Origin of the sequence: Blautia aquisgranensis, from assembly GCF_040096615.1 — a bacterium.
GTDB lineage: Bacteria > Bacillota > Clostridia > Lachnospirales > Lachnospiraceae > Blautia_A > Blautia_A aquisgranensis.
Genome location: NZ_JBBMEJ010000020.1, coordinates 1 through 52,734, shown reverse-complemented (window position 1 = coordinate 52,734; position 52,734 = coordinate 1). Strand labels below are relative to the sequence as shown.

The 52,734-nt window shown below is 45.6% G+C and carries 43 protein-coding genes; 29 read left to right on the top strand and 14 right to left on the bottom strand.

Annotation, left to right across the window (positions count from 1 at the left end; genetic code table 11):
- Window positions 1–355: 355 nt before the first annotated feature.
- The 3 genes from pflB (at window position 356) to WMO28_RS14230 (ending at window position 5,673) form a co-directional block, all read left to right on the top strand.
- Window positions 356–2,617: a formate C-acetyltransferase gene (gene pflB / locus WMO28_RS14240; protein WP_243278921.1), complete on the top strand. Its 2,262-nt coding sequence runs from the start codon at window positions 356–358 to the stop codon at window positions 2,615–2,617.
- Window positions 2,618–2,626: 9 nt separating this feature from the next.
- Window positions 2,627–3,376, top strand: a complete 750-nt coding sequence (gene pflA / locus WMO28_RS14235; RefSeq protein WP_178644745.1) for a pyruvate formate-lyase-activating protein — start codon at window positions 2,627–2,629, stop codon at window positions 3,374–3,376.
- A 200-nt stretch (window positions 3,377–3,576) separates the two neighbouring features.
- Window positions 3,577–5,673: a diguanylate cyclase gene (locus WMO28_RS14230; protein WP_349057420.1), complete on the top strand. Its 2,097-nt coding sequence runs from the start codon at window positions 3,577–3,579 to the stop codon at window positions 5,671–5,673.
- A gap of 43 nt (window positions 5,674–5,716) precedes the next feature.
- Here WMO28_RS14230 and WMO28_RS14225 read toward each other — a convergent pair whose 3' ends face one another.
- The gene (locus tag WMO28_RS14225; RefSeq protein WP_178644749.1) at window positions 5,717–6,457 is read right to left on the bottom strand and encodes a lysophospholipid acyltransferase family protein; all 741 of its coding nucleotides are present in this window, start codon (window positions 6,455–6,457) and stop codon (window positions 5,717–5,719) included.
- A 129-nt stretch (window positions 6,458–6,586) separates the two neighbouring features.
- Here WMO28_RS14225 and WMO28_RS14220 point away from each other — a divergent pair, with 129 nt between their 5' ends.
- The 9 genes from WMO28_RS14220 (at window position 6,587) to WMO28_RS14180 (ending at window position 15,239) form a co-directional block, all read left to right on the top strand.
- The gene (locus WMO28_RS14220; RefSeq protein ID WP_178644751.1) at window positions 6,587–7,030 is read left to right on the top strand and encodes a protease complex subunit PrcB family protein; all 444 of its coding nucleotides are present in this window, start codon (window positions 6,587–6,589) and stop codon (window positions 7,028–7,030) included.
- A gap of 2 nt (window positions 7,031–7,032) precedes the next feature.
- Window positions 7,033–8,601, top strand: coding sequence for an SPOCS domain-containing protein (locus WMO28_RS14215; protein ID WP_178644753.1), 1,569 nt, complete (start codon window positions 7,033–7,035; stop codon window positions 8,599–8,601).
- A gap of 112 nt (window positions 8,602–8,713) precedes the next feature.
- Window positions 8,714–9,595 carry a 4-(cytidine 5'-diphospho)-2-C-methyl-D-erythritol kinase gene (ispE, locus tag WMO28_RS14210; protein ID WP_178644755.1) on the top strand — a complete coding sequence of 294 codons (882 nt, stop codon included), beginning with the start codon at window positions 8,714–8,716 and terminating at the stop codon, window positions 9,593–9,595.
- Window positions 9,585–10,286, top strand: a complete 702-nt coding sequence (locus tag WMO28_RS14205) for an FCD domain-containing protein (protein ID WP_178644757.1) — start codon at window positions 9,585–9,587, stop codon at window positions 10,284–10,286. Before ispE ends, WMO28_RS14205 begins: the two co-directional genes overlap by 11 nt.
- Window positions 10,287–10,393: 107 nt before the next feature.
- Window positions 10,394–11,899, top strand: coding sequence for a spore germination protein (locus WMO28_RS14200; RefSeq protein ID WP_178644759.1), 1,506 nt, complete (start codon window positions 10,394–10,396; stop codon window positions 11,897–11,899).
- Window positions 11,896–13,584 carry a GerAB/ArcD/ProY family transporter gene (locus WMO28_RS14195; protein WP_349057419.1) on the top strand — a complete coding sequence of 563 codons (1,689 nt, stop codon included), beginning with the start codon at window positions 11,896–11,898 and terminating at the stop codon, window positions 13,582–13,584. Before WMO28_RS14200 ends, WMO28_RS14195 begins: the two co-directional genes overlap by 4 nt.
- 65 nt (window positions 13,585–13,649) lie before the next feature.
- Entirely contained in the window at window positions 13,650–13,904 is a 255-nt protein-coding gene (locus WMO28_RS14190; protein WP_349057418.1) for a hypothetical protein, read from the top strand.
- Window positions 13,905–13,960: 56 nt separating this feature from the next.
- Window positions 13,961–14,782 (top strand): glutamate racemase, encoded by an 822-nt coding sequence (murI, locus tag WMO28_RS14185; RefSeq protein ID WP_178643216.1) that lies wholly within the window; start codon window positions 13,961–13,963, stop codon window positions 14,780–14,782.
- Between the two features lie 10 nt (window positions 14,783–14,792).
- A complete protein-coding gene (locus tag WMO28_RS14180) occupies window positions 14,793–15,239 on the top strand; it encodes a DUF1934 family protein (RefSeq protein ID WP_178643218.1) in 447 nt (148 codons plus the stop codon).
- Window positions 15,240–15,342: 103 nt separating this feature from the next.
- Here the strand turns inward: WMO28_RS14180 and WMO28_RS14175 are convergent, their stop codons facing one another.
- Window positions 15,343–15,783: a hypothetical protein gene (locus WMO28_RS14175; protein WP_173737674.1), complete on the bottom strand. Its 441-nt coding sequence runs from the start codon at window positions 15,781–15,783 to the stop codon at window positions 15,343–15,345.
- 245 nt (window positions 15,784–16,028) lie between these two features.
- Between WMO28_RS14175 and WMO28_RS14170 the strand changes: the two genes are divergently transcribed.
- The 6 genes from WMO28_RS14170 to WMO28_RS14145 all read left to right on the top strand — a co-directional run bounded on the left by WMO28_RS14170 (window position 16,029) and on the right by WMO28_RS14145 (window position 27,088).
- On the top strand, window positions 16,029–17,510 hold the full coding sequence (locus WMO28_RS14170) for a polysaccharide deacetylase family protein (RefSeq protein WP_349057414.1): 1,482 nt from the start codon (window positions 16,029–16,031) through the stop codon (window positions 17,508–17,510).
- 57 nt (window positions 17,511–17,567) lie between these two features.
- Complete coding sequence (locus tag WMO28_RS14165) at window positions 17,568–19,082, top strand: polysaccharide deacetylase family protein (protein ID WP_349057413.1); 1,515 nt, start codon at window positions 17,568–17,570, stop codon at window positions 19,080–19,082.
- A gap of 96 nt (window positions 19,083–19,178) precedes the next feature.
- A complete protein-coding gene (tig, locus tag WMO28_RS14160; protein ID WP_349057411.1) occupies window positions 19,179–20,537 on the top strand; it encodes a trigger factor in 1,359 nt (452 codons plus the stop codon).
- Between the two features lie 206 nt (window positions 20,538–20,743).
- Window positions 20,744–22,144 (top strand): polysaccharide deacetylase family protein, encoded by a 1,401-nt coding sequence (locus WMO28_RS14155; protein ID WP_349057409.1) that lies wholly within the window; start codon window positions 20,744–20,746, stop codon window positions 22,142–22,144.
- Between the two features lie 222 nt (window positions 22,145–22,366).
- Window positions 22,367–24,253 (top strand): 1,4-alpha-glucan branching protein GlgB, encoded by a 1,887-nt coding sequence (glgB, locus tag WMO28_RS14150; RefSeq protein ID WP_349057407.1) that lies wholly within the window; start codon window positions 22,367–22,369, stop codon window positions 24,251–24,253.
- Between the two features lie 234 nt (window positions 24,254–24,487).
- Window positions 24,488–27,088, top strand: a complete 2,601-nt coding sequence (locus tag WMO28_RS14145) for a cation-translocating P-type ATPase (protein ID WP_349057405.1) — start codon at window positions 24,488–24,490, stop codon at window positions 27,086–27,088.
- 72 nt (window positions 27,089–27,160) lie between these two features.
- Here the strand turns inward: WMO28_RS14145 and WMO28_RS14140 are convergent, their stop codons facing one another.
- Complete coding sequence (locus tag WMO28_RS14140; RefSeq protein WP_349057404.1) at window positions 27,161–28,819, bottom strand: CapA family protein; 1,659 nt, start codon at window positions 28,817–28,819, stop codon at window positions 27,161–27,163.
- 153 nt (window positions 28,820–28,972) lie between these two features.
- On the opposite strand from WMO28_RS14140, the gene WMO28_RS14135 reads away from it, so the two are divergent.
- On the top strand, window positions 28,973–29,392 hold the full coding sequence (locus WMO28_RS14135; protein ID WP_349057402.1) for an acyl-CoA thioesterase: 420 nt from the start codon (window positions 28,973–28,975) through the stop codon (window positions 29,390–29,392).
- Window positions 29,392–29,670, top strand: a complete 279-nt coding sequence (locus tag WMO28_RS14130) for a hypothetical protein (protein ID WP_178643231.1) — start codon at window positions 29,392–29,394, stop codon at window positions 29,668–29,670. Before WMO28_RS14135 ends, WMO28_RS14130 begins: the two co-directional genes overlap by 1 nt.
- Before the next feature lie 25 nt (window positions 29,671–29,695).
- Here WMO28_RS14130 and WMO28_RS14125 read toward each other — a convergent pair whose 3' ends face one another.
- The gene (locus tag WMO28_RS14125) at window positions 29,696–31,462 is read right to left on the bottom strand and encodes a DUF885 domain-containing protein (RefSeq protein WP_349057399.1); all 1,767 of its coding nucleotides are present in this window, start codon (window positions 31,460–31,462) and stop codon (window positions 29,696–29,698) included.
- A 103-nt stretch (window positions 31,463–31,565) separates the two neighbouring features.
- Here WMO28_RS14125 and trxB point away from each other — a divergent pair, with 103 nt between their 5' ends.
- From trxB to WMO28_RS14080, 9 genes are all read left to right on the top strand, one after another.
- Window positions 31,566–32,504 carry a thioredoxin-disulfide reductase gene (trxB, locus tag WMO28_RS14120; RefSeq protein WP_178643232.1) on the top strand — a complete coding sequence of 313 codons (939 nt, stop codon included), beginning with the start codon at window positions 31,566–31,568 and terminating at the stop codon, window positions 32,502–32,504.
- A complete protein-coding gene (locus WMO28_RS14115) occupies window positions 32,491–33,528 on the top strand; it encodes a LacI family DNA-binding transcriptional regulator (protein WP_349057397.1) in 1,038 nt (345 codons plus the stop codon). Before trxB ends, WMO28_RS14115 begins: the two co-directional genes overlap by 14 nt.
- Before the next feature lie 305 nt (window positions 33,529–33,833).
- The gene (locus tag WMO28_RS14110; RefSeq protein WP_349057394.1) at window positions 33,834–34,835 is read left to right on the top strand and encodes a PTS sugar transporter subunit IIAB; all 1,002 of its coding nucleotides are present in this window, start codon (window positions 33,834–33,836) and stop codon (window positions 34,833–34,835) included.
- A 70-nt stretch (window positions 34,836–34,905) separates the two neighbouring features.
- A complete protein-coding gene (locus tag WMO28_RS14105) occupies window positions 34,906–35,721 on the top strand; it encodes a PTS mannose/fructose/sorbose/N-acetylgalactosamine transporter subunit IIC (RefSeq protein ID WP_173737684.1) in 816 nt (271 codons plus the stop codon).
- Window positions 35,718–36,548 carry a PTS system mannose/fructose/sorbose family transporter subunit IID gene (locus WMO28_RS14100; protein WP_349057392.1) on the top strand — a complete coding sequence of 277 codons (831 nt, stop codon included), beginning with the start codon at window positions 35,718–35,720 and terminating at the stop codon, window positions 36,546–36,548. The genes WMO28_RS14105 and WMO28_RS14100 overlap by 4 nt, the downstream gene beginning before the upstream one ends.
- A 108-nt stretch (window positions 36,549–36,656) precedes the next feature.
- Window positions 36,657–38,336, top strand: coding sequence for a glycoside hydrolase family 13 protein (locus tag WMO28_RS14095; RefSeq protein ID WP_349057390.1), 1,680 nt, complete (start codon window positions 36,657–36,659; stop codon window positions 38,334–38,336).
- A gap of 160 nt (window positions 38,337–38,496) precedes the next feature.
- Entirely contained in the window at window positions 38,497–39,339 is an 843-nt protein-coding gene (locus WMO28_RS14090; RefSeq protein WP_173755613.1) for a Cof-type HAD-IIB family hydrolase, read from the top strand.
- Window positions 39,340–39,516: 177 nt separating this feature from the next.
- Window positions 39,517–40,374 (top strand): YitT family protein, encoded by an 858-nt coding sequence (locus WMO28_RS14085; RefSeq protein ID WP_349057388.1) that lies wholly within the window; start codon window positions 39,517–39,519, stop codon window positions 40,372–40,374.
- A 362-nt stretch (window positions 40,375–40,736) separates the two neighbouring features.
- Window positions 40,737–41,444 carry a C40 family peptidase gene (locus WMO28_RS14080; RefSeq protein ID WP_349057386.1) on the top strand — a complete coding sequence of 236 codons (708 nt, stop codon included), beginning with the start codon at window positions 40,737–40,739 and terminating at the stop codon, window positions 41,442–41,444.
- Window positions 41,445–41,704: 260 nt separating this feature from the next.
- On the opposite strand, the gene WMO28_RS14075 is transcribed toward WMO28_RS14080, so the two are convergent.
- The 10 genes from WMO28_RS14075 to WMO28_RS14030 all read right to left on the bottom strand — a co-directional run bounded on the left by WMO28_RS14075 (window position 41,705) and on the right by WMO28_RS14030 (window position 52,336).
- The gene (locus tag WMO28_RS14075) at window positions 41,705–43,036 is read right to left on the bottom strand and encodes an MATE family efflux transporter (protein ID WP_349057385.1); all 1,332 of its coding nucleotides are present in this window, start codon (window positions 43,034–43,036) and stop codon (window positions 41,705–41,707) included.
- A gap of 781 nt (window positions 43,037–43,817) precedes the next feature.
- The gene (locus WMO28_RS14070) at window positions 43,818–44,441 is read right to left on the bottom strand and encodes a V-type ATP synthase subunit D (protein WP_178643692.1); all 624 of its coding nucleotides are present in this window, start codon (window positions 44,439–44,441) and stop codon (window positions 43,818–43,820) included.
- 12 nt (window positions 44,442–44,453) lie between these two features.
- Window positions 44,454–45,836, bottom strand: coding sequence for a V-type ATP synthase subunit B (locus WMO28_RS14065; RefSeq protein ID WP_178643694.1), 1,383 nt, complete (start codon window positions 45,834–45,836; stop codon window positions 44,454–44,456).
- 15 nt (window positions 45,837–45,851) lie between these two features.
- A complete protein-coding gene (locus WMO28_RS14060) occupies window positions 45,852–47,621 on the bottom strand; it encodes a V-type ATP synthase subunit A (RefSeq protein ID WP_226842969.1) in 1,770 nt (589 codons plus the stop codon).
- Window positions 47,614–48,201, bottom strand: a complete 588-nt coding sequence (locus tag WMO28_RS14055; protein WP_349057383.1) for a V-type ATP synthase subunit E — start codon at window positions 48,199–48,201, stop codon at window positions 47,614–47,616. The genes WMO28_RS14060 and WMO28_RS14055 overlap by 8 nt, the downstream gene beginning before the upstream one ends.
- A gap of 12 nt (window positions 48,202–48,213) precedes the next feature.
- A complete protein-coding gene (locus WMO28_RS14050; protein WP_119239433.1) occupies window positions 48,214–48,522 on the bottom strand; it encodes a V-type ATP synthase subunit F in 309 nt (102 codons plus the stop codon).
- A gap of 1 nt (window position 48,523) precedes the next feature.
- Complete coding sequence (locus tag WMO28_RS14045) at window positions 48,524–48,955, bottom strand: ATP synthase subunit C (protein ID WP_015525392.1); 432 nt, start codon at window positions 48,953–48,955, stop codon at window positions 48,524–48,526.
- Between the two features lie 38 nt (window positions 48,956–48,993).
- Window positions 48,994–50,934 carry a V-type ATP synthase subunit I gene (locus WMO28_RS14040; protein ID WP_349057382.1) on the bottom strand — a complete coding sequence of 647 codons (1,941 nt, stop codon included), beginning with the start codon at window positions 50,932–50,934 and terminating at the stop codon, window positions 48,994–48,996.
- 18 nt (window positions 50,935–50,952) lie between these two features.
- On the bottom strand, window positions 50,953–51,996 hold the full coding sequence (locus tag WMO28_RS14035; RefSeq protein ID WP_226842967.1) for a V0D/AC39 family V-type ATPase subunit: 1,044 nt from the start codon (window positions 51,994–51,996) through the stop codon (window positions 50,953–50,955).
- Between the two features lie 19 nt (window positions 51,997–52,015).
- The gene (locus WMO28_RS14030; RefSeq protein ID WP_119239435.1) at window positions 52,016–52,336 is read right to left on the bottom strand and encodes a hypothetical protein; all 321 of its coding nucleotides are present in this window, start codon (window positions 52,334–52,336) and stop codon (window positions 52,016–52,018) included.
- Window positions 52,337–52,734 lie beyond the last annotated feature (398 nt).

Below are 52,734 nucleotides of genomic sequence, written 5' to 3'. Positions count from 1 at the left end.
AGCGGGCGTCGCAACGCCGAGCGCCTTTCCCCCTCGCAAACCTGCCCACGCCCAAGTGTCCCCCCTGAAAGGAAAAGAGCCTCACTGCCCAAGTGTCCCCCTGAAAGGAAAACGCCCTCCGCGCAGGAGCGTCCGTCAGACGCCCGACATTGTACAATATCTGGTACAATTTTCTCATTAATTTTATCAATAGTACATTCCCTTGTATATTATAAAGAACATACATCCAATCTGTTGACTTTGAAATCTGAATCTGTTATCTTATGGTCGTCATGAGAAATGTTATATATTACTAACTGCGCGGGCAGTGAACGAATAATCATTAAGACAGAACAGAGAAAGGATGTGTAACAAATTGGCAAAAGTTAATTTCGAGCAGTGGAACGGATTCAAAGGCGATCGTTGGAAAGAGAAGATCGACGTTCGTAACTTCATCAGCATGAACTATACACCATATGATGGAGATGCTTCCTTCCTGGAAGAGCCAACAGAGGCAACAGACAAACTCTGGGGCAAGCTTCAGGAACTTCAGAAAGAGGAGCGTGCAAAAGGCGGCGTTCTTGATATGGAGACAGAGGTAGTTACAGGTATCACAGCATATGGTCCTGGATACATCGATGAGGAACTGAAAGACCTGGAGCAGGTTGTAGGTCTTCAGACAGACAAACCTCTGAAACGTGCTTTCATGCCATACGGCGGAATTAAAATGGCAGAGCAGGCATGTGAGACTTACGGATACCATGTAAGCGACAAAATCAAAGATGTTTTCAACAACTATGAGTTCAAAACACACAACCAGGGCGTATTCGATATCTACACACCAGAGATGAAGAGAGCACGTCACAACAAGATCCTTACAGGACTTCCGGATACTTACGGACGTGGACGTATCGTAGGTGACTACAGACGAGTAGCTCTTTACGGAATTGATCATCTGATCGCAGGTAAAGAGAAAGACTTCGCAGCATGCGACCGTCAGGGTATGAGACGTTATGACTTCCAGCTTCGTGAGGAGATCGCAGATCAGATCCGCGCTCTGAAGAAGATGAAAGAAATGGCTCAGATCTATGGCTTTGATATTTCCCAGCCGGCTAAGAATGCAAAGGAAGCATTCCAGTGGCTGTACTTCGGATATCTTGCAGCAATCAAGACTCAGAACGGAGCTGCAATGAGTGTTGGACGTATCTCCACATTCCTTGATATCTATATTGAGAGAGATCTTGAGAACGGAACTCTTACAGAGAAAGAGGCACAGGAGCTTGTTGACCATATCGTAATGAAATTCCGTATGGTTAAATTCGCTCGTATCCCGTCTTACAACCAGCTCTTCTCCGGTGACCCGGTATGGGCAACTCTGGAAGTAGCAGGTATGGGACAGGACGGACGTTCCATGGTAACAAAGAACGACTATCGTTTCCTTCATACACTTGAGGATATGGGACCGGCTCCGGAGCCGAACCTTACAGTTCTCTACTCCTCAAGACTGCCTGAGAACTTCAAGAAATATGCAGCAGACATCTCTGTTACAACAAGTTCCATCCAGTATGAGAACGATGATGTTATGCGTCCGGTATGGGGCGATGACTACAGCATCTGCTGCTGTGTATCTGCTACAGAGACCGGTAAAGAGATGCAGTTCTTCGGTGCTCGTGCTAACCTTGCAAAATGCCTTCTTTACGCGATCAACGGTGGTGTTGATGAGAAGACAAAACAGCAGGTAGGACCGCAGTACCAGCCGATCACTTCCGAGTACCTTGACTATGATGAGGTAATCGCAAAATATGATCAGATGATGGACTGGCTTGCACATCTGTATGTTGGAACACTGAATATGATCCACTACATGCATGATAAATACTACTATGAGGCAGCTGAGATGGCACTTATCGATACAAAGGTTGACCGTTCCTTTGCAACAGGTATCGCCGGATTCTCACACGTAGTAGATTCCCTTTCCGCTATCAAATATGCAAAAGTAAAAGCGATCCGTGACGAGGACGGAATCACAACAGACTTCCAGGTTGAGGGTGACTTCCCACGTTATGGTAACGATGATGACAGAGCAGACGAGATCGCAACAACTCTGCTTTCCACATTCCTTGAGAAGCTGAAACACATCCATACCTATCGTGATTCCAAGCCAACCACATCCATCCTTACCATCACATCCAATGTTGTTTATGGTAAAGCTACAGGATCTCTTCCGGACGGAAGAAAAGCCGGCGAGCCTCTGGCACCGGGAGCAAACCCGTCTTATGGTGCAGAGCAGAACGGACTTCTTGCTTCCCTGAACTCTGTTGCAAAGCTTGATTATGAGGATGCACTTGACGGAATCTCCAATACTCAGACAATCAACCCGGATGCACTTGGCCATTCCGAGGAAGAGCGTACAGAGAACCTTGTAAACGTACTTGACGGATACTTTGACCGTGGTGCACATCACCTCAACGTAAACGTATTTGGTAAAGAGAAACTGATCGATGCTATGGAGCATCCGGAAAAAGAGGAGTATGCAAACTTTACAATCCGTGTTTCCGGATACGCTGTTAAGTTCATCGACCTTACAAGAGAGCAGCAGCTTGACGTTATCGCAAGAACCTGCCACGAGAGGATGTAATAAAAAAATATGGACGACCAGAAAAAAATCACTGGCTACGTCCACTCACTGGAGAGCTTCGGCTCTGTTGACGGACCAGGAGTCCGGTATGTGATCTTTTTGAGCGGCTGTGCCATGCGCTGTCAGTTCTGCCACAATCCGGACACCTGGAAAATGAAAACAGGAACGGAGTATACAGCAGATGAGCTGCTTGAAAAAGCATGTCGATACCGCTCTTACTGGGGAAGTAAGGGCGGTATTACTGTGAGTGGAGGCGAGCCACTGTTACAGATTGATTTCCTGCTTGAGCTTTTTAAGAAGGCGAAAAAGCTGGGAATCCACACAACTCTTGATACCAGCGGCAATCCTTACACAGAAGAGGGAGAGTGGTATGATAAATGGGAAGAGCTGATGAAATATACAGATCTTGTCATGCTGGATATCAAGCATATTGATGAGGAACAGCATAAGATCCTTACAGGACAATCCAACAAGAACATTCTGGCAATGGCGCAGAAGCTTTCTGATATGGGTGTAGCTATGTGGATTCGTCATGTGCTGGTTCCTGAGCGTAATGACAGGGACGATTATCTTCACCGTCTGGCTGATTTTATCGGCACATTGAAGACCGTGGAGAGAGTGGAAGTTCTTCCGTATCATACACTGGGAATCTTCAAATGGGAAAACCTTCATATAGACTATCCGCTGAAGGGGATCAACCCGCCAACAAAAGAGCGGATCGAAAATGCGGAGAAAATCCTGGGTGCAGGTACCCACTGATCATAGAAAATATTCGGGCGGATATTTATGAGCCGCAGAAACCTATCAGATTTTGATAAAACCATATTTCATGTCGTAAAATGGACATGAGATATGGTTTTTTTATATTTCTTACTATACTTTGAAAAAAAATAATGATATCATAGATGTGTTGAAAAACATGATGGAATACTATGTGTAAACAAGGCAAAGGAAGAATAATGGGGATAAAAGAAACAATGACAATGCAGGAAGCATTGGCAATGAAGCAGCATCTGGAGCAGGTTTTTTCTATTGTGCGCCTTTTGGACAGAGAAACACTGGAAACAGGCCGGGGTGTGGAAGAACCATGTCAGTGTTATTCGAAATGGGGTAAAACTAATCAATGCTACAATTGCATTTCCAGGAAGGCATTTGAGCAGAAATGTCAGAAAACAAAAATAGAGATCGTAGATTCAAAAGTTTATCAGGTTATTGCCAGATACCTGGAGATCGATGAAGAACCATATGTTATGGAAATGATCAACAGCCTGGAAAACGATGATATCATTGATGCTGAGGATAAGGAGAATCTTCTGGCTGAACTCAGCGGATATGCAGATGCACTGTACAAAGATGTTCTGACAGGAGTTTTTAACAGAAGATACTATGAGGAAAAGGTGAAAAATCTGGAGAGTTCTGCCGGAGTAGCCATGGTGGATCTGGATGATTTTAAACTTTATAATGATACATATGGTCATGATGCAGGAGATAAAGCACTGAAAACAGTAGTAGATGTCATTCGCCGCCATGTTCGTAAGAATGATAAGGTTATCCGTTTTGGCGGAGATGAGTTCCTGCTTCTGATCCCGGATATTAATATCGATAATTTCACCAAGAAACTGAGAGAGATTCAGGAGGAAGTTCATGCAGCCAGAGTTCCAGGGTATTCCCAGCTGAAACTTTCCGTAAGTATTGGTGGCGTGCTGTCATTCAATGAGAAACTTGGAGAAGCGGTTTTAAAAGCGGATAAATTTATGTATCAGGCCAAGACACGTAAGAATATGGTAGTTATCAGTGATAATGAGATTAAGGGAGGAGGGAATTCTGAGGAATTCCTTATGCGGGATAAGACCAGACTGACCATTCTTATTGTAGATGATTCTGAAATGAACCGCTGTATCCTTTCGGAGATGCTTGGCGAAGATTATGATATTCTGGAAGCTACCAATGGAGAAGAAGCGATCAGTCTTCTGAGACAGTACGAGACGGAAATTTCCCTTGTGCTTCTTGATCTTGTCATGCCTGTAATGGACGGATTCGGTGTGCTGAGTTATATGAATGAGCGTAACTGGATCGAAGATATCCCGGTAATTATGATCTCAGGAGAGGATTCCGTATCCTATGTGAGGCGTGCGTTTGACCTGGGAGTTGCAGACTATATCAAGAAACCGTTTGATGCACAGATCGTATACAGACGTGTATACAATACCATCACACTTTACGCGAAACAGCGAAGACTTCTTCTTCTTGTAGCAGATCAGATTTACGAGAAAGAGAAGAACAACCGAATGATGATCAGTATTTTAAGCCAGATTGTAGAGTTCCGTAATGGAGAGAGCGGCGCGCATGTACTGCATATTAACATTATTACAGAACTGATTCTTGAGAGACTGATCCAGAAGACGGATAAATATGATCTTTCCGGAGCTGTGCGCGGGATGATCGTTACAGCATCTGCACTTCACGATATTGGAAAGATCGGTATTGATGACAAGATCCTCAATAAACCCGGAAGACTGACAAATGAAGAATTCGAGGTCATCAAGACCCATAGCGTCATTGGAGCCTCCATGCTTGAGAGTCTGGAATATTATAAAGATGAGCCACTGGTACGGATTGCCCATGATATCTGCAGATGGCATCATGAGCGTTATGATGGAAAAGGTTATCCAGACGGCCTGAAAGGTGAGGAGATCCCGATTTCCGCACAGGTAGTTGCCCTGGCTGACGTATATGATGCACTGATCAGCGATCGTGTATACAAAAAAGCCTATACCCATGAGAAAGCTGTTGAGATGATTTTGAACGGAGAATGTGGTACTTTTAATCCGCTGCTTCTGGAGTGCCTGACAGACATCCAGAACCGCCTGAAAGAAGAGATGGTCAAGATGGCAGAGGAATGTACGGAAACCTCAGATAATGGAACTGCCTCTGCAGAATTTGAAGGTTACGAAAAAACAAAAGAGCAGCTTTTCAAATCCATGTCCGAAGACATCAAAAAAGAATACATAAATAGTGTCCCGTCAATTGGGGGGGGGAAAACAGACGTTTCCTAAACGATAAATAAAAAATACCATAAAAAGCAAAGAACTGGTGTGATCACACCAGTTCTTTATTTTTTATAAGCATTTCTTTGATGATGTTCTGTGTGTAGGCTCCCAGGTGACGTTGTGTATCCCGGTCAAGTTCAGACGGAATGATCGGTTTACCGTATTCAATGACAACATGTGTAGGAGTCATTTTTGGAAAATTGGCTTCCCATATATTGGCGGAGTTACTGATCGCAATAGGAATAATCGGGCTCTTGGCCTTGGTTGCGATCTTGAAGCTTCCGTCATGGAAAGGAAGCATCTCGGTCTCATCAGCATTTTGATTTCGGGTGCCCTCAGGGAAGATACAGACGGAAATGCCGGATTTTACATAATCTGCAGCCTGGAGAATGGTTTTCAGACCCTGTCGGGTATCCTCTCTGTCAAGGAAAAGGCAGTAGAGATTACGCATCCAGTTGGAGAGAAGCGGGTAACGTTCCATTTCTTTTTTTGCTACATAGCCGGTACGTCTCGGGCAGCGGCTGTAAGTAAGCAGAATATCAAAATAGCTTCTGTGATTACCGACATAGAGAACAGCCTGATCCTTTGGGACATTCTCTTCACCGATGACAGTGACCTTGGCACCTGTAAGCCACAGGATGAATTTGAAGATGGCCTGTACCATACGTAAGGAACTGATATCTTTCGCCATAGGGGCGAATTTTCCGATGACCCATTCAATGAGAAGAACCGGAATCGTCAGCACCAGATAGAGGATCACTGCGATACAGACAAGTATAAATCGAATCATATCTTTTGTCCTTTCTGTTATAAATAATCCATAGAATCATTATACGAAGATTTTGAGATAGTTGCAATAAATCTTTACCGGATCACATAGAATAAATATTGAGTAATAAAGAAAAACAGAGAGCATATCATGAAAAGAGCAGTTTTTCTGCTGGCAGCTTTTTTACTGGCAACTGTGCTTTCGGGGTGTCGTTTTGTGCGGATCGAGGAAGAGGAACGAAAGCCTGTTTCCTATACTGTGGTGGAACGACAGGATATTCCGACGCAGCTGGATGAGATTATGAATGAAAAGAAGGAAAAAGAATTTCAGCTAAGTTATGAAACGGGAGATGCCCTGTATCTGGTAAAAGGCTACGGACGACAGATGAGCGGGGGATACAGTATTCAGGTGGAAGAACTGGGAGCCTCTTCGAACGGGCTTTTTTTTGTCACAAGACTGATCGGTCCGGAGAATCTTGATGAGGCTGGCATTCCGTCATATCCGTGTATTGTGATAAAAACAGAGATTCAGAACAAACCGGTAACATTCCGTGAGGGAAAGAAGGCAGATCATAAGGCTGGGAAAGGGGAATAGAAGTGGAATTAAAAAAAGAAAGCATACAGGTACAGAAGGAAAAAAGCAGGGCGAAAAGTCAGATCACATTTGATGAAGATTTCAATGTACCAGACGCGAAACCGGATGTAGGAAGGCTGATCCAGCATAAGGGACGTATTATTATGGATGATGTCCGGCTGGCCGATGAAAAAGGAATTCTGAAAGGAAATCTGGAGGTTGATATACTCTATGTGGGGGAAGAAAGTGGAATTGTAAGCAGTATGACAGCGAAAATTCCATTTGAGGAGACTTTAAATCTGAAAGATATTGTCAATGGTGACAAAATGTGCTTAAAGTGGGAAATTGAGGATCTTACGATCCGTCTGATCCATTCCAGAAAGCTGAATATCAAAGCACTGGTAACTTTTTTTGCAACGGTAGATGAGATCTGCCAGATAAAAATTCCGGTGGATCTGAATGAGTCCGATATATCGGTCAGAAAAAAGAAAGTCCGCTTTATGGGACTTAGCGTACATAAAAAAGATACTTTGCGTATCAAGGATGAATATACCATTGCTTCCAATCGACCGGATATTTCCGGACTTATCTGGTACACCATGGATATACGGGGGCTGGATCTGAAACCGGAGGAAAATACGGTAAAGGCCAGAGGAGAACTTTCGGTTTTTGTGCTGTATGAAGCCGAAGATACGGAAGCGCCGGTACAATGGCTGGAGTATGCGCTGCCTTTTTCCGGAGAAGTGGAATGTGAGGGCTGTGCAGAAGAGCTGATTCCTGATATTGAGGTTTCGGTGATGCATCAGAGTCTTGAGGTGAAGCCAGATGCAGATGGCGAGCAGAGGATTTTTGTATCAGATGTGGTTCTGGAGCTGGATATGAAGTTTTTCCAGGAGGAAGAAAAGGATCTGGTGACGGATGTCTATACTCCTGTCCGCGAGTGCATCCCGGAAGGCCGGACAGAAGTGCTGGAAAGGCTTCTTGTGAGAAATTTTTCCAGGTGCAGGCTCAGTGATCGGATCCAGGTAAAAGAGACTCAGGGGAAAATCCTTCAGCTCTGTCACAGCCAGGGAAAAGTGAAACTGGATAAGACCAGGATCGTGGAAAACGGGGTGGAGGCGCAGGGAGTGGTCATGCTGAAGATCTTATACATCATCGGAAATGACAGCATGCCCTTTTATTCCATGGAAGCGATGCTGCCGTTTATCTATGTGGTGGAAGCCAGAGGAATCCGGGAGGACAGCACATACAGTCTGAAAGCAGAGCTGGAGCAGCTTTCCGCAGCTATGGCAGACGGAAATGAGATTGAGATCCGGGCATCGGTAGGACTGAAGCTTCTGTCTGTCACCCGGGAGGAGATTTTTGTCATAGATAAGGTGGAAGAAAAACCTCTCGATATGAAAAAGCTTCAGGCTATGCCGGGAATCCTGGTCTATATGGTAAAACCCGGCGATGAGCTATGGGATATCGCAAGAAAGTATCATACATCAATAGAAGAACTTCGTGTGCTCAACGGATTGAAGGAAACACAGGAGCCGGAACCGGGAACGCCGATCCTTGTAGTGAAAAAAGTAGAAGGCCAGATTAAATGATAAAAAACAGCAGAAACTGAAAAGGATGGAATATTTTGCTGTTGAAAAGAATGTTAAAATCATATAAAATATGCGTATAAATACTGTATACAAAGTACAAATGGAGGAGCTTATGCGGTTAAAGGCAATGGCAAAGATCAATCTCGGGCTTGATGTTCTGAGAAAGAGAGAGGATGGATATCATGAGGTTCGTATGATCATGCAGACGATCCGTATGTATGACATCCTGGATATCAGAAAGACGAAAAAGCCGGGGATCGTACTGACAACGAATCTTCCGTTTATTCCCACAGACAGAAGAAATCTTGTATATAAAGCAGCAGAGATGCTGATGGATGAGTTCGGAGTTGAAGAGGGACTTTCTATCAAGCTTCGTAAATTTATTCCGGTGGCAGCCGGCATGGCAGGAGGAAGCTCTGACGCGGCAGCGGCTTTTGTGGGAGTGAACCGGCTGTTTCACCTGGGGCTTACCGAGGAGCAGCTGATGGAGCGAGCCGTGAAAGTGGGAGCAGATGTTCCGTACTGCATCATGCGTGGAACGGCTCTTGCAGAAGGAATCGGTGAGAAGCTTACACGGCTTCCGAAGGTTCCGAAATGTTATGTTCTTGTGGGAAAACCGGGAATCAATGTTTCCACAAAAACAGCTTATGAGAATCTGAATCTTGCAGGGATCGAGAGACATCCGGATATTGACGGAATGATCGGAGATATTAAGAATGGCGATCTTTATGCAATGGCATCAAAGATGGAGAATGTTTTTGAACCGGGGATCGTAGGGCAGTATCCGGTGATCGGACAGATCCGTGATCTGATGGAAGAAAAAGGAGCGCTTCGTGCGGTGATGAGCGGAAGTGGCCCGACTGTGTTTGGAATTTTTGACGACAGGGATAAGATGGCAGCTGCGGCAAGAAGCCTTCGTAAGAGTGGACTTGCAAAAACCGTATTTGCCACGGATATTTACAACAGAGATGGAGGAGTTACCGATGACAAGTGATTTTTCTGTGGATATGAATGAATATCTGCCGCTTCGGGACGTTGTTTTTAACACGCTGCGACAGGCAATCCTGAAGGGCGAGCTCAAGCCGGGAGAAAGACTTCTTGAGATCGCGCTTGCGGAGCGTCTTGGAGTGAGCAGAACTCCGGTGCGTGAGGCTATGCGTAAGCTGGAACAGGAAGGTCTTGTAGTGATGATCCCGCGCAGAGGTGCTCAGGTGGCAAGCATCACGGAGAAGGATCTGAATGATGTTCTGGAGGTGCGTATCGCTCTTGAGAACAAGGCAATAGAGAAGGCCTGCAAGCTGATCACGGAGGAAGAGCTTGGAAGACTCTGGATAGCAGCCAGGGAATTTGAAAAAACAAAGGCAGAGGGAAATCTGGTGCGTCTTGCAGAGGCAGATGTTGCATTCCATGAGATTATTTACCAGGCATCCGATAACAAACGTCTGAATCAGGTACTGAATAATTTAAGAGAGCAGATGTATCGCTACCGTGTGGAATATCTGAAGGAGGAGCAGACCAGAAATCTTCTTGTCAATGAGCATGAAGAACTTGTAAAGGCTATCCGCGACGGAGATGTGGAGAAAGCACAGGCGATTTCCTTTAATCATCTGGAGAATCAGCGAAAAGCGATCATTCGTACAATCCGTGCAGAGAATGCGGACAAAGAATCCGAAAAAAAAGAATAAGAACCCGATATATGGGGATATTAAGAGAGATGTCAGTGCGGCACCTCTCTTTTTTTCTGCAAAAAATGCCACAGCTGACAATACTGTGAAAAAAGGAAGGTGAGCCTGTGGAAGAACAGAAGGTTTCGGCGTTGCTCCGTGAAAATGAAGCCTGTATCCGGAAACGATGTGAAAACTGTGATGATATCCTGATCCGTCCCATGCGTCTTGGGGAAGGGCATAAGGTAAACTGTCTGATGGTCTATATTGAGGTTGCAGTTTCCAATATGATGCTGGATGATTCCGCAATTGGAAAGATGGTCAATCATTTCTGGGAGATACCGGCAGAAAAGATTCAGGAATTCATAAAAAGAAACAGTCTTGGCATTGCAGATGTGGAAGAACTTACTACAATGGAAGAGGTATTTTCGGCAGTGCTCGCCGGAAATGCAGTTTTCTTTATGGATGGCTATGACCGGGCGATGAAAATCTCCAGCAAGGGATATCCCGGACTGGATGTATCCCAGACAGAGACTGAAAAAGTCCTCAGAGGATCCAAAGAGGGATTTTGCGACAGCGTAAAAACCAATGCAGCGCTTGTGCGAAAACGGTTACGGGATACCAGACTGAAAGTGGAGCAACAGAACATAGGCGTGCGTTCTCACACAGTTGTCCAGCTTCTGTATGTGGAGGATCTTGTACATGAGGAGCTTCTGGAATCTATAAAGGAACGGCTGGAGACCTTTACGGTGGACGGGATCCTGGACAGCGGAATGCTGGAGCAGCTTACGGAGGAAGCATGGTATTCACCTTTTCCTCAGTTTCAGACAACGGAACGGCCGGACCGCGCGACCCAGGAACTTCTGAATGGAAAAGCGGTGCTTTTGTGTGATAACTCACCGGTGGCGCTGATTCTGCCAGGGGCTTTTAACAGCTTTATGGAAAGCAGCGAGGACTGGTACAACCGTTTTGAGATGGTTTCGTTTCTGCGGGTGCTGCGGTATCTGGCCCTGGCTGTGGCAACTCTTCTGCCGGGACTTTACCTGGCGGTGATCCGGTTTCATACCCAGGTGCTTCCTGCCAATCTGATCCTTTCTTTTGCACAGGCAAGGGAAGGTGTGCCTTTTTCCAGTGTAGTGGAGCTGGTGTTTCTGGAACTGTCCTTTGAGCTGATCCGGGAGGCTGGAGTGCGGATTCCGGGAGCCCTCGGAAATGCCATTGGTATTGTAGGCGGACTGATCATCGGACAGGCTGCGGTGGAAGCGAATCTGGTAAGCCCGGTGGTGGTCATTATCGTGGCACTGACTGCGCTTGGCTCGCTGGCGATTCCCAATGAAGAGTTTGCTTCTGCATTTCGGATGCTGAAATATGTGTTTCTGTTTCTTGGAGGATATCTGGGGATTTTTGGAATCGTTCTTGGATTGTATCTTACGGTAGCACACCTGGCAGGACTTTTAAGTTTTGGTGTTCCATATCTGGTACCCTTCGTGGAAAAAAACGGGGAGGCAGAGACTGGCGGAAGGATTATCAGGTTTCCTTTCCGGAAGCGGAAATTCCGTCCGCTTTACGCATGCAGTGATCAGAAAAGAAGACTTCGGACAAAGCCCTGGGAGCAGAAAGGAAAAGATTTATGAGATTTGCGGAAAACAACAGGATCTCGCACAGGCAGCTTTTCAGGCAGATCATACTGGTTTTTCCTGCACCGTTTCTTCTGTGCCTGTTCAAAAATGGTGCCATGCTTGGAAAAAGCTCTGTGGCCGGAACGGTGACAGCTGCCATAATATTACTGTTTTATGTGATCTGGCTTATAAGGCTTGAACCTGCATATGGCGAGCTTGAAAAAAATACCGGAAAAATTACTGTACGATTTATTGGACTGTTTTTTCTGGCTTATGTGATCCTCAGTGTGGCCTTTCTTGCAAAGCTTCTGGGGGAGGTTGTGCCGTCAACACTGATCACGGGAATTCCGGGAAAATGGCTTTCGTTTCTGGCTGTGGCGGCATGCAGCCTGGGTACCCACCGGGGGATGCAGAGAAGAGGAAGGATCGCCGAGGTGTCAGGAGGGATTTTTCTTGGAGGGCTTCTTGTGCTGATGATTCTCCTGGCCGGGCAGGGAAAGGGAGAATATTTTCTGGAAGTGTGGAACGGGGAAACAGGATTTTTTTCCGGGCGAGGATGGATACAGAGCACATGGGGACTCTTGTGTGCTTTTTCCGGTGTGGGACTTTTGCCATTTGCGCTGGAGAAAGTGGAAAAGCCTGGAAGCGCCAGGAAGCCATTGATACTTGCGTTTCTTACGGTATGTGGGATAGTACTTGGAATGCAGCTGCTTCTTCCCGCAGTATTTGGCAGGGAACGTCTTTTAACAGAAAAATACCCGGTTCTGCCGCTTCTTGACGGAGCAGACCTTCCGGGAAATGTACTGGCAAGATTTGATGTGATCTGGATGGGATTTCTGGTATTCGGACTGCTTTTTTCCATAGGAAGTCTTTTTCATTATGGAAATCAGATTGCACAAAAGACCAGGCTTGGAACGGGAAGATACTGGATTCCCGCGGCCGGATGGCTGCTTTCTCTGTATGCGTGGAATGGTTATGGAATTGAGGCGTATTATGGCAGTTATCTGGGATATATTTTTGTGCCGGGGCTTCTTGTGATACAGCTTTTTCTTGGCATGAAGAATCACAGCCACCGAAAGAAAAAAGCAGCAGTTGCGGCAGTGTTGTTTCTGGCGGTAAGTCTGATGGGAACAGGATGTGCTGCCGTGGAACCGGAAAAACGGATCTATCCGCTGGCTTTAGGAGCAGGTGCAGTGGAGAACGGTTTTGTGCTTAAATATGCAATGCCGGACATGAACGTAACCACAGGGCAGGAAAAGCCGGATGAGGATCCGGTTTCTGTGCTGACACTTGCAGGAACGGATTTTGATGCGATCGAAAAGCTCTATAACCGTTCTCAGGAAAAATATCCGGATATGGGTCATCTCCAGGTTGTGATCCTGGATGAAAGTATGCTGGCAGAGAATAACAGAGAAGCGTTTATCCGTTATCTGAAACAGGAAGAGCATGTGGGCGAGGATGTGTATGTATTCCGGACTTCCATGCTTTCTGATGTGTTTCGCTGGAAAGGAGCGCAGGAGAGCTCTGTGGGAGAATATCTGCAGGGAATCCAGGAAAACAGAACCTCCGGGCAGCAGAAGAAAGGCGTCACGCTCCGGGAGGTATATCATCAGTTTTATAAGGACGGAACACTTCCCTGGCTTCCGTCTGTGTGGATAGATGGGGAGCTTCTGGAGGTAGATTACGGAAACCGTGAATAAAGAGAAGAAATCCTGACCATAATGGAGATATATCACAGAAAAAACGGAAACAGGAGGTATATCCGGTGAAAAAGATCAGGGGAAAAGGTGAAGGAGCTATATTATGGAAAGGATTTCAGGTACTGTTACTGGTGATAGTTCTGGCAGTCGGTTGTATGGGGCATATGGCGGGTGGAGACATGAAAAGTGCAGCCCGGCCGCAGATGTACGCATGGTGGGGAACACTCTACCCGGAATTTTGTTTTGAAAAAGGAGAGGATGCGGGCGAAAGTAAGACTGTTAAGCTCTCCTTCTGGCTTGCGAAAGCACTGGATTGGTGATACAATATTCTAACGAATCTGTAGAATTCGATTAAGTATTTCGGGAGATCAGATAAATGAATATAGACAGAAATGCACCGGTTGGTGTGTTTGATTCCGGTATTGGAGGGCTGACAGTAGCCCGGGAGATCATGAGGAATCTTCCCTCGGAAAAAATTGTATATTTTGGAGATACGGCGAGAGTTCCCTACGGAAGCAAGTCCAGGGAGACGGTCATCCGCTATTCCCGCCAGATCATTCATTTCCTGCAGGAGCAGAAAGTCAAGGCCATTGTAGTGGCCTGCAATACTGCGAGTGCTTTTGCACTGGATGCAGTAAGGGATGAGCTGGATATTCCGATTATCGGAGTGATTGAAGCCGGGGCAAAAATTGCTGCTCAGGAGACAAAGAACAAGAGAGTTGGTATTATTGGTACGGTAGGTACAGTGGGAAGTGGGATTCATGAATCTTATCTTAAGGAGCTGGATCCGGAGATCACAGTGATCGGCAAGGCGTGTCCGCTGTTTGTTCCGCTGGTTGAAGAGGGATGGATTCATGATCCGGTCACGGAGGAGGTAGCCAGAAGATATCTGAAAGAGTTGCAGGATCAGGAGGTTGATACGCTGATTCTTGGCTGTACGCATTATCCTCTTTTACGGTCTACCATCCGTGAGATCATGGGAGAAGGCGTACGCCTGGTGAATCCGGCGTATGAGACGGCGCTGGAGCTCCGCAGACTTCTGGCAGATATGGATCTTGCCAGTGATGAGACGGTGGAGGAGGAATTCCCATATCGCTTCTATGTAAGTGACCTTGCCGAGAAATTTAAGGATTTTGCCAATTCGATCCTGCCTTATAATGTAGAAAAAACGCAGAAGATCGACATTGAGAAATATTAGGAGAAAAAGAATGCAGAAAGAAGTTTTGATCCATGTAAGAGGTCTTCAGATGATGGATGCCCAGGGAGATCAGGAGCCGATAGAGATCGTTGTTCCGGGACAGTATTATTTCCGTAATGGTTCCCATTATCTCAGATATGAGGAGCTTCTGGATGAGAGTGCAGAGCCGACGGTCAATTACATAAAAATGTCTTCTAAGGGTCTTGAGGTCAGCAAAAAAGGCCTGGTCAATGTACATATGGTATTTGAGCAGGGCAAGAAGAATATGACTTATTATACAACACCGTTCGGAACTTTGCAGATGGGAATCGCCGCTACCAGTCTGGAACTGACTGAGAGTGAGGAGAATCTTCACATGAAGGCAGATTATGCACTGGATATGAATGAAGAGCATGTGGCGGACTGCTATCTGGCAATTCAGGTACAGCCTCGTGACTGTAAGGATTTTGTTTTATAAAAATATCTGGAAACTTGTTAAGAGTTGAGAATTACAGAGATAAGAAAACCGCTGTGTTGTGCAGGAAGAAAAATCCTGGAAACACAGCGGCTTTATTTTTTTATTATTTGCGGAATCTTGCGAGGAAGCCTTTTTTCTTCTTCTGCGGAGTCTCGAGGGAACCGCGGATTCCTTTAACGCCAACGATGTAAAGTCCGCTGACTTCAGCTTTGATCTCTTTTTTTACCGGAATCAGATCGAATACTTTCTCATCTGCGATGAGGATACTGATCTTCGGACCAACCTTTGCTTTAACGATCGGAAGCTTGGAACGACGCATAAGCTTAGGCGTCTGGTCAATGACCATCTGTGGAAGTCCGGAATCTTTCAAAGGCATTCGTTTCTTATCGATGACCAGCATGGAAACTGTTTGTTTGTTAGCCTGGATCTGAGCCTGCTGTTCGTCCTGTTTTTTCTGAGCTTTTTTTCCGAAGAAATAGAGTGCGACTAATGCTGCGATCAGAATAACGAGGATGACCAGAAGAACAATGGTAACTGTACTCATTTGAGAATCCCCCTGTATGTATATTTGTTTCGCAATCGGTTACATTACGTAAAAAACATTTTAGCATTGTTTACGGAAAAAGGCAATTAAAAATTAAAAAGCCCCCTTGGAACAGTGGAAATTTCAGTGGTTACAGGGTATAATGACTGTGATGCACTTTGCAGTGTAAACTGTGAAAAACAGAATATAATAATATTAAGACGCAGGTAAATGATCTGGATATCCCAGAGATGGAGGAAATCGAAATGGAGAAAGAAACGCCCCGGGGAACGAGACCGGAAATGGGTACTCCGGAGTATGAAGAATGGCGAAGAGAGGTGCTTGAGCGCAGGCGTAAACGGTTACAGAAGGAACGAAGAAAACGACTGATCGCTGTGGGAGCAGTTCTGGTGATCATCATAGGCGGCGTGTCTGTGGGGATTAGCAGCTGCAGACAAAAAAAAGCAACGATTGTTCAGCATGACCAGACTTCTGCCGATACAAAAACAGACAGCAAAACCGAAGATAATAAAGATTCCGCAACGGATAATACAACAGCTGCAGACAGCACACTGGAACAGGCAGAGCTTCTTGCACAGCAGTATAACTATGATGAAGCAATTGATCTTCTGAAAAAAGATCCTGCTTACTCATCCGACCAGAAGATGCAGGCAGCAGTAAAGAAATACGAGGAAACCAAGGCAACCTGTACGGCATGGCCACTTGAAAAAGTGACGCATGTCTTTTATCATATTCTGATCAGGGATCCATCCAAGGCTTTTGACGGAGATTATAAGGAAGCAGATTACAATCAGGTCATGACTACGATTGATGAATTTAATAAGATTACTCAGACCATGTACGATGAAGGTTACGTTATGGTAAGTATCAAGGATATGGCTAAGGCGGATGACAATGGTAATATCACTCCGGGAGAGATTCTTCTTCCGCCAGGTAAAATCCCGTTTGTCCTTTCTCAGGATGATGTATGTTATTATCACTATATGGACGGTGATGGATTTGCCACAAAACTGGTTGTGGATGATGAGGGGAAGATTCGCAATGAGTATGTGGAGGATGACGGAAGTGTATCCGTGGGAGATTATGACATGGTACCTCTGATCGACCGCTTTGTGGAAAAGCATCCTGATTTTTCCTACCGGGGAGCAAAGGGAATCGTGGCGCTGACCGGATATAACGGAATTCTGGGATACCGTACTGACGAAAGCTATGAAACAAGACCGGACGATCTGGATGCAGATAAAGTGAAGTGGCTTGATGAGCATCCGGATTTCAGCCTGGAGAAAGAGCGTGAGGGTGCCAAAAAAGTGGCAGATGCCATGAAAGCCGAAGGCTGGGAATTTGCAAGCCATACCTGGGGACACCAGAATGTGGGGCAGATTTCGCTGGAGAAACTTCAGGCAGACACTGAAAAATTTAAGAAAAATGTAGATCCGCTGATCGGGGGAACGGATATCATTATTTTTGCTTTTGGAACTGATATTACAAATGCAGAGGATTATTCCGGTGATAAATTCGAATATCTGAAGGGGCAGGGATATAATTATTATTGTAATGTGGATTCCAGCCAGTATTTTGTACAGATCCGTGACCGGTACTTCCGCCAGGGCAGAAGAAATCTGGATGGTTACAGAATGTACTACAATCCGGAACTTCTGGAGGATCTTTTTAATGCGAAGGATGTATTCGATAAGGCAAGACCTACACCGGTACCGCCAATGGGATGATCTGTTTTGCATAAAGTGTAAATTCGAGGGGATTTTAAAGAAAGACGAGGGATTATTATGAAGAAAAAAATGGCAGGAGTGCTGACAACTGTGCTTGCTGCGTCGCTTCTTGCGGGTGGAAACATACCAGTTACCGTACAGAAAGACAATATGATCGCAGAAGCGCAGGATGAAGGGAATACACAGTCTGAGGATGCAGAGGCACAGGATGGTGAAGATACACAATCCGAGGAAGCAGCAGAATCAGAAGAAGAGGCGAAAGTAGCTGCAGATCCTGAGGATCAGCCGGCAGCTACGGAAACGCCGAAAGAGGAGAAAGCGGCTGAAAAAGAGACGCAGGAGCGCGAAGCTGCAGAGGATACCTCTTCCGATACTGCTTCTGATGAGGAAGCACTTCTTAAAAAAGCCAAAAAACAGGCGCAGCAGTACGATTATACAGGTGCAATCTCAACTCTGAAAAATAACTGGAAGTTTGCAACCAGTGATAAGATGCAGGAGGCAGCTGCCGCCTACATGAAAAAAAGAGATGCCTGTGTGGAATATCCGCTTGAAGAGATTACACATATTTTTTTCCATTCATTAATCGTGGATACATCCAGGGCTTTTGACGGAGATTCCGATGAGGCCGGTTATAACCAGATGATGACAACGGTCAGTGAGTTTAAGAAGATCATTCAGATCATGTATGACAACGGATATGTGCTGGTAAGTCCGCACGATATGGCCATTGTGAATGATGATGGAACTATGAGTAAAGGCAAGATCATGCTCCCGGAAGGAAAAAAAGCATTTGTTCTTTCTGAGGATGATGTCAGCTATTATCATTACATGGATGATGACGGATTTGCATCAAAGCTTGTGATCGATGACAACGGTGACATTAAATGTGAGTACAAAAAAGCCGATGGAACTGTAGTTACCGGAGATTATGATGTGGTTCCGATCCTGGATTCTTTTATCAAAGAGCATCCGGATTTTTCCTATCACGGAAGAAAGGGAATCCTGGCTATGACCGGTTATAACGGTGTTCTGGGATACCGCACAGACGGAGCCTATAAATCAAAGAAGAATCTCCAGGATGACCAGAAGGCTTTTCTCAAGGCCAATCCGGATTTTGACTATGATAAAGAGGTAAAAGCAGCTAAAAAAGTAGTGAAAGCTATGAAAGAAGATGGCTGGGAGTTTGCAAGCCACACCTGGGGCCACAGAAATGCCACAACTTGTACAGCAGCGGAGCTGAAGACAGATAACAAAAAATGGGAAAAATATGTAGCGCCGATCCTTGGAAAAACTGATATGATCATTTTTGCATTTGGAGCAGACATCGGAGACTGGGAAGGTTATACTTCAGATAATGCAAAGTACAAGTACTATAAGAGCCGTGGCTACCGTTATTTCTGCAACGTAGATTCCAGCCAGTATTTTGTACAGATCACAAGTGAGTATTTCAGACAGGGAAGAAGAAACCTGGACGGATACAGAATGTACTATAATCCGGATATGCTCAGCGATCTTTTTGATGTATCTGAAGTGTGGGATTCATCCAGACCGACACCGGTTCCGGAGATGTAAGAAAAAGTAAATAAAGTTTACAGACGCGTGTGAAAAAGAGGTTATAATCCTGTCATGCGTGAATTTTTGAGATGATTTTGATGAAGGGAGAAAGATATGAAGAAAAAAGCATATCTCGTTGTTCTTGCACTATGTGCAGCAATGGCGATTACAGCCTGTGGTACAGCAACAGACAAGACGGAGGACACAAAATCTACAACAGAAACACAGAACACGACCGAAACGAAAGATTCCGGATCAGCAGATGCTGAGAGTACGGATTCATCTGATAAAGAAGAGAATAAAACAGCAGATGCAGGCGATACAAGGCTTGTTACTGTCGATGATGTAAGTAAATATGTGACCATTGGAGAGTACAAGGGACTTACTCTTGATAATACTGTGGAAGTGGTAACAGACGATGCTGTGGAAGGAAGACTGGAACAGGAGCTTCAAAACAAGGCAGAAGAAGTTACAGATGGCAGCGTCCAGAATGGTGATGTGGTCACGATCAACTATGTCGGAACAAAGGATGGAGTGGCTTTTGATGGTGGTACAGCCAACAACTATGAGCTGACGATAGGTTCCGGTACTTTTATTGACGGATTTGAAGACGGTATTATCGGAATGAAAAAGGGTGAGACAAAAGATCTTGATCTTACATTTCCGGAAGATTATGCTTCCTCAGATCTGGCAGGCCAGGAGGTTACATTTAAAGTAACCCTGCAGAGCTTCAAGCGTGCACCGGAGCTGACAGACGAGTGGGCAGCCAAGAATACGGACTGCAAGACAGCGGATGACTATAAAAAAGAAATTCGAAAAACGTTGGAGAGCGAAGCAAAAACAAATGCCCGGAATACACTTCGTGAGACGGCATGGAATACAGTGCTCTCATCCTCTGAAGTAAAAGAATATCCGCAGGAAGATCTGGATACGGCAAAGACAGAATTTAAGACACTCTATGAGAATTATGCAAAACAGGGCGATATGACTCTGGAGGATTTCGTAAAGGCTCAGGGTATTTCCATGGATGATTTTGAGGAACAGAGCAATCAGTATGCGGAATATAAGGTGAAACAGAATCTGATCGTGCAGGGAATCATGGATGCAGAGAACATGACTCTTGAAGATGAGAAATCTCTCAGCATTCAGGATGAGCTGATCAAAGCGTATGACGCAAAGGATCTCGCAGCGCTGGTTGATCAGTATGGACAGGTTGCAGTGGATGAATCTATCGGACTTCTCAGAGTTGAAGATTTTATTCTGGATAATGCAACTGTTGAGGAGAAGGTTGCAGCCGGAGATACACAAGGCGAGAACGGAGATGATCCATCGGCAGATGGCAGCAGTGCAGAAGGACAGGTAGACGAGGAGCTGGAAGCAGCAGAAGCCACAGATATGGTTCCGGAAGAGAACAGTGAGGATTCTTCAGAAAGCGTGAATGCTGACAGCACAGCAGACACAACAGAGCAATAAGAAAAAGAGTCATGAAACATTATGACAGGTGATAGAAAGTTGCGGGGCTCGGAGTATTTCCGGGAACCGCTTTTTTCGCAGAAATATAAACACGGAAAATTAAGAGAATCTTTCGGGAATTACCATTGTATTTAAACATTAAATGAGGTATGATTAAGGTCAGAAATTAAAGAAAGTTATAGGGATATAAACGGGGATGTAATAAAATGGACAAAAGAGTTTTGCGTGAGCGAATGCGCAGAAAACAGCAGCAGCTGAGACGACGCAGGATGATAAAACGGGTAACATGTGTGATTGCGGCGGTTCTGTTGCTGATTTTTGTTGTTCGAGGAGTTATTCTTCCAATCGCCAATCATGTAGGCGGAGGAAGCAACAATAATGCGGAAACAGTGAACGTAAAGGCGAATACAGCTGGAAGTTCTTCTGACAGCGGTACGGCAGATGGAACTGCATCGGCAGAAGATAGTAGCACGGATGCAACTGTTATGCCGGTTAAGGGTACCAGTGCCGGTGACAAGCTTACTGTTATGACACCTGGATGGCATGAAGATTCCAACGGAAAATGGTATCAGAATCCGGACGGTACATATTATATAAATGGTTTTGCAGATATTGACGGAACTACATACAGCTTTGATGCGAATGGCTACATGCAGACAGGCTGGGTCGAGAAGGGCGTGAAGGATTACTACTTCAATGATGACGGATCCTATGATCCATCCAAGAAGCGTCCGATGATTGCACTGACATTTGATGACGGTCCGGGAGAGTATACAGAGACTCTGCTTGACGCAGTTGAGAAATACAACATTCATGTTACCTTCTTTATGCTGGGACAGAATGTTGCGGGACGTGAGTCTACAGTACAGAGAATGGTCAAACTTGGTTGTGAGATTGGTAACCATACCTGGGATCATCCGTCACAGACTCTTCCGAATATGGATCTTGATTCCGTTGTTCAGGAGTTCCAGAAGACAGATGATGAGCTGGTGAAGGCCTGTGGACAGGCGGCGACTGTATGCCGTGCACCGTATGGTGCGATCACAGAAGAACAGATATCAACAGTAGGCAAGCCGTTCTTCATGTGGTCTACAGACTCTCTGGACTGGAAACTGATGGATGCAGATGCGGATTATAATGAGATCATGAATGACCCTAATCTGAGTGATGGTTCGATCATCCTTATGCATGATATCCATGAGCCATCTGTAAAATGTGCTATAGAGAAACTGATTCCTGCACTACTTGACCAGGGATATAAGCTTGTGACTGTCAGTGAGCTTGCAGAGGCCAAGGATGTTACTTTACAGAGTGCTTCCTATACTGACTTCTGGGACAGCTCCCTTCAGGCCGGACGAGTTGCAGGATATGCAGGTAATTCCAGTGATTCCGGTGATTCTTCAGACGAATCTTCCGATGGATCTGATATGAGTGACGGTTCCGATAGCTCCTCAGATGGTTCGGACGGATCTGATATGAGTGATGGCTCCGATGGTTCGGAAGTCAGTGATGGTTCTGACGGCAGCTCAGATGGATCTTCAGACGGAAGCTATGATGACGGTTCGTATGACGATGGCTCCTACGATGATGGAAGCGAAGAATACTAACTAAAAGTTAAGAAATAACAAAAGAGATCTGAATGACAAAATGTGCGTCATTTAGGTCTCTTTTTTGACTTTATCTGACAGTGTCGGATAATAGACACATATCAGGCGAAGAGGGTTTTTCCTTGACTGAAAATATGGGGATTGGTATAATTATAGAATAAAAAACTCCACTTAAAATTGGGGAATGGACGGTGGCAGAACTATAAAGGGAGGTACCTGAGAATGGGAGAGAAATTACAATTTACGGAGCTCGACCAGTATCTGTTCGGTCAGGGCACGCATTATGATATTTATAGAAAATTCGGAGCACATCCGACCACACAGAACCGAAAAAAAGGTGTTTATTTTGCAGTGTGGGCACCGAATGCACAGGCGGTTTCTGTGATCGGTGAATTCAACGAATGGAATACGAAGAAGAACCCGATGAAAAAAGTTGGACCTATTGGTGTTTACGAGACATTCGTACCGGGAGCGAAGATCGGACAGCTGTATAAATTTTACATTACAGGAGCTCACGGAGAAGAGCTTTACAAGGCAGATCCATACGCCAATGAAGCGGAGATGCGTCCCGGAACAGCATCCCGTATTACGGATATCACGAACTATAAGTGGAAGGATGCAACATGGATGAAGAACCGTGTGGAGTTTGATCCTGACACAAGTGCCATGTCTATCTATGAAGTACATCCGGGTTCCTGGATGAAGCATCCGCAGACTGCTGAGGATGAGGATGGTTTTTATTCCTACAGAGAGCTGGCGCCGAAGCTTGCCCAGTATGTGAAGAAGATGGGATATACACATGTTGAGCTTATGGGCATTGCAGAGCATCCGTTTGACGGCTCCTGGGGTTATCAGGTAACTGGCTATTATGCACCGACATCCCGTTATGGAACACCGCAGGATTTTAAATATCTGGTAGATTATCTTCACCGTCAGAAGATCGGTGTTATCCTCGACTGGGTACCGGCACATTTCCCTAAGGATGCACACGGACTTGCCAATTTTGACGGAACAGCTGTATACGAGCATGCAGATCCGAGACAGGGAGAACATCCGGACTGGGGAACCAAGATCTATAATTACGGCCGCCCGGAGGTCAAGAACTTCCTGATCGCCAATGCTCTTTACTGGGTGGAGGAATGCCACGTTGATGGTCTTCGTGTAGATGCAGTTGCCTCCATGCTCTATCTTGACTATGGTAAGAAGGATGGAGAGTGGGTTGCCAATAAATTCGGCGGCAACAAGAATCTGGAAGCGATCGAATTCTTTAAGCATCTGAATACAGTAGTTCTCGGAAGAAACCACGGAAGTGTGATGATCGCAGAGGAATCTACTGCATGGCCGATGGTAACCGGTAAGGCAGAGGATGACGGACTTGGATTTTCCCTGAAATGGAACATGGGCTGGATGAATGATTTCCTGGAATACATGAAGCTGGACCCGTACTTCCGTAAATTTAACCACAACAAGATGACTTTTTCTATGACATATGCATACAGTGAGAAATATGTTCTGGTTCTCTCTCATGATGAGGTCGTACATCTGAAATGCTCCATGCTGGAGAAGATGCCGGGAGAGCTGGATGACAAGTTCAAGAACCTGAAAGCAGGATATACATTCATGTTCGGACATCCAGGCAAGAAGCTTCTGTTTATGGGACAGGATTTCGGACAGCTCCGCGAGTGGAGTGAGGCGAGAGAGCTTGACTGGTATCTGCTTGGAGAGGAGAACCATCAGAAGCTGCAGCAGTATGTCAGTGATCTTCTTCACATTTATAAGAAATATCCGGCACTTTATGCGGCTGATAATGACCCGTCCGCGTTCGAGTGGATCAATGCCAATGATGGTGACAGAAGCATTTTCAGTTTTGTGCGTAAATCTCCTACAGGTCGTAATAACATTCTGGTCGTATGCAACTTTACACCGGTGGCACGCCCGGATTACCGCGTAGGTGTGCCGAAGAAGAAACAGTATAAGCTGATCATGAATGAGCAGGGACTTGTGGAGAAGGGCAGGTCATATAAGGCTGAGAAGCAGAACTGTGATAACCGTGAGTTTTCCTTTGCATATCCACTGGAGCCATATGGAGTTGGTGTATTTACGTATTGATAATTTACCGGTTGACAAATAAGTTTTTGGACAGTATAGTGAAATCATATAAAGGGGAGTAGCTGGCACGTCAGTGTTCATGATGTCGTCAATCTCGACAGGCTTACCTGTCCGTATCGTGATGAAACAGCGAGACTTTTATTGCATGTTTTTTATGTGCAATAAAAGTCTCTTTTTTTTATCTCGATTCTGCCCATACTATCAATAAAGCAGAATAAGAAAGGAACGGTGCCCATGAAAGCGTATTACAATGAGTCATCAGATGAAGTACAGAGAAGTTTAAACGGAAACATGGATTTTCTGACAGATGAAGAAGTGAAGAAGCGGCATAAGAAATTCGGTCCCAACCAGCTTACCGGGGAGAAGAAAAAAAGTACCATTCAGATTTTTCTGGAACAGTACAAGGATGTTCTGGTTTTGATTCTCATTATTTCAGCGGTGGTCTCACTGTTTCTTGGGGAAACAGAAAGTGCAGTAGTGATCCTGATCGTTATCACTATGAATGCAGTTCTGGGAACTGTACAGACTGTTAAGGCGGAAAAATCTCTGGACAGTCTGAAACAGCTGGCAGCACCGGAAGCGAAAGTTGTACGAAACGGTGTTGTGGTGCAGATTCCGGGACGCGAGATTACAGTAGGAGACATTGTCCATCTGGAAGCAGGAGATTATATTCCGGCAGATGGCCGTATTCTGGAAAGCGCAAGTCTGAAGGTAGATGAAAGCGCTCTTACAGGAGAAAGCCTGGGCGTGGATAAGACAAGTGAAGCACTGGAAGGGGAACTGCCTCTGGGTGATCGGAGAAATATGGTGTTTTCCGGAAGTTATGTCACATATGGCCGTGGCTGTTTTATTGTGACTGATATCGGAATGAACACAGAAGTGGGAAAGATCGCAGATCTTTTAAAAAATGCTTCTGAGAAAAAAACGCCTCTTCAGGTCAATCTGGATAATTTTGGCAAAAAGTTATCTGTGATGATTCTTGTACTATGTGCAGTACTTTTTGTAATGCAGGTATTAAAAGGCGGAAATGTAGCGGATGCGTTCCTGTTTGCTGTGGCGCTGGCGGTAGCTGCGATCCCGGAAGCATTAAGCTCAATCGTTACCATTGTGCTGGCTTTTGGAACCAGAAGGATGGCCGGTGAAGGTGCGATCATCCGGAAGCTGCAGTCAGTGGAAAGTCTGGGAAGTGTATCGGTGATCTGTTCCGACAAAACGGGAACTCTTACGCAGAACAAGATGACCATCGAACACTATTATACAGATGGCCAGGATATTCTGGCAGAGCAGGTGGATCCGAAGAATCCACTGCATAAACAGATGTTGCGGCTCAGCATTTTGTGTAACGATTCCACCAATATCCAGGGGCAGGAGATCGGTGATCCCACGGAAACGGCAATGATCAATCTTGGCGATGATGTAGGGGTTCCTGCACAGAGAATCCGCAACGCGTATCCAAGGATCAGCGAAGTTCCCTTTGACAGTGACCGGAAGCTGATGTCAACCTTTCATAAGCTGCGGGATGGTTACACGATGATCACCAAAGGCGCAGTAGATGTGATGCTGGAGCGTGTGGATTACATCTGGAAAGGTGGAAAAATACTTCCCATCACAGCAGAAGATGTGGAAAACATTATTCGGGTTAATGAACAGTATTCCAGGGAAGGACTCCGCGTTCTCGGAATCGGCTATCGGATATTCCCTCAGGAAAAAAATATCTCCGCGGAGGATGAAAAGGAGCTTGTTTTCCAGGGACTCATAGCAATGATGGATCCTCCCCGTGAGGAGAGTGCAGAGGCGGTTGCTGACTGTAAACGTGCGGGGATCCGGCCGGTGATGATCACAGGAGATCATAAGGTCACAGCAGCAGCTATCGCAAAAAGGATCGGGATCCTGGATGATATGTCCCAGGCCTGTGAGGGACGGGAAATAGACGGACTTAACGACGAAGAACTGAAAGATTTTGTGGAAAATATCCGGGTTTATGCACGTGTGACGCCGGAACATAAGATCAGAATCGTACGGGCATGGCAGGAAAAGGGAAATATCGTGGCAATGACCGGTGACGGTGTCAACGATGCACCGGCACTGAAACAGGCGGATGTAGGCGTTGCAATGGGAATCACAGGAACGGAGGTTGCAAAGGATGCCGCTTCCATGATCCTGACAGATGATAATTTTGCTACGATCATCAAGGCAGTGGAGAGTGGCCGGAATATTTATGAAAATATCAAAAAAGCGATACAGTTTCTTCTTTCGGGAAATTTTGCGGCAATTCTGGTGGTGATCGCTGCTTCCCTGGCCGGGCTTCCGGTTCCCTTCGCACCGGTGCATCTTTTGTTTATCAATCTTCTTACAGACAGCCTACCTGCGATTGCACTGGGGCTGGAACCTTACCGGCATGATGTGATGGATGAGAAGCCGCGACCGGCGAATGAGCCTATCCTTACAAAAAAATTTCTGATGCGGATTGCTGTGGAAGGTGCTGTGATCGGTGCAGCGGTGTTTGCCGCGTTTCTTGTGGGCTATAGTGATGGAAATGCAATGCTGGCGAGTACTATGGCTTTTGCAGTGCTGTGTCTGTCCAGGCTTATACATGGGTATAGCTGCAAAGCAGATAAACGTGTACTGTTTACGAAAAAGTTTTTCGACAATCGTTACATGCAGGGAGCTTTTCTTGGGGGCTTTGTTCTGCTGACAGCAGTTATCACGATTCCGGCTTTGCATGGATTTTTTGCAGTGCAGATACTGGGAGCAGGGGAGCTGGCGATCGTCTATGGAATGTCGGTGGTGAGTATGCTGGTGATCCAGGGAATGAAGAGTCTGATAAAGATATGAAGATAACAAAATACCGGGAACGGAGAAAAACGTTCCCGGTATTTTGTTAATAGAATCAGGTAAGCTGATACATTATTCTTCACTGTCATCGTAGGAAGCGTCATAAGAGCTGTCGTCATACGAACTGTCATCATAGGAGTCATCGTAAGAGCTGTCATCATACGAACTGTCATCATAAGAACTGTCGTCAGAGCTATCATACGAGGAATCATCACTGTTTCCTGAACCATTGTCAGCAGCATTGAAATCTTCGGAATTGACATCAATACCTTTATCTGCATAATACTGTTCCGCTGTAATGGAATTGGTATCCTCCACAACATTTCCGGAAGCATCGACCATGTTCAGATCTGTGTTGATGGTTACGTCCAGAAGATCAGTACCAGTAGAAGGTGTTACATTCATGGACATGATCTCATTGAATTTCTTCTTCAGATTGTCCAGGGTGAATACATTGCCTATGTATTTCTGAACGCCATGCTGGGAAGCAAGCTCTTCTGTGTAATCAGAGAGCATATACGGCCCGAATTCGCCGGCTTCGCTGTTATAGTGCATAACCAGGGGCTCTACGGTCGGGGTAAGGATCTGAATCGAGGTTTTGCCGTTCTGGACGGTTTTCTGGATGGTGAATTTCGCCATTCCGCCGAGAAGTTCTTCCAGTTTCTGCTGAGTGGATACGAAGTTTCCGAGGGAATAGAATACAACTGTTTCGTTTCCCTTGTCGTCGGTAAGGCGACCGTATGGCTGGAGCACATGAGGATGTCCGCCGATGATAACATTTACACCTTGTTCCATGAGGTAGGCTGCCCACTGCTTTTCATATTCGTTCGGCATGGTCTCATCCTCAGTTCCCCAGTGAGCTACAAAGATGATGCAGTCAGCCTGTTTTTTGGCTTTCTGGATCATGGTAGTGATCTTTTCTTTCCGGATCATGTCGATCATGTAATCTTTTCCTTCGATGCCGCCCACATTTGTGCCGTAGGTGTAATCGAGGAATGCGATCTTGATGCCGTTTACCTCACGGATTTTAACGGTGTCGGAGTCTTCCTGTGAATCGTGGATACCAAGAAGTGTGACATCCGGATATTTGGTTTTCCAGAAGTTCAGTGTGTCATTGAGGAAGCCCTCTCCGAAGTCATCGATATGGTTGTTGGCAGATTCCACAACATTGAAGCCTGCTTTTATGATGGCATCGCCGACCTCTGTCGGTGTTGCAAAGGATGGATAGGAGCTTACGCTGTCATGATCTGTGGTAAAAACAGTCTCCTGGTCGATCATTTTTACATCAGCGTCCTTGATCGCATCCAGGATATGTGTGTAGATCTTGTCGTAATTCCAGTTTCCGTCCTCAGATGCACCTGCATCGATCAGGCTCTGGTGGTAGAGGTTGTCTCCGACTGCTATCACAGATGCGGTCGTAGTTTCCGTTGCCGCAGCTTCTGTTTTCTGCTGTTCTTTCATTGCGGCTGTTTTTTTCTGGGCATCAATGGCCGGCTTACGGATAAGACGATAATCCAGCTGGTTAAAAAAGAGAACCAGAAATGCCAGAACAACGATGGATGCAATGAGACTTGTGCGGGCATTGCTGCGCTCGCGGAAATTCAGGGGAATGTTGTCCCTGGAATTCCGTTTAACCGCCTTTCTGCTCTCCCGAAGTTCCCGAAAGTTCTGGAGACTTTCAGGAAGATTTTCCTTTTTGAAAGGATTGTTAAAGTTAGGTGGAAATTTCATTTATGATTTACCTTGACTTTCTTTGAATTATTGTGTGGTTGTATTATAGCAGATTTTTTTGCAGGTGGGGGAGTTTTTGTAGTATACTTGAAGAAAAGTTTTGCTGATGGTTATAAAGTGACAGTGATCAGTTTCAGAAGAGGAGAATTTGGCATGAGTGTTTACAGACGAAAAGCGCAGTATCATGAGACAGACCAGATGGGGATCATCCACCATTCCAATTATATCAAATGGATGGAGGAAGCCAGAATCGATTTTATGAAAGAGATGGGATTTGGCTATGGTGAGGTTGAGAAACGTGGAATTGTTTCTCCGGTAGCGGAGGTTTCCACAACTTATAAGAAACCTGTGCGGTTTGATGATGAGGTGGAGATCACGGTTTCTGTGAAGAAATATAATGGTGCAGTGCTGGAACTGGAGTATGAGTTTTATAATGCAACCAGAGATGAGATCTGCACAACAGCTTCCTCGAAGCACTGTTTTATCAGAGAAGGAAAACTGGTATCCCTGAAAAAAGAGATACCAGAGCTGGACATACTGTTTCGCAAATGTCTGAAAGGAGAAAATGCCTGATGGAAGTAGTAGAAATGCTTGATAATCTGAAAGAAAAAGCCCGCAGGGATCCGGCACTTAGGGAGGAGCTTCTTGCCACACGCCAGGAGAAGGAGCCGCTGTCTGCATTCTGCAAAAAATGCCGGGAACTGGGTGTTCCGGTCTATGAGATGGATCTGATCGCAGCGGGTGAAGAATTTTATGCAGCTATGAAGCGCAGCACCAATGGCGGCGGCGAGAATTCCCCGATGCTTGAGGGCGAAGACGATTTTTACGAATTGTTTTTTGCAGGATTATAATGAGAATATCTGTCTGATCTGATGCTCATCGGTCAATATATTTTTCAAGTACCGGAAACTGAACACCTCCGATCTTCAGCACCCGGCTGTGAAAATCTTTCAGGTCAAAATCCTGACCTAGACGGTTCTGCTCGGCTGTACGCAGATCCAGAAGGCTTAAATATCCCCAGTAGTATTTCAGATAGTTTCCGGGAGTTTCCAGAATGTACTGGTAGATCTCAGAAACAACCGTACTGTCCTCAATGCCAAAGGCTCTGAGAAAGCTTGCGGCTTCAGCCTGACTCCAGCCGTTATAGTGAATCTCAAGATCCAGAAGCGAATACATACATAAATTAATGCTGCGGTTCAGCCAGGAAAGCTGTGCAAGATCAGTGGCAGAACTGTCGTTTATGTAAGCGGCAGCATACTGATATGCAAAAGGCTCCACATAGGTAGCCCAGCCTTCCGCGAATCCGGAAGTACCAAGGAGGCTGCGGATTCCGGACGGGTTCTCCCGTTCAAAGGACACGGTCTGATAAAGATGCCCCGGAAATCCTTCATGGGCCAGCGTGGTAAAAAGTTCCAGTCCCTGATAACCGGCCGCCGGATTCAGATAGATCACATTAGGCGTGCCTGTATCGATCGGCGGTGTGAGATAAAAAGCGGGACTCAGATAATCCTTCATGGAGTCGTGTACTGTGCGGAGTTCGAAAGAGACATCTTCAAGTGCCGGAAAGTCAGAGAGAATCTTTTTTCGCAGGCAGTTCAGCATCTGCGCCGGTTCCATTTCTTTAAAGGAGATGCCCTGATTAAGGGTGGTCAGAAGTTCCGGATTCTGGCGGAGCATTTTTCCCGCAGTACTGATCTCATCGGAAAGCTGCCGGGAGAGTCTTTTTTCTATCTGGTTTACAGGGACATAGGTACCGGTCTGGCTCTGGAGAAGATAGATATAGTAGGCTCTTCCACCCTTAAAAAAAGACAGGCCGCGGGTGTTTTTTCCGGTGCCGCGAAGTGCTTCAAGGCCTGTCATCAGCTCCTGATAGGCTGGGATCACTTCTGTTTTCATCAGCTTTTTATGTGTCAGGATCAGAGCCTGCTGTTCTGACGGAGAGATTTTTTTGCAGGCAGAGAGCTTCTGCTGAAAAATATCCTGCATGTAGTTGTCGTCCGGATTTTCGATAAAAGCGGCACATTGGGCGAGAATCCGGTCAAGGGTGGTATCGCTCATAAAAAATCCGGCCTGTGATTTTTTTTCTTCGAAGCGCAGAATACTCTGAAAATATGACCGGATGGTGGTGAGCAGATTCAGGTAATCGGAGATATCTTTTTCCTCATAAAAGGCATATTCGGCCAGAAGCACGGGAAGCTGGGCCTGAATCCCGAGGCTGGGGCCAAGGGGCTCCTGAAGCAGGTAATTGTCGCCCAGGGATTTTTCGGTGTGGTAATAGAGAAGCATGGAATCCAGGATGAGCTGATTTTCTGTGGAGAGATGGCTGTAACGGAAGCTTTTAAGCTTTTCTTCGTACTGGGCGCAGATCTGATATGTATTTTTCATATCTGTGGGAACAGTACCAAGAGAAGCTTTTTTTCGTGAAATTCCCTGCTTTTCCGGGTGGGCAAGGGAATAATGGAGCGTAAGTGCACTGCCGGAAACTTCACTGCGGAAAACCTCCCGGGAAAAAGCTTCGAATTTTGCGTTTTCGGTAATTCCATGGGAGGAAAAATATCCGGCAGCGATGCCGGAAAGAAAAGTCAGGATAAGGAGGCAGACGATAAAAAGAGGTGCTTTTTTCTTTGAAAGTTTGAAAGACATAGAAGGTCCTCTTGATGCGGCGCTTTCTACTATCATATTGGAAAAATGAGGAATCTATGTTATGATGTGGTCAGAAATTTACAGCCGGAAAGTGGAGAAAAACATGAGTGATATATATGATCTTGCAATTTTAGGCGGGGGTCCTGCAGGGATCACGGCAGCGATTTATGCGTCCCGCGCCAGACTAAATACCATATGGATCGATAAGAATTTTGCGCCGGGTGGTCAGATCACGGCGACCTACGAGGTGGATAATTATCCGGGAATGCCGGGAATCTCAGGAATGGATCTGGGAGAGGCTTTTGGTGAGCATGCCCGCAAGCTTGGTCTGGAGCCGAAGAGGGAGAAGATTCTTTCCCTGGAAAATATTTCCGGGGAGATCAGGACGATCCGTACGAAGAAGAATGAATACCAGGCGAAGACAGTGATCCTGGCATTCGGAGCAGAGCACAGAAAACTGGATATACCAGGAGAGGATGATCTGGGAGGACTTGGGGTTTCCTATTGTGCCACCTGTGATGGTGCTTTCTATAAGGACAGAACTGCGGTGGTAGTTGGCGGCGGAAACGTAGCAGCAGAGGATGCGGTTTTTCTTTCCGGTCTCTGCAAAAAAGTATATCTCATTCATCGCCGGGATCAGCTTCGTGCAGACAAGGCGATCCAGGAGAGAGTTTTTGCCTGCGAAAATATTGAGATGATATGGGACAGTGTTCCGCTGGAAATCCTGGGGCAGGACGAGGTGAAAGGTATCCGGATCCGTAATGTAAAAACCGAAGAGGAACGTACATTGGATACGGACGGCGTTTTTATCGCAGTGGGAATCGTGCCGAATACAGCGCTTGTGAAGGATATGCTGGAGCTGGATGAGGGCGGATATATCCGGGCCAATGAGGAAGGCATTACCCGTGTGCCAGGCATTTTTGCAGCGGGAGATATTCGGACAAAGGCGCTCAGACAGGTGGTAACTGCTGTTTCAGACGGAGCCAATGCAGTGGCTTCCGCACAGAAATATCTCTGGAGGATGGACAATGGCAACAATTAAAGAAATTGCCCAGAGAGCGGGCGTAAGCACAACGACAGTTTCCAATGTCATACATGGAAAAACAAAAAAAGTATCACCTGCCAATATCGAGAAAATCGAAAATCTTATCCGGGAAATGGGCTATGTCCAGAAAATGGGACTCCGCGTTCTCAACAAAGAGAAATCCCAGCTGATCGCGGTTGTGATCAATTACCATAAAGACTTCAAGGATTCTGTTATCGGAGATCCTTTTTACGGAAAGATCATTGGCTTTATTGAGAAGTATGTACAGGAGCTTGGCTATTATCTTATGCTGTATTCTGCGAAAGATATAGACAAGATCTTTCAGATGGTCATGGGCTGGGATGTGGACGGTGTGATTGCCATTTCCTTCAGCAAGAGCAACTGTGAAAAGATCTATCAGCTGATCAACAAGCCGATCGTTTCCATTGATGCCTATGGTGAGCTGGATGCAGGGCAGGAGAACCATGTCCTGAATATCGGACTGGATGATGAGAGCGGCGGTTACCTGATGACAAAATATCTTCTGGAATGTGGTTATGAGCATATCCAGGTGTGTGCAGGACGTGACAATGGTGTTGACCATTTCCGCTATATGGGCGCACAGAAGGCTGCGAAAGAGTTTGAACGCAGGAAACAGAAGGTACACTTTACTGCGCTTGGAATGAACTACGCGAAGCGAAAAGAAAGCTACGCATGGCTGATCCAGCGCAAGAAGCCGAAGACAGCCCTGTTTTTTCTGTCAGATCTTTATGCACTGGAAGCTATCAGCTTTTTCAGCAGCAGAGGTGTGAAAATTCCGGAAGAGATCGGAATCGCAGGTTATGATAACATCAGTTATGCAGAGTTTTCTGTGCCACGACTTACTACAGTCAGTCAGAATGTGGAGCAGAAAGCATCTCTCGCTGTAGAAATCCTGATGGAGAGAATCAATGGTGAGGATAAAGAGCGGGAAAATGAGATCAGGCTTCCGGTTACACTGATTTCAAGAAAGTCAGTGCAGCGTCAGGATGAGAAAAAATAGAAAATAAAGTGTTACTGCAGAGATGCAAACTACAGCAGGAAAGGATTTTCAATACGGAAAATCTGAGATATAACGATGTTAAAGCCGAAATATACGGAACTGTCACCATATGGCAGCCAGAATATTTCGGCTTTTTTGCAGGATATATTTATGTAAATTTTGCACAAAACCATAATTTTAAACTTGTCACAATGAATGGTTATGTACATAACCTATTTACATACACGGCCTTTGATGCTATAGTGTGGACACAAAGGTTATGTACATAACTAACAGGGAAACAGTATAGAAGGAGTGAATACCAGATGAAACAGATTCTGATTGCCACACATGGAAAGATGGCCTCCGGCATCCGTTATACAGCAGAGCTGATCGTGGGAAAAATGGCTGAGATCACAACTATCGATGCTTATGTAACACCGGAAGATAATGTGGAGAAAAAATTTGAGGAATATTTCGCAAATCACGAAAATGACAGGATTTTCGTTTTCACAGACCTGATGGGCGGAAGCGTTAATCAGAAGCTTCTGGGATATAGCCAGAAGGAGAGCGTTACACTTATCACAGGAACCAACCTTCCTGTTCTGATGCAGGTAATGATGGCTGACGATGATGTGACAGAGGAAGAGATCCAGGAATTTATCGATGATGCCAGAGAAGAGCTTCAGATGGTAAACCTTGGCGGAGGAAAGAAAGCTGCATCTAAAGACAGCATTGCAGAAAATAATGCACCGACTTCAGAAAACGCTGCACAGGAGAGCACAAAGAAATCTGCTCCGGCTCCACAGTCTTACGATAATTCCACAGCAAAGATCACAGCACTTCGTGTAGATGACCGTCTGATCCACGGTCAGGTTGCCATGACCTGGACCAAGCAGCTGGCAGTACAGGGAATTGTGGTAGCTAACGATGAGGCAGCCAACGATAACACCCAGAAGATGGCACTGAAAATGGCAGTACCGGGAGGGATTAAATCTCTGATCAAACCGGTGGACGAAGCCATTCGTATCTTAAACAATCCGAAGGCATCCAAAATGCGTATTCTGGTTCTTACAAGAACTGTAAAAGATGCTCTGAAAATAAGAAAGAATGTTGGCGAGATAGGATTTCTTAACGTAGGAAATACGGGACGTTTTGATGGAATCGATGTTTCCGAGAAGCTTGTCCTTACACCAACTATCATGCTGACAGACGCAGAGCAGCAGGCATTAAAAGACTTGGTAGCACTTGATCCGAAGGCATGTATGCAGCAGGTTCCGAATGACGAGCAGAAGCTTGTGAAGGATGTGCTGGATAAATTAAACTGACACATATAAACTGTGAAATGTGAATGTCCACAGAATGAATAAAACGTAACAAAAAAGGGAGGAAGGAAAAATGTTAAACGCATTTCTTGTAGCACTTGCCGTATTCATCTGCGTCGGCGGTGCAGAGCTGATCGGATTTACCATGCTGAACCGTCCGATCGTCATCGGACCGCTGGTAGGTCTGTTCCTTGGAGATCTTCACACAGGAGTTATCATCGGAGCTTCACTGGAAGCCGTATTCATGGGAGTTGTAAACATTGGCGGTGCCTCCGCGGCAGAACCCGGAATCGCCACAGCAGTAGGAACCGCTTTTGCCATCATGCTTGGCAAAGGATCTGAGGTTGCCCTGACACTGGCACTTCCGATCGGTATCCTTGGTCTTCAGATTAAGACAGTTCTCTATATTTTCATTGTAGGTATGTTTGCAAAAACCTTCGACCGTCTGGCTGCAGAGGGCAAGGAGAAACAGATCATCGCTCTCCATTACGGACTCTGGGCTGTGAACTGGGTATTATATTCACTGTTCGCATTCTTCGGGATACTCTTTGGATCTGATGCAGTCAGTGCACTTCTGGATGCCATCCCGGATGTTGTTATGAACGGTCTGACAGTCTGCGGTGGACTTCTTCCGGCAGTAGGTATGGCGATGCTGATGAAAATGCTCTGGGACAACAAGATCTGCATGTTCTATTTTCTGGGATTTGTCCTGGCAGCATACTTAAACCTTCCGCTTATCGCTCTTGCAGTGATCGGAGTGATTATCGCCATCTCTGTTGGAATGAACGATTATAAGCTTAACCAGCTTTCTGCACAGAGAGTAGCTGTTTCACCGGCTGGAGACTCTGAAGAATATCTTGATGAAGAAGAGGAGGAATTTTTCTCATGAGTAATTTAACAAAATCTATTCCCGCAGATGAAAGAAAAATGCTGAGAAAAGCTTTCTGGCGTTCCTTCACTCTGTATGCAGCAGTAAGCCCGGCAAAGCAGGGAGCATCCGGCTTCTGCTATTCCCTGATGCCATTTATCAACAAATTTTACAAAAACGATGAGGAAGGCAAAAAAGCTGCCCTCACAAGAAGTATGTCTTACTTCAATACAACCATCACCTTATCTACATTCATCATGGGTCTTGTGGCATCCATGGAGAAGAAAAACAGCGAGCAGAAGGATTTTGACGCAAGCTCCATCAATGCGGTGAAATCTTCCCTGATGGGACCTCTGGCCGGTATCGGTGATTCCATTTTCTGGGGTGTTCTTCGTGTAATTGCGGCAGGAATCGCAGTAGGACTTGGAGCATCCGGAAATGTTCTGGCACCTATCGTGTTCCTGCTTCTTTTTAACATTCCGTCTATTCTTGTGAAATATTACGGTACATTCCTGGGTTACAAGCTTGGTTCCGAATACATCCAGAAGGTTTATGCAAGCGGTCTTATGAACATTTTGACAAAGGCTGCCAGCATTGTAGGTCTTATCATGGTTGGTGGTATGACTGCCAGCATGGTAACCTTTAAATCTACTTATGAACTCACCATGAAGGGTGAGTCTGTTCTGAACCTCCAGAGTATGCTGGATCAGATCTTTGTCGGCGTCGTTCCTCTTGGACTGACTCTTCTGTGCTACTATCTGCTGAAAAAGAAAAACATCAGTATCACAGTTCTGATCATAGGTGTCATTATCCTGAGTATCCTTCTCTCTCTTTTCGGAATTGCATAAACCTTAAGGAGAAGGAATAAAGACCAGAATTATGAAAAGGCGGACCCCAGTTGGTCCGCCTATAAAAAAGCCTGAAATAAGATATTTTGAATAAAGGAGACACAGAACATGAAAGATTGGTGGAAGAATTCCGTTGTATATCAGATTTATCCAAGAAGCTTCAAGGACTCCAATGGAGACGGCTTCGGCGATCTCAGGGGTATTATTGAAAAACTCCCCTACCTTCAGAACCTTGGGATCGATGTGCTCTGGCTCAGTCCTGTATTTGACTCCCCGCAGGACGACAATGGTTACGATATCAGTGATTACCGGAAAATTTATGCAGGCTTCGGAAGCAATGAGGACATGGATGAGCTGATCAGAAAAGCTCACGAGCATGGCATCAAAATCGTTCTGGATCTTGTAGTAAACCATACATCTGATGAGCATGCCTGGTTTGTGGAAAGCCGGAAATCCAAAGACAACGACTACAGTGATTATTACATCTGGAAAGATCCGAAAGCAGACGGCAGTGAACCGAACAACTGGGGTTCCAGCTTCTGCGGAAGCGCCTGGGAATATGACGAGGAGCGTGGTCAGTATTATCTTCATTTTTACAGCAAAAAACAGCCGGATCTTAACTGGGAGAATGAAAAAGTCCGCCAGGAGATTTATGATCTGATGAAATTCTGGATGGATAAAGGAGCAGACGGATGGCGTATGGACGTTATCGCTTCTATTTCCAAAGATCAGTCTTTCCCGGATTATCCGAAGACAGATGACCGTAAATATTACACAGGAAAATATCACAGCAACGGACCAAGACTTCATGAGTTTATCCATGAGATGAACCGGGAAGTACTTTCCAGATATGACTGCATGACAGTAGGCGAGGCACCGGGCTCTACACCGGAGGTTGCAAGACTTTTTACAGATCCGACCCGTGAAGAGCTGAACATGCTCTTCACTTTTGAGCATATGAATATCGACCGTATCCCGGGATCTGTAAACCGTAAATGGGCACTGAAGCCTTTTGATCTCCGTGAGCTGAAACGGGTTATGACTGAATGGCAGAACAAGCTTTATAATAAAGGATGGAATGCTCTGTACTTTGAGAACCATGATCAGCCGCGTGTGATTTCCAGATGGGGAAATGATACCACTTATCGTGAGGAGTGCGCAAAAGCTTATGCAACAGTCCTTCACGGCATGCAGGGAACACCGTATATATATCAGGGCGAGGAGATCGGTATGACAAACGTACACTTCCCTCTGGACGAGTACGAGGATATTGAAGTGCGCAACGCATATCAGGATCTTGTAATTAAGAACAAAACCATTACCGAGGACGATTTCCGCAAGGCTGTATGGAACAAAAGCCGTGACAATGCCAGGGTTCCCATGCAGTGGGACGACAGTGAGAATGCCGGATTTACTGCCGGAAAACCATGGTTCCGCCTTTCTGACCGTTATCAGGAGATCAATGTAAAAAAAGCTCTGGAAAAAAAGGACTCCGTGTTTTATTATTATAAAGAACTGATCCGCCTGCGACATGAGGAAGAGCTTCTGACAGAGGGCGATTACCAGCTTCTTCTTCCGGAGGATGAGAAGATTTTTGCCTATTTAAGAACTTCTGAGAAAGAGCAGTGGATCGTGGTGGCAAATCTTTCTGAGGATACAGTAAGTACAGAAGACCTTACAGAATATGTGTCCGATAAAGAGGACATTAAAATTGCAAACTACAAAGACAGAACAGGAATCAAAGAAAACTTGAGACCGTACGAGGCATTTATGATGAGAATCCGCTGAATTCCTGAACTGTTATTTACGCAGCAAAGCGGAAAAAATATCCGCTTTACAGACTGCAGGTATGAGTATTTGTGCGTATCTGTACTGCCGAAGGATTTCCGGGGCAGTGCAGATGCGCTTTTTGCTCATAGGAACACAGACGGACAAACAGGAGGAAATTATGGAAAAATACATCATTGCAGTAGATATGGACGGAACACTTCTGAACAGCGAGAATAAGATTTCCGGGAGAAACAGAAATGTTTTGCAGCGTCTGATCGATGACGGACATTATGTGGTACCGGCAACAGGAAGAACAAGGGAGCTGATACCGCAGGAGTTTTCCGTGCTCCATGGAGTGAAATGGGGAATCGTGGAAAATGGCTGTGTTGTCTGGGACTACGATAAAAATGAGATGATCTGGCGCAAGACCATGCCAAAAGGAATGGTACGGGGAATCCTGAAAGATGTGGAGGACAGCGGAGTAAAAGGCTGGATCGCGGAGGCTTATTCGAATGGAGTTGCATATTCCGATGCAGATGCCAGAGATTATGTAGCCTCAGTAGCAGATAAAGATCTTCTGGAAAAAACCTTCGTAGATTATTTCCTCAGCAGACATGAATTTGTAAAGGATTTTTACAGACAGACAGAGCTTCTGGATCAGGCAGAAAAGATAAACATCTATTTTGAAAACCTCGAAGACAGCAGAGCTCTCCGTGAAAAATGGAAGGATCTGGATGATGTGGCTGTCACTACTTCCATCAGCGGTAACGCAGAGTTCAACGCAGCAGGGGTGGACAAAGGAGTTGGTCTTGCCATGCTGCGCACAAAGCTTGGCATTGACCGGATGCATGTGATCGCTTTTGGTGATAATGAAAATGATCTGGAAATGCTGGAAGGCGCAGGCATCGGAGTCGCTATGGGTAATTCCAAACAGTATGTAAAGGATGCCGCTAATGAGGTGACCGGAGATAATGATCATGATGGTGTGGCGGAATTTCTTGAGAGGTTTTTCGGGCTGTAAGCTGTGGGTGATCGTGATTGCTGATATACGGGACAGGGAAATGTATTTTTCTCTGTCTTTTTTATTTTCATTTTCGGTGATATAAGGTATGATTAACAGAGAAGATGAGGGAGTGCCGGTTTTGATCGGTAGTTCCCGGTGAAAATTTTTTGAGGGAATCAGGAGGGAATTTTTTATATGAAAAATTTAGTACCTAAGAGGGTGATGGAATATATAGTTATCACATTTGCAGTTATTCTGATGGATGTGGGAATCTATGTATTCAAATTCCCGAACAACTTTTCTTTCGGAGGAGTTTCGGGTATGGCAGTCGTATTCTCGCATTTTATTCCGATGACATCTGCGCAGATCAACCTGGTGATCAATCTTATTTTGCTGGTGATCGGGTTTATGATCCTGGGAAAAGATTTTGGCATAAAGACAGCTTATGTTACAGTTGTATCTTCTCTGCTCCTGAATGTATTCGAGAAGGTTTTTCCTATGGAAAAAGCACTCACAGGGAACATTATGCTGGAGCTGTGCTTCGCGATCATCCTTCCGGCACTGGCTGCTGCGATCCTGTTTTTTAAGAATGCCTCAGGCGGCGGTACGGATATTGTTGCGATGATCATTAAAAAGTATTCTACGATGAATATTTCGGGTGCACTGTTTCTTGTAGACTGTTTCATCGTTGTTGTTTCCTTTATGGTATTTGATATTACCACAGGCCTCTGCTCTGTGCTGGGTCTTATGGCCAAGACGTTGCTGATCGATAAGTCTATTGAGAGGATGAAGCTGAACAAATATTTCACTATCATTTCCAGCAAACCGGAGGAAATTTCCGATTTTATCATGAAGGATCTGAACAGAAGTGCTACGATTTATCATGGAGAGGGTGTTTATACCCACAAGGATAAAAAGATCATCCTGACTGTGGTTGACGTAAAGCAGGCGGTGTTGCTGCAGAGGTTTATTGATGAGGTAGATCCGCAGGCATTTCTGATGGTAACTAAGAGCAGTGAGGTTATTGGTAAGGGATTTATGAGTTATATCTGATGTGGTAATGGAATGCGGATAATTTTATCCGTCGGAACATATGTATGCACGATATGGAGAGCATTTTCAACAGCTGTTAGAGGCTGTGGAGATGCTCTCTTTTTTGACATGATAAATTGTGGAGGGTGTGTATTTATGTACGGGAAAAGTGGAATGCAGATTGCAAATATCTGCGTGAATTTGAATGAAAAGGCTGTGAAGTTTTCGTGAAAAGGTTTGACAGGGGGCAGATTATATGTTAGGATACACACTTGCGTAACAAATTTAATAAAATTGTAATAAATGAAGATGCTAACAGATGCAACAGACAAACTATTAAGATGGACCGGAGGAGAGTTGCAGATTTTCTGAGAGGAGTTTTTATGTTTTATAAAAAAATTGCTGCTGTTGTCATGAGTGTTGTGATCGCCGGATCTGTTCCGTGTACAGTTTTTGCAGATACAGATGTAAGTGCTGTGACAGATGGCGAGGTGGAGGAACTTTCCATTGAGGAAGATTTCTCGGACGGGATGGATTCCATCTCCGCTCTTGCAAACGCTCTGGCAGACAAGACTGTTTCTGATGTGGCAGAATATCAGGAAGCGAAAGCAGAGGCTGAGGAGATCGCACAGAAGAGACTGGAAGCAGAAGCAGCAGCGGAAGCTGCCCGTAAAGCGGAAGAAGAGCGTAAGGCAGCTGAAGAGGCAGCACGTAAGGCTGAAGAAGCCCGCGTAGCCAAGCGTCAGGAAATTGCGGATTTTGCACTGCAGTTTGTAGGAAATCCGTATGTCTACGGCGGCACAAGCCTGACAAATGGTGCAGACTGTTCCGGGTTCGTGATGTCTGTGTTTGCACAGTTTGGTTATGGGCTTCCCCGTGTGGCAGCAGCCCAGTGTGCAGCATCCCAGAAGAAATCTGTAGAAGATATCGAAGTTGGTGACCTGGTATTCTACGGAGACGGCGGAATCGACCACGTAGCTCTCTATATCGGCGATGGCAAGATCGTCCACGCCAGCACCGCAGCCACAGGAATCAAAGTATCCGACTACAATTACCGTGCACCGGCTGCGGTTGGAACTTTTGTGGAATAATAAAATATGTAAATGAATACTTTATAAGTTAAACTGCTTACAGGAAATGTTCGAGAGAAATGGAGACGACCTGCGGGCAGTTTTTTGATTATGAGCAAGAATGTGGATTGCGAATATCCGCTTGACTTGAATAAGAAATTTCCCTGTAATTTCCCAATGACATAAAAAAGCTCTCAGCATTGATGATAGCAGCCATCTTGTTGTGATGTCTGTTTCTATTCTGGTACAGGCTAAGACAGTCACACAGCCCAGCAGAGTGCTTATGCTTTCCGCAGCATCTGCCTGTAAATAACCACAGATACCACAGCAGTAAACACCTCCGTGATCCAGAATGCGTTCCAGACACCCTCAGGACCCATAAGCCGGGACAGAATCCAGGCAACAGGCATGATGACGATCACATACCGGAACAAGGAGATCACAAGGGACTGGATGCCCTTTCCAAGGCCTTCCATAGCTCCTGAAGTAGTGACAGACACAGCAGAAATGATAAATCCTGCACTGATGATCTTAAGAGCCTTGGAACCAGCAGCAATCGTCTCTGGGTTCGTGGTGAAAAGTCCCATAAGCTGTCCGGACGCCAGGAGGCAAACAGCAGTTCCAAGGAACATGATCACACAGCTGGCCTCCAAAGTCAGACGGAAGATCTTTTTCACACGTTTCATCTCCTGGGCTCCGAAGTTGTAGCCGATCAGCGGACGCATTCCCTGGATGATACCGTTAGTCGGAAGATAAAGGAAAGTCTGCAGCTTATAATAAACACCTAGGATTACCACATAACTGTCTGAATAAGCTGCCAGTACAGAATTCAGAAAAGAGACCAGAAATGACGGCAGAGCCAGGTTCAGGATTGCCGGAACACCAATGGCATACAGGCTCAGATCCGTTTCTTTGCTGGCTTTTATGGCTTTTGGGGTCACACGCACAGGAATTGGACGCAAAATATAAAAAGATATATACACAACGATCGTAAGCACCTGACCGATACCAGTAGCCAGAGCAGCACCGCGGATTCCCATTTTCGGGAAAAATCCGATACCCCAGATCAGGAACGGATCCAGGATGATATTGCTGATACAGCCAACCAGCAGGGCAATCATAGACACCTTCATCCTTCCCACAGCCTGGAAAAGTTTCTCAAAGAAAAGGCTGATGGAGATCACAGTGGAAAACAGAAATACGACCGTGGAATACTCATGCCCCATTCGGATCACCGTTTCATCCTGTGTATACATCCGGAGAAACGCCGGCATAACAGCAATGCTGATCACAGTCATGAGAATACCGTGGATCACAGCCAGAATAAAACCATGGGTCGCAGCTGTGTCGGCCATTTTTTTATTTCCTGCGCCAAGATGATAGGACACCCTGGCATTGATACCAATACCAAAACCAATGGCAACTGCATTGATCAGGTTCTGCACAGGATATACAAGTGAGAGTGCTGTCATAGCCTGCTCACTGATCTGTGCTACGAAGAAACTGTCAACAATATTATACAGCGAGTTTACAAGCATGGAAAAAACCATAGGTAGTGCCATGGAAGCCAGTAGTGGGCCAACAGGCTTTTCCTTCATAAAAGTATCATTCATGAAAAAAACCTCCTTCATATCGTTATTGTATTATTCGTAAAAGAATAACTGTGCGTGTTTTGTGTACATAATAAAAGCCACACAACCTGCCTCTAAAAGCAAAGAGTAAAGGCAGATTATGTGGCGAAAAAAGTCGAAACTGAAAAATCCACACTATGTTTTAGTACCTAAACCCTAACAAAAAAAATCCCGGCTGTCAAGCACAGAATTCAACCGGAGCAGACTATGCAAATGACATGGCTTTTACGCAATTTATCAGTACCTGTACATGTGTGTACTGCGTGCACTGGCAGTCCCGAAAACCCCCTTCTGGCAAAATGCACAAAACCTGTCGAACCATGGTGGATAAGTGAAAAACTTTCCAAAAAGTTTTCCACATGACAAAAATCCGCAAATCCGCTAATAATCAAGTTATACACAAATTTATCCACATTATCCACAAGGATAACAATGTGGATGACCTGATTTACATAAAAAAAATTAAACATATGTTTTGTGTAAAAATGATAAATCAGCGAAAAACGTGAAAAAAATCTGTAAAACTATTGACATTTTTAAATTCTAAATACCACAAAATATTATGCAAAAAAGATAAAATTTAATAAAAAACAAAGTAATAATCAGAAAAATATTAAAATATTTACGAAAAAAGAATATATTCCAGAACAGAAAACTATAAAGTATGGAAATGTACGCAAAAAGAGGACAGTGACCGGATATTACGGACACTGTCCTCTGCAAAAAATCGCTGTCAGAGTGTGGATAAGTGTGGAAAAATGGCTTATCCGCCCTGTTTCATTCGTTTGATCACCTTGAGCCGGGTAAATTCCTCGCGCTCTTTTTCCTCCAGGGCATTGGTGATATCTCTGGTGAGAGTTTCATATCTTGGGATGGTGATATTCTTCAGAGCGTTGGCACGCTTCTGGGTTTTTTTGATATTGGTGGCAAGACGGATAGCTGCGTTTTCAATCATGGAAAGCTGAATGGACAATTCTTTCACACGCTCGAAAGCTGCCTTGGCCTCGTCCAGGGACAGCTTGGTGCTGTAGTAGGCGTAGGTCGGCGTATTGCTGCTCTGCCTGTCATATTCCACAAGGGGAATCTCAGTACCCATAACGCTTCGTGTCTTGATCCGGATGGAATTTTCTACAGGAACGGTATGGGAAATCTGGTCTACAAAAGCGATACCGATCTCCATGTTAGCTTTCTGCAGGGCTGCATAAGCAGTACGGAAGGTTTCATCGATCTGAGCCTGGATATCCTTTGCCTGGTCGATCAGCTCCATCATTTCACGGATCAGGATATTACGCTTTTTGTCCATAAGCTCATAGCCCTGTCTGGAAAGAGCCAGAGAGTTTTTTGCAAGTATGAGATTTCCCTTGGTGGGAAAGGTATTCGGATCCATAAAATCACCTCACTAACGGACGGTTTCCCTGTAATACTGATCCAGAACCTTGGTATCGATACGGTCAAGCTCTTCTCTTGGAAGGAGTCCCAGGAGTTCCCAGCCCTTATCAAGAGTTTCGATGATGCTTCGGTTTTCGGTCTCGGACTGTCCTACGAATTCTGCTTCGAAAGCTTTTCCGAATACAAGGTACTGCTTATCCAGCGGAGAAAGTTCATCCTCGCCGATAACGGAAGCCAGTGCTCTTGCATCGCCTACCTTTGCGTAGCAGGAGAAGAGCTGGTTGGCAACATCCTGATGATCGGCACGAGTGAAGCCTTCGCCGATACCATCTTTCATCAGACGGGAAAGAGAAGGCAGAACGTTGATCGGCGGGTAGATGGCCTGTCCGTGAAGCTGACGATCCAGAACGATCTGGCCTTCGGTAATGTATCCCGTAAGGTCAGGAATCGGATGGGTGATATCATCGTTCGGCATGGTCAGAATCGGAATCTGGGTTACAGAACCGGTGCCGCCGCGGACGATGCCGGCACGCTCATAAAGAGTGGCAAGTTCACTGTACAGATATCCGGGATAACCTTTTCGGGAAGGAATCTCACCTTTGGAGGAAGAAACCTCTCGCATGGCCTCGCAGAAAGAAGTGATATCTGTCAGGATAACCAGGATGTGCATGCCTTTTTCGAAGGCAAGATACTCGGCAGCGGTGAGGGCAATCTTCGGTGTCAGAAGACGCTCAACAACCGGGTCATTTGCAAGATTCAGGAACATTACAACGTGGTCGGAAGCACCGCTTTCTTCGAAGGTTCTGCGGAAAAATTCAGCTACGTCATATTTAACACCCATTGCTGCAAAAACAATGGCAAATTTCTCATCGGAATCGCCGCCCAGTGAAGCCTGCTGAACGATCTGTGCAGCCAGCTTGTCATGTGGAAGACCGTTTCCGGAAAAGATCGGCAGCTTCTGGCCGCGGATCAGAGTGGTCAGTCCGTCGATGGCGGAGATACCGGTGTTGATATAGTTTCGTGGATATTCACGGGTTACCGGATTCAGCGGAAGACCGTTGATATTCAGGCTGACCTCCGGTGTAATATCGCCAAGACCGTCAATGGGCTGGCCGATACCGTTAAAGGTTCGTCCCAGGATCTCGGGGGAAAGCCCGATCTCCATAGGATGACCGGTAAGACGTGTGTGTGTATTGCCAAGGGACATATTATCTGTCCCCTCAAAAACCTGGATAACAGCCTTATCCTCGTAGATTTCCACGATACGGCCGATTTTCTGCGTGCCGTCCTCCATGTGGAATTCCACGATCTCCTCGTAGGATGCGTTCTTAACACCCTCAAGGACAACAAGAGGGCCGTTTATTTCACTCAGGCCAAGATATTCGATTGCCATAAACTGATCCCTCCTTTAACCGTTTCTTTCCAGTACATTATCGTAGAAACGGTCGATATCTTTGTGATACTCATCAAAACGCTCCAGTTCTTTATTTGGAACCTCGTATTTGATAGCAATGATACGCTCAAAAATTTTATCCTCTTTCAGCACGGAAACCGGCATGCCACGGTTTACAAGGGCACGGCATTTTTCGTAGAGATAGAGGATCGTTTCCATCATCAGGAACTGTTTTTCCATAGGAACACTGGTGTCTTCCTGATGAAAAGCGTTCTGCTGAAGGAATCCGAGACGGATCACTCTGGCAATCTCAAGTGTCAGTTTCTGGTCATCCGGAAGAACATCGCTTCCGATAAGCTTAACGATCTCCATGAGAGAACTTTCCTGATTGAGGATAGCCATGATCTGGTTTCTGTCATAAACGAATTTCGGGGAAACATGCTCTCTGTACCATGGAGTCAGGTCTTCCAGATATTCACTGTAGCTGGTAAGCCACTGGATCGCAGGGAAGTGACGGGCATAGGCAAGTGCCTTGTCCAGTCCCCAGAAGCAGCGGACGAAACGTTTGGTATTCTGTGTGACAGGCTCGGAGAAGTCACCACCCTGTGGGGAAACAGCACCGATGATGGAGACAGAACCTTCTGTTCCGTTCAGGTTCTGCATCATTCCGGCACGCTCATAGAAAGCGGAGAGCTTGGATGCCAGGTAAGCAGGGAATCCTTCTTCTGCGGGCATCTCCTCCAGACGTCCGGAAAGCTCACGGAGTGCCTCAGCCCAACGGGATGTGGAGTCTGCCATGATGGCTACGTCATAGCCCATATCGCGGTAATATTCAGCAAGAGTAACACCTGTATAAATAGAAGCCTCACGTGCCGCAACCGGCATGTTGGAGGTGTTGGCGATCAGTGTGGTACGGTCCATCATCAGGTTACCGGATTTCGGGTCGATCAGCTTGCTGAAATCCTCAAGAACCTGTGTCATTTCATTTCCACGCTCGCCACAGCCAATGTAGATAATGATATCTGCATCGGACCACTTGGCGATCTGATGCTGTGTCATGGTTTTTCCTGTTCCGAATCCGCCGGGAACAGCAGCAGTGCCGCCCTTTGCGATTGGGAAAAGCGTATCCAGGATACGCTGGCCGGTAAGAAGCGGAACGCTTGCCGGGAAACGCTTGTAGGTCGGACGTGGAACACGGATCGGCCATTTCTGGGCAAGTGCAAGCTCTTTTTCGGTACCGTCATCAAGGCGGATGGTAACGATAGGCTCCAGAACTGTGTAAGCACCGTCCGGAACTGCATGGATAACGGTTCCGTGCGGGATGTTTGGCGGAACCATGGATTTATGAAGGATGGAGGCGGTCTCCTGTGTCTCGGCAATCACAGTACCTGCGCCGATCACGTCTCCTTCTTTTACTGTGATGTGTGTTTCCCATTTTTTTTCAGTGTCAAGGGAGTCAACGCTGACACCGCGGGAAATATATTTTCCGGAGGCCTCTGCAATTTCTGCAAGAGGCCTCTGGATACCATCAAAAATATTGTGGATGATTCCCGGTCCAAGGAGAACGGAAATTGCGTCTCCTGTTCCGGTAACGGTTTCTCCGGGTTTCAGTCCTGTAGTTTCCTCAAAAACCTGTACAGTCGTCATATGTTTCTTAAGTCCGATGACCTCTCCTACAAGTTTCTCAGGGCCTACATAGACCATCTCGGAGATCTTGAAGCCGGTGTCGCCCTTGAGGTAGATAACAGGACCGTTGACACCGTAGATAATACCTGTTTTACTCATGTGCTGGACCTCCGTTGAATTTGAAATCTCTGTATGCTGCATTGTATCCTTCCTCAAAAGAATTATCGATGAGGATGTTTTTCTCCGGGATCACAGCTTTGATTCCGCCGATAAAGGAATCTCCGGAAAGCCTCAGCGGAAACCCTGTCTTGATCGTAAGTGACTTCAGCCGGAGTTCATCTTCCCTGGAAAGATAGATCTGAATCTCATCGTGTTCTGCAAAGCATACAGCTTCTTCGATCTTGCTGCAAAGATATTCCTCATAACAGGAGGATTCCATAAATTTCAGGATCTGTTCTCTGACCTCTGAAAAAAGTTTCTCTTTTAAACGGCTCTGTCTGGCAGTCCAGTCACGGCGGATATTCAGCTGTTCGGCTGAAAGTGCCTTGTTGATCTCACGCCGGGCGTTTGCAATCTCGGCTTTCCGGGAACTGGCAGCGTTTTCCAGAGCCATTTTTTTATGTTCCTCCATTGCGGCATCCAGTGATTCTTTATGCTCCTGGACCTCTTTTTCCGCCTGGCGGCGGGCTTCTTCCGCGGAAGTATCATAGAAGTGGGTGAGTTTTTCTTCGATTGTCATAATATCACCTGCCTATAATTTTAATCCGATGGCCTCATTCACGTATGAAGTGATGAAATCAGGCCTGCGGCCGGTACCGTGTCTGTCAGGAATTTCTATGATGAGAGGTGTTTTGTGATGGAGCTTTACATCGTCGATGATCTCAGGGAATTCCCGGCCGAATTTTTCGGTCAGGAGAATGATCCCGATTTCTTTGTCCGCGATAGTACGCTCCAGAGCTTCCTTCAGCTCATCGTGTTCATGGACAACAACACCTTCTACACCGGCCAGTCTCATTCCTGTCAGAGTATCAATATTGTCGCTGATCAGGTACATCTTCATATCAAAGTTTACCCAGGATCATGAAGGAGATGATCAGTCCATAAAGAGCAACACCTTCGGCAAGACCTACGAAGATAAGGGATTTACCAAGGATGCTCTGATCCTCACTGATTGCTCCAAGTGCTGCGCTTGCCGCACTGGCAACGGCAATACCACCACCGATACAGGAAAGTCCGGTAACGAGTGCTGCTGCGATGTAGCCCATACCTGTTGCAAGGCCTGCGTCAGCACCTGTTGCAGCCTGTACGGAAGCTCCGCCTGCGAATGTTACGGCGATGGCAACAAGCATGATTCCGAAGAAGAAAAATGCGTTTACGCCAAGAGCTGTTTTGTAGCGGCCACGGCTTTTTTCGCCGAGAAGATAATAACCGAATGGAAGAATGATACTGAGTACAAGTGCAACTGCGATTGTAATCTGTGTAATGACTGTCATGATGATGACCTCCTTAAACTTAAATAGTAATCGTTTTATTATTTATTCCTGGAGCAGAACGGCTCGAATTTACGTCCGCTGCCTTTGTAGAAACGGCTGAACATTTCGTAATATTCCAGACGGAGTACCTGGATACCTACGATCAGGCCCTCCATAGCGCATACGAAAAGGTTTCCGAGGATAATGACGATCCAGTTCGGACTGCCGTTCTCTGCGCCTGCAAGCATAAGCACAACCTCCATCATAGCTGCGTGGCTGACTGCAAAAGCGCCGATACGCACGAAGGAGAGTGTATTGGAAAAGTAGCTCAGGATAACCTCGAACAGTTCGAAGATACCCTGTACGATAAACATGCCCTTTTCTTTTGGCATAACTTCGGCTTTTTTCTCAACCAGGTTGGTAAGCGGTTCCTTGAAGAAGATCAGAAGCAGCGGAACACCGAACATGATGGCAAGAACAGCTCCGCCGGGAACTGCATGACCGGAAACAAAAAGTCCGATGCAAAGTACTGCAGATCCGTAGAATACAAGTCCTGCCACAGCGTTGGTGTCGAACCAGGTTTTTTCAACGTCATGCATCTTAAGGGAATTGATGATGTTGAAAACCATGCACAGGAGGATGATTCCCATGCCAAAGCCGATGGCAACGATAAATACGGTATTCAGTTTTCCGATAAAAGGTATGGTCGTCATACTGTCTACAGGTCTTAGCCACAGAGCAGGTATGACATCTTCAAATCCAAAGATACTGCCGAACATCAGGCCGAAGAAGGTTGAGAAAACACCGGCACAGCTGATGATTCCGGCAAGGTCGATATGTTTCAGCCTGTACAGAAGGAAACCTCCGATAAAAAGCAGAAGTCCCTGTCCTGCATCACCGAACATGGCTCCGAAAATGAAGGAGTAGGTGATGGCAACGAACCAGGTTGGATCCATCTCGCCATAAGCGGGAAGACCGTACATCTTGACATACATTTCAAATGGTTTGAAAAGCTTCGGGTTTTTCAGCTTCGTTGGCGGCTGATGGTTTGGATCATGTTCCGGTGATGTGGTATCTTCGCCGTCTATCAGGCAGAAGATCCGTTCATCTGATGCGATATCAGCCTGAAAAGCCCGTGTGTCAGCTTCTGTCATCCAGCCGCAGAGAATATAGAAATTCTCATGATTTCCGGTGCAGGCAGCAGCCTTACGGACATCAAAGTTTCTGGAAAACTGACGTAGTGTATCTCTTGCAGAAACAATATCTTCGGCTCTGTCAGAGAGGAAACGCTGGCGTTTCTGTTTCTGGGCTTCCAGATGCTTCAAGGCATCCTCGTACTGTTTGCTTACGCTGGAAAAAGCCTGCTGGGCTGTACCGGTGTAATTATCCGGTACAAAGATCTTCTCAAAGTGCATGGAAGAGTAGGCCGCATCAATTTTGTGAGCCTCATGCTTCGGTACAAAATAGACTCCCCAGACATACTGGTCATCTTCATCACATTTCAGGAAGATGGTGTTCAGGTTGTCGTAAATGTATTTCTTGAATTTTTCGTAATACTGTTTCTCAATACGTCCGAAATGAAAATGAATGTATTTCAGGTGCAGAATAGAGGAAATATTGTAATCAATATTTCGGAACGGACGTATGATCCGCAGGGATTCTTCTAGGGAGGAACATTTTTCTTCTAATTCAGTTTGTTCCTGCTGGAGTTGCTCCGATTGTCCACGGATCTCCTTCACTGTGGAAAGTGCTTTTTCAATACCGGTGCTTCGGTTGGAAGCAGCAGGAGGACTTTTCAGTTCTTCGTAAATGGTATTGATGGAATTAAGAGCATCTCTATACGGATTGACCTCAATGAAAGGTGTCAGGCTTTCTACTGTGGTCAGTTCAGAGAGCGCGTTTTCCAGATGGATTTCGTACTTGCACAGGTAGGTGTTTACAACCCGGTCAATATCTGCTTTGGGACCGGTGATGCTCAGAAAATTCATTTTTTCAATCACGTTGCTACCTCCTGGTTATTAACCGTTGCGTATATAACGCAGGGATTGTTCTGGATCCACGCCATAGCGCACGCACTCAAGGGCAATGGTCAGACGGTTGACTTCATGTTCTTTATGATATAAATAGGAATAAATGACTGCTACGGAGTAGGGATCCTTGCGTGCTTCCCGTTCCAGCACATTCCTGAGGATGTAGTTATAAAATTCCTCCAGGTTGGCTGCAGTCAGCTGCTCATATTTCTTACCATAGTAGGTTCCGGCAAAAATACGCTGGGCTTCTTCGTATGTGGGAGCTTCCACAAGTGCGGTGATCTCTTCTTTACGAAGTTTGTAGTTCATGGGAATCAGCAATGCATAGATTTCGGCTGGTTCCATGCGAAAACAGCGTTTGGATCGCTGGATGAATTGCAGGTTCAGCATATCAAATTTTTCGCCGTAGGCTTTCGTGATCTGAGCCAGATCATTGCCCTTGAAAAGTTTCTTCCGCATATTCCAGATCTGTGAAAAATATGAAAGATCAAGTGCCATGCCGAAGTCAAAAAGCGTGGCATTTCCCCGTTCGTTGACCTGGGACAGAGGAATGAAGAAATCATTTCCCTTTAGTGCGGCGATAAATTCATCCATATTGGCGCAGGCTGCAAGTCTGTCAATATCCAGTCTGGAATGCAGTCTGAAAAAATCGCGGTAAGGGGAAATATCTACGGGGTCAGTATCTCTGTGGTCGAAGAGATTCGTCATAATCTCTTTCAGGACACGGATCTCATAGCGTTTCGAGTAAAGAGTCAGGAACGTCCGCTGTTCCTGGTTTGCAAAGTGGTAAAGTCTTGAAAAATTCCGGAAGATAGATTTCTTCAGAAGTTTCTCTATCTGCCCTCGATGCAGATCATTCTCATCGAGACCAGACCAGATATTCTGATATTCCGGGGTTCGTTTCAGGTAGGCTGTTACCTGGGGGACATTGGGAAGCTGAACGATTTCTTCCAGCTGCTCATCTGTCACAAGCCTGCTTTGCATGGCACGGATCTTGGTAGAGAGTCCGCTGTATGAGAGGACAGTGCCCATTGAATCACTTCCTTTCCCTTCAGGTTTCGGTAATTCCTGTTATTTTCTGAAACAGCTCTTTGGAAAGAGTTTCGTGGTTGGCTTCGTAGTAGGCATCCAGTCTGGATAGCTGGTCTTCTGTCTCTGCACGAAGCTGGGTGATCCGGGCGTCTTTCTCGCGGGCCAGATCTTCACGGATTTTCCGGATTTCGGCGCTGGTCTTTGTTTCCAGGGAGGCATCGAAATCTTTGATCTGTTTTTCGGCTTCTTCTGAGAGAGCTTGTTTCTGTCGCGCAGCGTCCTGCATGATAGCATTGGCTGTAGCCTCGATTTCCGAAAGCTTGTTTAGGATTTGTTCCATAGCGCCCTCCTTGTTTTGTTTATTATCTATAATTGATTTTTATATGATACACCTTTTTTCTGGTAAAAACAACTAAAAACTTGTTAAATTTTTTACGATATTTGAATAAATATGTTCAAAAAAGGACAAGAAAATGGGAGTTTGTTTATTATGCGATAGAACCAATGGGTAGAACCAATGGGGACGGGGATAAGTGGCGAGGCGCTTCGCTGTCGCCTTTGAATTGAAAAAAATGTTTGAAAAAAATATTTTTTGGTTGCGGTAGGAGGGGAATTGCATGTATAGTGGAGTATTGGAATGTTGTTGAAGTAGAATAACTGCTTAACCGAATCAAGTAAGTCCCCTGCTTCAATTGCGAGGAGCAATAAGCAGTGGGTGGGACTTACTTGTATCAGGAG

Bases quoted from the DNA above. Each gene is read 5' to 3' on its own strand.
- WMO28_RS14095 (WP_349057390.1), top strand. From the start codon at position 36,657: ATGAAAGATTGGTGGAAGAATTCCGTTGTATATCAGATTTATCCAAGA.
- pflA (WP_178644745.1), top strand. From the start codon at position 2,627: ATGGACGACCAGAAAAAAATCACTGGCTACGTCCACTCACTGGAGAGC.
- WMO28_RS14175 (WP_173737674.1), bottom strand. From the start codon at position 15,783: ATGAGTACAGTTACCATTGTTCTTCTGGTCATCCTCGTTATTCTGATC.
- WMO28_RS14075 (WP_349057385.1), bottom strand. From the start codon at position 43,036: ATGAATGATACTTTTATGAAGGAAAAGCCTGTTGGCCCACTACTGGCT.
- WMO28_RS14130 (WP_178643231.1), top strand. From the start codon at position 29,392: ATGGAAGTAGTAGAAATGCTTGATAATCTGAAAGAAAAAGCCCGCAGG.
- WMO28_RS14145 (WP_349057405.1), top strand. From the start codon at position 24,488: ATGAAAGCGTATTACAATGAGTCATCAGATGAAGTACAGAGAAGTTTA.
- WMO28_RS14225 (WP_178644749.1), bottom strand. From the start codon at position 6,457: ATGATTCGATTTATACTTGTCTGTATCGCAGTGATCCTCTATCTGGTG.
- WMO28_RS14205 (WP_178644757.1), top strand. From the start codon at position 9,585: ATGACAAGTGATTTTTCTGTGGATATGAATGAATATCTGCCGCTTCGG.
- WMO28_RS14085 (WP_349057388.1), top strand. From the start codon at position 39,517: ATGAAAAATTTAGTACCTAAGAGGGTGATGGAATATATAGTTATCACA.
- WMO28_RS14165 (WP_349057413.1), top strand. From the start codon at position 17,568: ATGAAGAAAAAAATGGCAGGAGTGCTGACAACTGTGCTTGCTGCGTCG.
- WMO28_RS14110 (WP_349057394.1), top strand. From the start codon at position 33,834: ATGAAACAGATTCTGATTGCCACACATGGAAAGATGGCCTCCGGCATC.
- tig (WP_349057411.1), top strand. From the start codon at position 19,179: ATGAAGAAAAAAGCATATCTCGTTGTTCTTGCACTATGTGCAGCAATG.
- trxB (WP_178643232.1), top strand. From the start codon at position 31,566: ATGAGTGATATATATGATCTTGCAATTTTAGGCGGGGGTCCTGCAGGG.
- glgB (WP_349057407.1), top strand. From the start codon at position 22,367: ATGGGAGAGAAATTACAATTTACGGAGCTCGACCAGTATCTGTTCGGT.
- WMO28_RS14140 (WP_349057404.1), bottom strand. From the start codon at position 28,819: ATGAAATTTCCACCTAACTTTAACAATCCTTTCAAAAAGGAAAATCTT.
- WMO28_RS14100 (WP_349057392.1), top strand. From the start codon at position 35,718: ATGAGTAATTTAACAAAATCTATTCCCGCAGATGAAAGAAAAATGCTG.
- WMO28_RS14090 (WP_173755613.1), top strand. From the start codon at position 38,497: ATGGAAAAATACATCATTGCAGTAGATATGGACGGAACACTTCTGAAC.
- WMO28_RS14070 (WP_178643692.1), bottom strand. From the start codon at position 44,441: ATGGATCCGAATACCTTTCCCACCAAGGGAAATCTCATACTTGCAAAA.
- WMO28_RS14055 (WP_349057383.1), bottom strand. From the start codon at position 48,201: ATGACAATCGAAGAAAAACTCACCCACTTCTATGATACTTCCGCGGAA.
- WMO28_RS14170 (WP_349057414.1), top strand. From the start codon at position 16,029: ATGGAGAAAGAAACGCCCCGGGGAACGAGACCGGAAATGGGTACTCCG.
- WMO28_RS14030 (WP_119239435.1), bottom strand. From the start codon at position 52,336: ATGGAACAAATCCTAAACAAGCTTTCGGAAATCGAGGCTACAGCCAAT.
- WMO28_RS14180 (WP_178643218.1), top strand. From the start codon at position 14,793: ATGCAGAAAGAAGTTTTGATCCATGTAAGAGGTCTTCAGATGATGGAT.
- WMO28_RS14155 (WP_349057409.1), top strand. From the start codon at position 20,744: ATGGACAAAAGAGTTTTGCGTGAGCGAATGCGCAGAAAACAGCAGCAG.
- WMO28_RS14125 (WP_349057399.1), bottom strand. From the start codon at position 31,462: ATGTCTTTCAAACTTTCAAAGAAAAAAGCACCTCTTTTTATCGTCTGC.
- WMO28_RS14060 (WP_226842969.1), bottom strand. From the start codon at position 47,621: ATGAGTAAAACAGGTATTATCTACGGTGTCAACGGTCCTGTTATCTAC.
- WMO28_RS14065 (WP_178643694.1), bottom strand. From the start codon at position 45,836: ATGGCAATCGAATATCTTGGCCTGAGTGAAATAAACGGCCCTCTTGTT.
- WMO28_RS14230 (WP_349057420.1), top strand. From the start codon at position 3,577: ATGGGGATAAAAGAAACAATGACAATGCAGGAAGCATTGGCAATGAAG.
- ispE (WP_178644755.1), top strand. From the start codon at position 8,714: ATGCGGTTAAAGGCAATGGCAAAGATCAATCTCGGGCTTGATGTTCTG.
- WMO28_RS14045 (WP_015525392.1), bottom strand. From the start codon at position 48,955: ATGACAGTCATTACACAGATTACAATCGCAGTTGCACTTGTACTCAGT.
- WMO28_RS14035 (WP_226842967.1), bottom strand. From the start codon at position 51,996: ATGGGCACTGTCCTCTCATACAGCGGACTCTCTACCAAGATCCGTGCC.
- WMO28_RS14115 (WP_349057397.1), top strand. From the start codon at position 32,491: ATGGCAACAATTAAAGAAATTGCCCAGAGAGCGGGCGTAAGCACAACG.
- WMO28_RS14195 (WP_349057419.1), top strand. From the start codon at position 11,896: ATGAGATTTGCGGAAAACAACAGGATCTCGCACAGGCAGCTTTTCAGG.
- WMO28_RS14080 (WP_349057386.1), top strand. From the start codon at position 40,737: ATGTTTTATAAAAAAATTGCTGCTGTTGTCATGAGTGTTGTGATCGCC.
- WMO28_RS14050 (WP_119239433.1), bottom strand. From the start codon at position 48,522: ATGAAGATGTACCTGATCAGCGACAATATTGATACTCTGACAGGAATG.
- WMO28_RS14135 (WP_349057402.1), top strand. From the start codon at position 28,973: ATGAGTGTTTACAGACGAAAAGCGCAGTATCATGAGACAGACCAGATG.
- WMO28_RS14220 (WP_178644751.1), top strand. From the start codon at position 6,587: ATGAAAAGAGCAGTTTTTCTGCTGGCAGCTTTTTTACTGGCAACTGTG.
- WMO28_RS14105 (WP_173737684.1), top strand. From the start codon at position 34,906: ATGTTAAACGCATTTCTTGTAGCACTTGCCGTATTCATCTGCGTCGGC.
- murI (WP_178643216.1), top strand. From the start codon at position 13,961: ATGAATATAGACAGAAATGCACCGGTTGGTGTGTTTGATTCCGGTATT.